This is a genomic window from Pantoea sp. DY-5 (genome assembly GCF_019795955.1).
Lineage (GTDB): Bacteria > Pseudomonadota > Gammaproteobacteria > Enterobacterales > Enterobacteriaceae > Pantoea > Pantoea leporis.
In genome coordinates, this window is sequence record NZ_JAIMIE010000002.1 from 457536 (window position 1) to 515206 (window position 57671).

Genomic DNA, 57671 nt, shown 5'->3' on the forward strand with positions numbered 1-57671 from the left:
CGGTGACGCGCAGTAAAAAGATTTTCCAATCCATGATAGACCTCAATCCACAGCTCTTTATCTGCGGAACAACAGGTTAATAAATGGATTACAGACAGTGCGAATACCGCTGGGAACCAGCCGCATTGTGCTTATGAAAAGGGATGATTCTGGAAGGAAATTCACCGTCTTAACGCAGTTAAGACAGCGTGAAGGCTATCTTACCGCGAGGTCCTGCTGTAATCGTTTGGGACTTGTGTCCAATGCCGTTCTCCTCTTGGGTAAAAATCCGCCGCGATTCTAAAGTGACTTACGCAGCGTTGCCAACTCAAATAGCCCGTTCGTTTACGTTGGGTTAAAACAAAAACCCGCCGAAGCGGGTGTATCGAATTGTTATCGCCCCGTCGTTAGCCAACGACTTAGCGTGCCCGAGTTAGCGTATCCGCTGATAATGGCGGCATAGCTATCGAAACGGTTGCTAACTTCACTGATCTGGTTGTTGTAATGATCGCTTTCTGCACTCAATACGTCCAGCAATGAACGGCGGCCTAAGTGATACCACTGATCAAAGAAGTCCTTACGAATACGATCGGATTCCACAATCAGGTTTTTGTACAACACGGCTCGTTCAGCTGTTGAGTGTGCATTCTGACTGGCAGCACGCACACGGTTTTCCAGATCGCGCCGCTGTTCCTGCACCTGCTGACGACTCGCTTCGGCACGTTTAATCGCCGCAATTTCCTGGGCGTTGGTTGAACCACCGCGGAATAAGCCCCAGCTAACGTTCAGGCCGGTTTGCCATGCCTGCTGGCGTCCGAGCTGATCTTCACGTGTATTTTTGCTAACCGTCCAGTTGAGCTTTGGCAGGCCAGAAGCTTTGATTGCCTCCGCTTCTTTGAAGGCTGCTCGCTCTTCGGCGCTGGCGCGCAAGATCAGAGGATGGACATCCAGACTCGTCAGTTGGCGGTTTAAATCACCAAAGGAAAGCGCCCACTTATCGCTGGCTGGTAACGTCACGCGGCTGTTGCCCATCAGGCGATTCAGGGTGATTTCAACATCCCGCGCGCGAGACTCGGCATTTTCCAGGTAGCTTTGCGCTTGCAATAAGCGCCCTTTTGCCTGCGTCAGTTCACTGCGACGTCCAGTATCTGACTGAACAATACCGCTGAGCATTTTGGTCAGCTCCGCCATACGCGCCAAATACTGCTTACTGATAGCGATAACGTGCTGCTGTTTATTCCACTCAATCAAGGCATTACTGACCTGCATCGCCAGGTCTTCACGCTGTGCCTGCACTGCTTGCAGCGCAGATGTCACACGCTCTTCACGGCTTTCGATGGTGCGACTGGTTTGGCCAAAGTCGATAAGGTTGGTCGCCACTGATATACCTAAAGATGGCGTATTACCTTGATATTCATAATTCTTCGTCCCGCTACCAAACTCTTTGGTTGCGGAAGCGGCGCTGACATCAACCTGCGGCCAGCGCTGCCCTTTCGCTTCATCCACACTGGCTGCGGCGGCATCGCCTTGGGCAATGTAGGATTTCAATGACGGACTAATGCGCCAGGTAATGCGTGCAGCAGAGAGAAACTTTTGTCGTATTTCACTCTCGGCAACTGTTTCATTGGCTCCGCCGCTTAAAGTAACGGGTGAAGCCGTTACTGCTGCACTGGTATCCACAGGCGGGCTAACATAGTTAAAATCCGCCTTAGCGCTTTCAGCCGGAGCATAGGTCATCGTTGCTGCAGGCTGCTGCTGGCTAACATTGCGCGCCGGTTGCATCGGATTGAACGGTTTTGGTTCTGGACGACGTTGCTCCTCAGTCAGGAAGCCGCCACCCTGAATTTCAGCAGGCTGAATCGGCTTGCTGCTGATCGGTGCAGCTTGCTGCACAATTCCATTGCGCGGCGGAAGTTCAACGACCACAGGCGGTGCAATGGGTGCATTTACTGTTCTTGCCGGCTGGGAAAAAGTTACCGGAGCCGCAGATTGCGTGCGCACCGGCGCTACCGACATCGACGGAGCTCGCACTGGAGCCACCGGCGCAGGCGCCGTAGCGACAGGGCGCTGGCCACTCATTTCCGCAAACATCATTAACTCACTGGTGGAATCAGCCATCACGTTGACCGCTGGCGCCATCACAACTGCAATACAAACGGCAAGCAGAGAGAGATGACGCGCCTGTGTATGGCGCATCTTGTGATTATTTTTCATGATTATTAACGCTCGCGGAATGCTTCTTTGGCTTTCAGGACCGGCTTCAGCAGGTAATCGAGAATGGTTTTCTCACCCGTGCGCACCTCGACGGTAGCGATCATGCCGGGAATGATCGGCAGATCTTTATTGCCCGCATGCAGTGTGCTTTTGTCCGTCAGGATCAGTACGCGATAGTAGGTATCATCCGGGCGTCCACTGGCGGCTTTCTGATCGTCTTTTAGGGTATCCGGGCTGATATATTCCACGTGACCATCAAGTCCACCATAGATGGCAAAGTCATAGGCGGTGATTTTCACCTTGGCCGGTAAACCAGGTCGCAGGAAGGCGACATCCGACGGACGAATTTTCCCTTCCACCAGCAGTTGCTCTTCCAGCGGAACGATTTCGAGGATGTGCTCACCCGGCTGAATAACCCCGCCAATGGTGTTAACGCGTACGTTTTTCACCGTGCCGCGCACCGGGGCCACAATCGTAGTGCGATCAACGATATCAGCACGACCAATGAGGTTTTCGCTAACCTGGCTCAGTTCTAATTCCAGGCGGCCCAGCTCGGTATGGGCATCAGATTGATAGCGGTTACGACGTTCGACGATTTGCGCCTGAATATCGTTGGCCTGACGCTGCATACGCAATAGTTCGACTTCCGACAAGAGACCTTTGGCCGCTAACGGCTCAGCCAGATGAATTTCGCGCATCGAAAGGGCGTAACTGCGTTGCAGCGAGCTGACGCTGTCACTCAACGCACGTTTACGCGATTCATAGGCTTTAGTTTCCTGCGCCACAACGGCTGGATCATTCTTGACCTGCTCATCAAACACCAGTGGCAGTGAATAAGCTTCAGCACGTAAGCGCGCAATGCTGCCCTTCAGACCCACCACTTTACTCAGTACTTCGCGATAGCTGGATTCGGCGCGCGTTGGGTCAATTTTCAGCAACATATCACCGCGATCTACTACCGTTCCTTCGCGCACATTCATCTCTGCCAGAATGCCCCCTTCCAGGCTTTGAATAACCTGTTCACGGCTGCGTGAGATGACCTTGCCATCACCTTTGGTGATCTCTTCTACTCGTGCGTAATTGGCCCAAGTCAGCCCCCCAACAAACACCGCGATGATGATCCACATCACCAGCTTGGAACCCGGCGTGGTTTGGGACAGCAGAGAAGCCTGCACGTCATTCATAAATTCGGCATCAGCAGCGGACATACCTTTCTCGCTCTTACGCCATGGCATTAACTTGTTCATACTGCGGCCTCCTCTGCTGCTGCATCCGTCGGCGCTGAATCGTTAGCGGGAGCTGGCGCACGTACCGCCGGTTCGACCGCCTGACGCGGCTGTTGGCGCGCTTTATTCTTTCCTTCCAGCGCGGCAAGCACCTGATCTTTCGGGCCATCCGCGACCACTTTTCCTTCTTCCACCACGATGATGCGATCGACTAATGCCAGAATGGATGGACGATGCGTCACCACAATCAGCGTGTGTCCTTCACTGGCACGACGTAAGTGCGCGAGGAACTGGTTTTCCGTCATGCTATCCATGGCGCTAGTTGGCTCATCCATCAGCAGCACTTTAGGCCGGGTTAGCAGTGTTCGTGCCAGGGAAACCAGCTGACGTTGCCCGCCGGACAAGCCTTCACCGCCCTCGCCAACCGTTAAATTGATTCCGCTTGGATGACGTGCGGCGACGTGATCCAAACCGGTCAGATTCAACACGCGTAGCAGCTCATTGGCGGTGGCGTCCGGACGCCCAATCATCACGTTCTCACGCAGCGTGCCGTAGAACAGACGCGCATCCTGACCGACAAAACCCACCGCCTTGCGCCAGTCCGCTGGATCAATCTGGTTAACATCCAGACCATCGGCCGAAAGCTGACCTTTCACCGGCTGGTAGAGACGCGCCATCACACGCAATAAGGTGGATTTACCGCTACCGATGCGGCCCAGAATCGCGACACGTTCTCCGGCTTTGATACTCAACGAGATATCTTTGAGGATCTCCGGGTTTGGCTTCATTGGCGGTGCCGGATAGGAGAAGTTGACGTTGGTCAGCGTGATCTCACCACTCAGCGGCGGATCGGTGAGATAGGTTTTGCTACTGTCACGATCTACAGGCATCTCCATCAGCTTGTTGAGCGAGGTTAAGGCTGCTTTTGCCTGCTGGTAACGAACAGCCAAACCAATAACCTGACCGAGCGGGCCGGTGGCGCGGCTGGCGAGCATCACGGTGGCGATCATCGCACCCATGGTGAACGTACCTTCGTTGATCAGATAAACACCGGCCACCACCAACATCACCGTCTGGAACTGCTGCAGGAACGTCACCACACCGGTTGCCAGCGTCGAGTAACGTTTGGATTTCATCGAGTTAGCAGATTGCAGTGCGCTGAAGTTTTCCCAGCGGCGCTGCATGTGCGCTTCACCGCCCACCGCTTTCAGCGTTTCCATACCTTCAACCGACTCAATCAACACACCTTGTTTCAGTGAGGCATCACGCAGGTTCTCTTTCATGATGCGCGCCAGCGGCCACTGGATCGCGGCACTGACGATGATGATCAGCGGGATCATCATCAGAGGAATGATCGCCAGCGGACCGCTGATAAAGAAGATCACGCCAACAAACATCAGAATGAAGGGCAGATCGGAAATCGCCGCCAGCGTGGCAGACGCCACGAAGTCACGCACCGATTCATACTCACGAATCTGGTTGGCGAAAGTACCGGAGGAAGCGGGTTTGTGTTCCATCTGAATCGAAAGTGCCTGACGGAACAGCATACTGCCGAGCACCAAATCGGCTTTTTTACCGGCCATATCCAGCAGATGTGCACGCACGAAACGCGTGACCGCTTCGAAGATCATCGCAATGGTCACGCCAATCGCCAGTGACCACAGCGTCACGAATGCCTGGTTTGGCACCACGCGGTCATAGACGTTCATGGTGAAGAAGATGCTGGAAAGGCCGAGAACATTGATCAATACCGCCGCAATCGCGGCACTGCGGTAATAGCGGCGATAGCGCCACAACGTGGTAAACAGCCAATGGCCTTTTACTTCCGGCAGCATTTCACTGGCGCGCTCATCGACCACCGCAGCAGGTTTCGCCATCACAGCGAAACCAGCGTAAATCTCATTGAGTTCCGCCAGGCTCATCTCAACGGCTGAAGCGCTCACTTCTGGCATCACCAGTTGGAAGCGCAATTCGCGTTGGTTTTCTTCATTGGTATGAATACGACGCGACAGTACAATGCAACCGCCGCCCTCTTTGCGCAGAAGAATCATCGGCATCAACTGCTCCGGGAGATCCTGCAGACGACGCTCAACCATGCCGCCGGTAATGCCTGCATTTTCCAGCGCTGTCATAGCTTGTGATGGTGAAAGCAATGTCGCTTTTGGCAAACCTGCCACCAGCGCTTCTTTACTTTTCTCACGTTTATAATGTTTGCAGATCCAAGCCACGCTTTTTAACAGCGTGTCATCCACCGTGGTTTCAATACGAGCAACAGAACGCGCATCCTGCTCCACAGCATCCTGCTTCTGGTCGACCATTTCCCGACTCCTGTAAACCTGACAAAAAACGGTGAGCACATTGCCCACCGTTGCACCTGTTTGAATTGGGAAAATTCTGACAGATGGCAGGTTTTGAGCAGTCCAAGACTTGTCTCAAACGGTGATGAATAATTGTTTAAATTCGTGACTATAGGCGCCAGGCGGGCTTTTTTGCACAGCCTTAAGTGGGAAAATGCAAGGCTGTTGATGGCTGTCCTGGGCGTGTTATCTTACTGACTCGCTTTATCGCAATCGGACAAATAGCAATGGTAAAACAGCGCGTAGGGATCGTGTTTGGCGGCAAATCGGCCGAGCATGAAGTGTCGTTACAATCAGCCAAAAATATCCTTGAAGCAATCGATAAGAGCAAATATGAGGTAGTGCTGCTGGGGATTGATAAACAGGGCGAATGGCATCTCAATGATGCCTCGGGATTCTTGCTCAACGCTGAGAATCCGAAGCTGATTGCCCTAAATCGTTCAGGTGAAAATGTCGCACTGGTTCCGGGAAGTTCTTCCCAGCAGCTGATTACCCGTCAGCAAGCGCAGCCGCTTTCACAGCTGGATGTCATTTTCCCCATCGTGCACGGCACGCTGGGTGAAGATGGTTCGCTACAGGGCTTATTACGCATGGCGAATCTGCCGTTTGTCGGCTCTGACGTGCTCGGTTCTGCCGTCAGCATGGATAAAGATTTCACTAAGCGCCTGTTGCGTGATGCCGGGCTGAACGTCGCACCCTGGCTGAGCGTGACGCAGGCACAGCGCGCGAACATTGATGCTGAGGCCGTAATGGCGCGCTTTGGCTTGCCGCTGTTTATCAAACCGGCTAACCAAGGCTCCTCAGTCGGCGTGAGCAAAGTGGACAGCCCGGAAGCATTCGATGCCGCGCTGGATCTGGCCTTTACGTTCGACCGCAAAGTGTTGATAGAGCAAGGGATCAAGGGACGCGAGATTGAGTGTGCGGTGCTCGGCAACGATGCGCCACAAGCCAGCCCGTGTGGCGAAGTGGTGGTTCATGATGCCTTCTACTCATACGACACCAAATACATCAGCGAAAGCGGTGCGCAGGTGGTGGTGCCAGCAGCGATCAGCGATGAAGCCAGCGATGCGATTCGTCAGGTGGCGATTACTGCATTTCAGGCGCTTGAGTGTTTTGGCATGGCGCGTGTTGATGTGTTTCTGAAAGAGAGCGGCGAGATCATTGTCAATGAAGTGAATACCTTGCCTGGCTTCACCAACATCAGCATGTATCCGAAGTTATGGCAGGCAGCAGGCTTGAGCTACAGCGATCTGATATCCCGTCTGATTGAGCTGGCGCAGCAACGTCACCAGCAGATCAGCCAACTTAAAAGCAGCGTTTAAATCGCCATGACGTGGCTCAAGCCACGTCATTCATCATGCTGCGCGACTCCATGGCAGGTGAGGTTTGATTACGGCCATTGCGTTTGGAGAGATAGAGATTTTTATCCGCCGTTGACACTAAACGATTAATCACACTCGGCCATTCACGTTCCGTCTGCGCACTGCCGCGCGCCAGACCCAAACTGGCAGTTACCGTTACCGTGTTGCCCTGAATCCAGAACTTCTCTTTGACCATCGCCTGACGAACCGTTTCGGCCAGCTGATAGAGTTGACTATGGCTACAATCGAACACCACCACCACAAACTCTTCGCCACCGAAGCGACACACCATGCCACGATTGCCAACCACGCGTTGAATACGTCGCGCAATCTCCTCCAGCACGCAATCACCGGCATCGTGGCCAAAGTTGTCGTTAATGGCTTTGAAATAGTCGACATCGAGCATCACTACGCCCGCTTCACGCTGCAGCGAAAAAGGTTCATTTCGCAGGCTTTCATACAGACCGGAACGGGACAACAACTGGGTGAGAAAATCAAAATTAGCGCGGAGTGCAAGGCGATGATTGAGTTGGCGAATGGCATCCATGCTCACCGCCACCAGCAGCGGGCTGAGCGCAACGGTGGCGACGCCAAGCCGTGCCGAGGTGAGATGGCTAATCGGCAGCAACGCATCGTCACCCTGAATATTCATGACTCCGTGTGACACCAGCACAATCTCGGTGATACCGGTTATCAGGATCACCAAACTGGTCAACGGAATCGGCAACACGATAGCGCACCAGATCAGCGCTGGAAGCGGGAACGTTAGGCTGCCGGCCCCGCCAATTAAGGCCCCAACGATCAGCGACAGGATAACCGCCGCCAGCGGCAGCAGTTTGCCGGGATGCAGTAAGGTGCGCGGGGAAACCGTACGCAGCGGGCGCGCCAGCATCACCGGCAACAGCATCAGCGAAGTGGAGAACTGTTCGCTAAACCAGTCGCCCCACGCCACGATAAAGCGCGCATTGAAATCGATATCCTGCGCCCACGCGCCCCAGGTCGCACAAGCCGCCGCGCCGAGAAAACAGGCGGGGAAAATGCGCATAGCATTGAACACCTGACTGTGGGCGGAAGGACGTTGCAGATGTTTGATCAGCATGCTGACCGCGACGAGGATAAACAGAATATTGGCGAAATTGACGGTAAACGCCGGTAGCGCCCAGCCGGAAAATACCGTGTCGTTAAAAACCATCGCACTTAAACACACCAGATAGCTGGAGGTGGTGTGCAAAAACGGATTCCGCACTATCAGTCCCGCCACCAGCGCATTCACCGGCCAGAACAGCGAGAACTCTTCGGGGATACGTAAGTGGCTGCCGATGAAGCAGAAAAACAGCGTAATGAAGAACAGCGTGAGAGCATTCTTTTTAAAATTATTCTCTTCAAACAGCATAACGCGCATACGTCTGAACCCTGTAACCTGGAAAGTGCCGCCATCAGCTATAAGCATCAGCAAGCATTAAACCGGAAATAAACGTGCGATGATTCGGTAATTAAGCAAGTGTTCGTCATCCTACTCTGCGGCTGGGCGGCGCTCAACCAGCCATAAAAAGCAGCGTCGCGCCTAATGGCATTGTGGAAACGCCAGAGATAAAGGATAAAACTTGCGGCAATTATGCCCTGCAAATAAAAAAATCGGCTATCCGAGATATCCGATTTTTTAGTTTTAAAACGGTTGTTCCAGCGCAGACTTATTGCTATTTCACCGCAACAGGCCACTGACTCAGACGAATGCCACGTTCGCGTGCGTTTTCGCCAAAGTCTTTGAGCACCGCTTTGACATCAGGATCCATATATTGGGCATTGTCGTGCTCAGCAATCACCACGCTGTTTTCAGGGATCTCCGCCAGTAATCCCTGCAGTTTTGGATTGTGCATAAAGGTCAGATTCTGCTTGAGGCGTAAAACGTAGTGATCGTCATGACGCGTGAGCTGTAAGGCGTTGCGATGACTTTTATAAATGCTGTAGAGGATTTGCGTAGCGATGCCAATACCGATGCCGGCCAGCATGCCAAACACGATAATGCCGCCGATGGTGGCAAGGAATGGCACATATTGCTGCGGTCCCATACGTATCTGCTCAATGAACAGGCGCGGCGTGGCCAGCTTATAGCCGGTATACAGCAGCACCGCCGCAAGGCTGGCAAGGGGAATCGTGTTAAGCAAATTACTGAACCATAGGCCGCAGAATAGCAGCAGCACACCATGAAGCAGAATCGACAGTTTGGTTTGCGCGCCAACGCTGACGTTCACCGAACTGCGCACGATCACCGCGGTAATCGGCATCGCGCCAAGGAACCCGGCGGTCAGGTTCCCAATGCCCTGGGCAAACATCTCTTTATTGGGTGAAGGTGCAGGATGTTGCGGACGCAGTTTCTTCAGCGCTTCCTGACTAAGCAGCGTTTCAAGGCTCGCGACCAGCGCCAGCGTTATCGCCACCACCCACACCGCAGGGTTCTGCCACGCTTGCCAATCTGGCGTTTCCAGCTCCGCCACCAGCGCCGACATGCTGTCGAACGCTGGCAGCGTGATACGCGGCAAGCCTTCTGCTAAGGCTGGAAACAGGCGATCGCCAAACACCGTGGCGGCACAGCCCACCAGCACCGCCACCAGCGGGCCAGGCATCCAGCTCAGCGCTTTAACTGACTTGATCAGCGGCGTGGTCCACAGCCATAGAATTGCCAATCCCACGCCCGCAACCAGCATCGCGCTGCGCGAAAATCGAAATTCCCCGTTGACCAGCGACAGCAGCTCGACATCGCCCGCCGCGCCGAATGCCACCGGAATTTGCTGCATAATCAGCAAAATACCAATCGCCGCCAGCATGCCTTTAATCACGCTGCTCGGGACTAAGGCGATAAAACGTCCTGCACGCAGTAAGCCAAACAGGCACTGCAACACACCCGCCAGAATCAGCGCGGTGAGAAAGGCGGAAAAGCTGCCTAGCGTGGCGATCGACGCGACCACAATCGTTACCAATCCCGCCGCCGGACCACTAACCGCAAAACGCGAGGGGCTCAGCGCAGTCACCAGCACCCCACCAATCACGCCGGTGAGCAGACCCGCAAAGGGCGGCAATCCACTCGCCTGCGCGATGCCAAGACAGAGCGGCAGCGCGACCAGAAACACCACAAAACCAGCCGGAATATCCTGACGAAGCGTGCTTAAATTCATGGCGTTGATTCCTCTGCAGATGGCTGAATTAACCGCGCGCGGCACCGCAAAGCCAGAGTACGATTTATCACTAATAAGGGTTTCAGGGTCATCACAATAATCTTCTCTCAACATTTAAAAAGATCGCTTTCAGGCAGATAGCGACGTCATTAAACGCGGCTATGGAGAACCATTGAGGATGAAAGCAGAACTTCCTCACAAAAATAGTTTATAGACGCTTAAGCATTACCTTGCATCATGAATATTTCTGACGTCGACAAAACGAACCTTTTTGTAAAGTAAACTTCAGTAAACGTATGAATCAGGTAAGTTTATGCAAGGAGCGGAATGATAAGCAGGCTCGATAAAAAGTATTATTAACAATTAAATAAGAGAGATTTTAAATGTGATATTTTCGGTGCAATTACAAAACAATACACGCAATAATTATATGCTATTTTAGCGACACTATAATTTAATCCTTATGATCTGGGAGAAATCCTAATTAAAAAATTTATGATTAGTGAGATTCACTGCCATTCAGCAAATAAGACGAGATATTTCGCCATTAAGTTGCCATGAATTTAGTAAGAGATCAGGAAAACAGTGAGGGGAATAATAGTTACGGAGTTATGTAAATATTGATGGACCTGAAAAGGACATGAATGCGCCTGCCTAAGCAGACGCTATTTTACCTGACGAATTATTTACCGTTCCACGCTTTCATACGCGCTTCGCGCACCTGCAGTTGCTGCTCAGGCGTCAGTTTGTTGTAGTTTTCCGCCATACCACTTTCCCAGTCGCCATACAGCGGGTTCGGTAACACGATAAATTGGGTGCCAAAACGCTGATGATTAAGGCTAACGAACTGCTGACGCTGCGCATTTCCCTGATGCCAGGTTGAACCGCCAAAGTCATTGAGGTTGTCGCCCACATACAGCACCACGTTGTAACCGGCATTCTTCACCGCGTCGAAGCGCTCTTGCTTGTTAGAATTGCCGGTACTCAAGCGCACCGTTTTCTCGCTCACGCCGCTGAAGCCCAGCTTATTCAGGTTCTCAACCGTTGCGGCAAAATCTTTTTGGTCGCGGTTGGAGATATAGAACATAGTGCCGCCGTGGCTGTTGACGTAGTTGGCAAACTCCACTGCGCCCGGAACGGCCGTTGCCTGACGCGCCTGCGTCCACGCTGACCAGGTTTTACCCGAGAAGGGCTGGCCGTTTTTCGCCTGCCACGCGCTGTAGGCGCTGTTATCAATCATCGTTTCATCTAAATCGACGATAACCGCTTTCGGTTTACCCGCCAGCGATGGCGCCTGATCGAAGGCCATGCGCGCGCTGTTAAATGACTGCCAACTCAATGCCTGATATTCGCCGGATTGCTGGAACCAGTTTACTGCCAGCACCGATTGCTGGCCGAGCTGCTGCTGAGCCTGCTGTTTAGAAGGCTGCGCACAACCGGTTAATGCCAGCGCCATTAAGCCGGATGCCGCCAGCAAGGTGGTTTTCTTCATCATTTCATCCTTAAGTGATTAGGGTCAGTTTTTGTAAAGCTTTAAAAATGTAGCAGTTAACGTAAGCTGTGGGCAGCAGAAAGCAGCGGTTTGGTGAGAGGAGACACTTATGGTACAGCACCCCCACAGCGGTCCACGATCAAGACTATTGGATGACTTTTCCTGGCTGGAATACGCCTTTCAGCCGGCTGGCCAGCCCGTTCCGGCAGAGGCGGCTTATGGTCAACAGCGTCACAGCGCCAATGTGTTGCTGGCAAGCCAAAACATCCCGCCTAAGCGTTGCGAATCGGATGGCTTGATTGGCGAAGATCATCTGCCGGTCGCGGTGTATACCGCCGATTGTCTGCCGGTGTTATTTGCCGACCCGCAACAACAGCAGGTTGCGGCGGTGCACGCCGGATTAAAAGGCACGCTCGGTGGCGTATTGAACAACGCGATTGATCGTCTGCTGGAGCGCGGCGCCAGCCGTGAAACGCTGCGTGTGGTAATTGGTCCAGCGATCGGGCCGTGCTGCTATGAACTGGGTAACGATCTGGTGACACAGATGCAGGATCGTCACGATCTTCCGCCGTTACCCTACTCCACCCAGCAGCCGCACAACGCACAAGCGATCCGTCCGCAGGCGCGGGCCCAGCAGGATGGAATCTGGTTTGATCTGCCTAACCTGGCGCGAGGCTTGTTGTTACAGCGGGGGGTGGTGGCGGAACATATTGAAGTGCTAAACGTCTGTACCTACTGCATGGCGGAAGCGGGTTCCAGCTATCGCTACAACACCCATTTTGACAGCGGCTATCAGTCACGTTTCTCGTGGATCCGCACGCGCGGTTAAGGGCTTCACGTCCTTGTGAAGCTTTATCGATCAGTGAATTATGGCATTGAGCGCCAACACGCCGGCTAAACCGAGAATTGAGATCAGCGTCTCCATCACCGTCCAGGTTTTCAGGGTTTCCACCACGCTCAGGTTGAAGTAACCCTTGAACAGCCAGAAGCCGGGATCGTTCACGTGTGAAGCGATCACGCTGCCGGAACCCACCGCCAGTACCATCAAGGCCGGATCGGCATGCGTGGCCGCGATAATTGGCGTCACAATACCGGCGGTGGTGATCGCCGCCACCGTGGCTGAACCCAGCGCCACGCGCAGCATTGCCGCAACCGTCCAGCACATCAGCAGCGGTGACAGTGACGATCCCTTCATCATATCGGCGATGTAGTTACCTACGCCGCTATCCACCAGCACCTGTTTAAATGCACCGCCGCCCGCGATGATAAAGATGATCATGGCGATGGCGGCAATCGACTCGCCGCACATATCCATCACTTCTTCCATCTTACGGCCATTGCGCAGCCCCAACGTCAGCACCGCTATCACCACCGCGATAAACAGCGCCACTGCCGGATTACCGATGAATTCGAAGAACTGACGCAGCGCGTTCTCTTTCGGCGTGGTCAACTCGAAGACGGCGGCAATCGCCATCAGCACCACCGGAATCACTGCGGCAAAAATACTGATACCGAAGCCCGGCATCTCCTCTTCCGTGAAGATTTTTGGGTTATACAACCCTTCCGGCGGTGACTTCTCAAAGCTTTTAAGGAACTTAGAGAAAACCGGTCCGGCAATAATCACCGTTGGAATGGTGATGATCATGCCGTAGAGCAACGTGGTACCGAGATTGGCACCAAAGATGGTGGCAATCGCCGTGGGGCCGGGATGCGGCGGCAGGAAGCAGTGCGTGACCGAGAGCGCAGCCACCATCGGCACGCCAACATACAGCAGCGGCAAACCGGCAGCCGCCACGATAGTGAATACCAGCGGCAGCAGCAGTACGAAGCCAACTTCATAGAACATCGCCAGGCCAACGATCAGTCCGGTCACCACCAGCGCCCATTGCAGCCGCTCTTTACCAAAAGCGGCGATCAGCGTGGTGGCCACGCGTTGTGCGGCACCGGTATCGGAAACCAGCCGCCCGAGCATGGCGCCGAAGCCGAGGATCATCGCTAATCCGCCCAGTGTAGAGCCGATACCTTTCTGGATCGAGGCCATGACATTTAGCGGCGTCATGCCTTCGGCAATACCGACCACCGCCGAGACAAACACCAAAGCAATGAAGCCATTGACCTTAAATACAATCATCAACACCAGCAGCAGTATCACACCCAGCACAATGATGGTTATTGGCATTTTTATTATCCTTAGGAATACAGAGGGGTGATTAAGGTTTAGGCGCGGCCCGATGATAATGCCAGCCGCGCCCGGTCATCACACGGCGACGCGCATGCCACCGTCAACGAACAGCAGATGCCCGTTAACGAAGTTCGATGCACTGGAAGCAAGGAACACTGCCGCGCCAATCAGCTCTTCCGGTTTGCCCCAACGAGCGGCTGGCGTGCGCTTGGTTAGCCAGCCGGTAAAGGCAGGATCGTCAGCCAGCGCCTGAGTCATCTCCGTGACGAAATAGCCCGGCGCAATGGCGTTCACCTGAATATTGTGACGCGCCAGCTCCACGCACATGCCGCGCGTCAGCATAGTCACCGCGCCTTTGGAGGCCGCGTAAGGCGTGATGGTGTCGCGCCCTAATTCGCTCTGCATCGAACCGATATTGATGATTTTACCCTGCTGACGCTCGACCATTTTTTTCGCCACAGTTTGCGAAACCAGGAATACGGCGGTCTGGTTGACCGCGATAACGTCATTCCAGTCCTGCTCCGGGAATTCAAGGAACGGTCGACGACGCTGGATGCCGGCATTATTCACCAGCACATCAATCGCGCCCCACTCCGCTTCGATCTCATCTACCGCCTGCTTCACCTGCGCCGATTGCGTGACATCAAACGCTTTGGCGTGCGTACGTAAGCCCAACTCACGCAGCTGCGCCGCGCCCTTCTCTGCGCCTTCGTGCGTAGTGGCGTTGACGATCACTTCTGCACCGGCTTCCGCCAGGCCGCGCGCCAGCAGATATCCAATGCCGCGCGCCGAACCGGTCAGCAGCACACGCTTGCCTTCGAGGGAAAATAACTGGCTCATCACTGCTCCTTAAAAGGTTAACTGGACTTTAGCGGCACGGGTTTTATCGCCGGCAAACTGCAGCGCGGCATCAATATCCTGCAAGGCGAACTCACCGCTGAACAGCGGCAGCGGGTTTACTACGCCGGTGGCCAGCCACTCGACGGCGGTGTTGAATTCATGGGTAAAGCGGAAGGAGCCGACCAGATTAATCTCTTTGGCAATCAGCGCCATGATCGGGAAATTGGGAATAGTGCCGCCCATACCAACCTGCACCAGCGTGCCTTTGGCACATACCACATCGAGGCAGCGCTGCAGCGAAGAAGGATGGCCGGAGGCTTCAAATGCGACATCGAAATAGCCTTTGTCGGCAAGATAAGGCGCGAAGTCGCCATCTGCGGCATGAATCACATCGGTTGCGCCCATTTGCTGTGCCATCTCCAGTGAACGCTCGCTGATATCGCTGCACACAATAGAAGCCGCGCCGCGCGCTTTGGCCGCCGCCGCAATCAGGCAGCCAATCGGACCCACGCCCGAGATAAACACGTGCTTGCCGGTGAGATCGCCTGCCTGCTTCGTGGCGTGAATGCAGACCGCCAGCGGCTCTGCGAACACCATGATCGTTTCATCGGCATCCTGCGGGAACGGCACGCATTGCGCGCTATCCACCACTTTGTATTGGGTAAAACCGCCATCAACGTGCGGCACATACATTGCGCTGCCGAAGAATCGCATGGTGGTGCACTGGTTTTCCTGATCGCGCTGGCAATACTTACACGCGCCGCACGGCTTAGAGGGATTTACCGCGACTTTTTGTTCTGGTTTAAGTGCTGGATTGTCGCTCTCCACCACATAACCAATCACTTCATGGCCAAGAATCATCGGCATTTTGATTTCGAAGCTGCCGACCTTACCTTCCTGATAATAATGCAGATCTGAGCCACAAATCCCGCCGCGCGTAATGCGCACCAACGTACCTTTGCCGTCCCATTTCACCTGCTGTGATGCAACGCTGACTTGTTTTTTTCCGGTGATGACGCCGGATTGCGTTTCGATATTCATAACGTCCCCATAAGTGCTGTCGCAATGGGGGCCATCAGACCGGGTTATGCGGTTTAAAACTGTGATGAAGATCACCGGGAGACATGTTACGGAAAGGTGTTACCTGGAACGTGAAGTATGCGATGCAGAAGAGGAAACAGGCGGCCGTAAGTAGCCACCTGTGAAGAACATTAATAACCTGACATCAGGTCGTGGCTGTATTTGAACAGCTCAGAATCGGAGCGCAAACCGAGTTTTTTCAGCGCCGATTGTTTTTGCCCGCTCACCGTTTTACGGCTGCGTTTAAACTTCACGGCAATTTGAGACACGCTCAAACCATCAAGGAAACAACGTACCACTTCCACTTCGCGCGGGCTGAGGGTTTTCACCTTCTCATACATGTTGCCTTTGCTGCTGAAATCAAGGCTGTCATCCAGCGACTCTTCGCTCATGACATAGAGATTTTCTACCTCGTAAGCGACTTCTTTAGACAAGAACAAACGGCCCTGAGCGACCTGACGAATCGCATGGGTAATTTCCTGCATATTATGACTTTTGCCAATAAAACCCTTCACGCCAGCGCTTAGCACCATTTTGACAATCGCCGGGCTCTCCATGGATGAGGAGATCAGAATTTTTTGCTGTGGATAGTGATTACGCAGTTGCTTCACCAGCGCCAAACCATCCAGTTCTCGTTCACCCAGCAGGAAATCCAGTACCAGCACATCAACCACGGTATTTCTCAGCTGATTAAATAATTCATTACTTGAAGCCCAGGTACCCACCAAATGAATATCGGGCTCATGTTTCAAACACAACTCGAAAACGGTACGGACCATGGGGTGATCATCAAGGACAGCCACACGCACTTGTTTATTGTGTGCATATACCATTTGTTTATTCCTTTATTACAGCATTAACTTTGTCCAATTCTGACTGTCACACCCGCTTCAATAAATAAATGGTGTCGATTACAACAGCTGTGAAAAAATAGCCTTCACAACATCAGAATTCTAAATCGATAGCGTCACCCTAATAGCGGTCATTTTTATATACCCCTTTTAGGTTTATATTTTTCCGTGATAGATTCTTACTTGCCTGCTCACGTAAAAGTGGGAAAAGTCTGACTTAACTCCTTAACAAGACCACATAAGAATTGTCTTGAAAGAAAAGGAGCAATCTAACTAACTGAATAAAGCAATAAATATTCATCATATCTTAACATCACCATCACAGGCACTCTTTCACTAAAAATAGAAAATTTGAGAATGGTCGCAAAATATTAACAGTAAAAGAATAGAGCGGGCGAAAGACAATAATATCTTTATACTCCACATTCCTTATAGCCATTAATGAATATGTTCACGTGAGCAGAGTGCTAATTCACATCAGGAATCCCCGTTTGGCAGCCTTGTTTTTTTTGGCTCTTCTTTCTTTTTCATTAATGGCATCAGAGCAAAAACTGCAATTACTGGCGCGATATGATACAGCTCAACCTACCTTGCAATTAGCTGAGCCTATTGCTTCAGAGTTTCGTCATCAGATACTTAAAGTCGCCGTCGCTGGACAACCTCAACCGCCTCTGTTTATGGATATGGATACCCGACGATTTGAAGGTGTAAGCGCAGATTATCTTTCGCTGATTCAAAATATGCTGGATACCACGGTAGAACTCCATTATTACGCCAGCCACAGCGCTGCGCAGGAAGCCGTGATCAGGGGCGAAATGCATCTATTAGCACTCTATGTGGCTCAACCCTCTTCGGGGCAGCAACCCTTGATCGCCAGCGAACCCTGGATGCTGGATTACGCAGCGATCGGTTTTAAATCTGAACAGAACACTGCACTAAATGACGATGAACCTCGTCGCCTGGCCTGGTCGGGTTCAGCATTGCTGCGAGGGGATTTAGAAGAGACTTATAAGCATGACCTTTTAGTTCGCTTTCCAGGTTACTACGATGCTGTCGCTGCAACCGTTTATGGTCAAACAGAGCGTGTCTGGGGCAGCGCCGCCACTCTTACGCACCTCAATCGCTTCATGTTCGCTAATGCGCTGGAAATAACCAAAGATGACCACACTCTCGCGATGAATGTCAGCTTTGGCATTAGCCCGCGTTATCCGCAACTGGCCGGTGCGATCAATCTTGCTTTAACACAAATTCCTCTCTCCATTCGTATGCAAATAGCGAAGCGTTGGCTGCTTGATACGCATCATGTTCTGCAGCGCAATCCGCTGGCATTGACGCAGGAAGAGGAAAAATGGCTGGATGAACACCAGCATATCATTACCGCCCTACCGCAAACCCTGGCTCCACTTAGTAGCCATACAGGCAGCATGCCGTTTCGCGGCATGATCATTGATGTATTAGGTCTGATTACCGACCAAAGTGAGATGACATTTATTCCAGTAGATCAGAAGGAAAGTAGCGGCGATTACACAGCGAAAAATTCTCCACGTCTGTATGCGCTAGAGATCCTCAACCATGAAATGTCGCCTCAGCGGGTAACCCGACCATGGCTGGTTTCACACTGGGTTATTATTCGCCATAAACGACCACGTAATATTATGGCTCGCGATCCTTTCCCCTTTGGTTCTGCTCTAATGCTGGGCAACCGGCAGATGAAAGATTGGATGCTGCTGCATTATCCCCATCTCAACATTGCCTTCAGCGATAACCCTTTGCAGGCCTTGCATGATTTGCAGGCGCATGAAATTGATGCGGTCGTGCTGCCGAAGATTTTTGCGGATTACTTGCTCCACAACCATTATACAGAGGACTTTATTGTCGAAACGACGTTGGGTGCAGAGCCGGCACGCTTTGTGATGCGCGTCGAGCCCGGTAATGAAATGTTGGTTGGTATCCTCAATAAAGCATTAATCGCGATTCCACCTGAAACGATGTTCAAATTGCTGGCGCAATGGCGTCAGGCAGAGATGCCGTTCCTGAGTGCGTCATGGCAGAACTATAAACAAATCATCTTGCTTATTGTTTCGGTCTCAAGCGGTTTGATCGCGCTTATTTTGCTGTGGAACCGCCATCTGCGGAAGGTTATTCAGCAACGTATTCGGGCCGAAAATGCGTTAAAAAATCAGCTTAATTTTACTCATACGCTGTTCAACGATTCGCCGGTCGCCATGTACATCCGCGACAAACAAACACGCCTGGTTGACTGTAACAACGCCTATCTACGCTTTATGAATTTTCGACGGGAGGAGGTTATTGGGAAACGTCTTTCGGACGTACTCGCCGGAAATAATGCCAGCATCCACAGCATTGAAGATGGCTACCAGAAAACCATTCTGGATGGCGAAGCCGTCATACGTGATATTCACATTGAATTAGATCAGTTTTCATTCCAGCTTTATCACTGGACACTGCCATTTCGCGATAGACATGGTGATGTAGCAGGCGTGATTGGAGGCTGGCTGGATATCACCGAACGGAATGCACTACTTCAGGAGTTGCAGTTGGCAAAAGATGCCGCGGACAAAGCCAATCGTTCAAAAAGTGAATTTCTTGCCAGTATGAGCCATGAAATTCGCACACCGCTGCATGCAATGATTGGCCTGCTCGAGCTAGAAACGCGCTTGCAACCGGAGGATTCTCTCTCGGAAAACATCCGTGTTGCCTATAACTCGGCCCGTGCGCTGCTGTCATTGATTGGCGATATTCTCGATCTTTCCAAAATAGAGTCGGGCATTTATCAACCGACATTAGAAACCGTTTATCTGCCTGACGTGCTCGATCAAGCTGTAACGTTGTTTCGCAATAAAGCGGAGAATAAGGGAATTGAGCTACGTATTGAAATGGATATCGCCGCTTATTGGGTGAAAACGGATCCCTTGATGCTTAACCAAATTCTTTCTAACCTGCTGAGTAACGCTATTAAGTTTTCTGAACAGGGTACCGTCACTGTTGTGCTGATGCAGGGAATTGGACAGGAAGAGGAAGGTTGCGAATTCGTCATTGAAGTCAGCGATGAGGGCTGCGGCATGACGGAAGACCAGCAACATGCCATATTCGAACCCTTTGTACAGGTGGGGGATCGCCATCATCAGCAGATCGGTACCGGTTTGGGCTTAAGTATTTGCCGTAATTTGGCGCATTTATTGGATGGTGAACTCATCGTAGAAAGTGCGCCGGGCGAAGGTGCAGTGTTCTCCTTTTATTTTCGTGCCCAGCAAGGCGAACCGCGCGACCAAACCCAACCCCATTTTTCACAGCCGCTAGTCTCAGACAAGTTATCAGTCATGATTATCGACGATCACGCTCCGAATCGCTTACTGCTAGGCAAACAGCTTGAACTGGCTGGGCACCAGGTGATAGTCAGTGAAAGTGCTGCCGAGGCGCTGACACTTTGGCAGCAGGATCCACTGCGTTTCGATCTCATCATCACTGATTGCAATATGCCGGGCATGAACGGTTTCCAGTTCGCAGAAGCATTGCGTCACTATGAAAAAGTGCATCAGTTAATGCCAATTAAGTTGTATGGTCTTACGGCATCGGCTGAACAGCATATTATGCAACGCTGCTTACAATCAGGCATGGATGATTGCCTATTTAAGCCCTTGAACTTAGACAGTTTGCTGCTTCAGGTTGCGCATTGCACTCGCCGTAACGATGTGCATCCAGAACCGTTGGCCTCCCCCACAATTTCTCCGGAATCTGGCATCGCCCATTTTCCGCTGCTGTTAACACAGTTGGCCGATCGTGATAGCGAAAGCTGTCTGGCATTGCTCAAAAGCATACGAACCAGCCACGATGAATTATTAATGTCTCTGCAGCAGACAGAGGATGCCAGCACTCTGTCTCTGCTTGGTCACAAACTGAAAGGTGGCGCAGCAATAATTAATGCCACTGCGTTGACTGAATTAGGGCGCATGCTGGAGAAACATCGAGAAGAAGCACACGATGTGCAATCATTAATCAAGCAAATTCTTCGGGAGATGGTTCGTGTTAATGATGCTTTGCAAGAATTTGAGAAACATCGTCTGAAAAATCAGCAGGATTTATAGAATCATAATCTTATCAAGACATTTCTCGGTTCGCCCTATTAATCAGCCGGACATAATGGCCGCCAGCGTCATCATTTCGGTGTCGTTAAAGGGAGAGATATGTTTAATGCAAAAATTCTCATCGTTGATGAGCATCGTTTGGTGGCCGCCGGCGTGCAGGCTTTATTATTAATGAACGGGTTTAATTGTGTCACTACTGCGCACACAATTAACGATGGTATTGATGATATTATTCATCACAACATCGATATACTCATACTGGACCCAGACTTCAAAGAGAAAAACGGTATTGCTTTTCTGCGTGATATCGTTAAATCCAAGACGTGGATGAAAGTTATCCTGATAGGCCACAGCGGAAGCAATCCCGTTTCATTACAGTCACTTAGCCAAGGAGCAAATGGCTTTATATCAACCTACGATCCGATTCAAACGCTCATCGCAGCTATTGGCTGTGTATCTAACAATGTGAATTACCTTCCCGGTGATATTTTAGATAAACGTCAGCGTTACGTGAACGAGCAAGATATGCTCTCTCGGCTTACAGAACGTGAAAACTTAATTTTGCGCCAACTAGCCCAAGGTAAATCTAATAAAACCATCGCTTACGAATTGGGATTGAATAATAAAACCATCAGTACTTATAAAACTAAAATATTTCAGAAACTGGAATCAAAGAATTTGGTCGATATTATTGAACTGGCACGTCGCAATGGTGCGTGTTGAAAGAAAAATCAAGACTAGTCTTGCTGATTAATAACGTTATGGCGTGGCATGATATGCCTTGTCCTAACCCCGGACAGTTTTTAAAAAGATTGAGTTATAAAGGAATTAATAACCACAGAGCTAATTTATTAGCCCCTTCTTCATGCTATTACAGGGCGAGTAGGTTTCTTCCCGTGCCTGGCGAAAGAGTCCGAATCTTTCGTCTGCGACTTACCGCCCTGCTTTTTTTTGATGTTTCTCACAGGCTTCACGCCCAATATTTCCTTCCCTGCAAAATCCCGCTAGAGTTCACTCATCCGACCACTCCCTGAGTATGTGATCATGTCTGAACATTATGCCCGCTTGTTCGCCCCACTCGATTTGGGCTTCACCCAGCTAAAAAACCGTTTCCTGATGGGTTCGATGCATACCGGATTGGAAGAACACGCCGAGGGCGCAGCGCGTCTGGCGGCCTTTTACGCTGAACGCGCGCGTGAAGGCGTGGCGCTGATTGTCACCGGCGGAATCGCGCCCAATCCGCAAGGCGTAGTAGCACAAGGCGGAGCGATCCTCAACCAGGAAAATCAGTGCGGCTGGCACCGCATCATCACTGATGCGGTGCACGTAGAAGGCGGGAAAATTGCGCTGCAAATTCTGCATGCCGGCCGCTACAGCTATCAACGCGATCTGGTTGCTCCTTCGGCGTTGCAGGCGCCGATCAATCCTTTTACGCCGCAAGCGCTCAGCGATGCGGATATTCAGCAAACCATTCAGGACTTCGCGCACTGCGCCAAGCTGGCGCAACAGGCCGGCTATGACGGCGTGGAGATCATGGGCTCGGAAGGTTATCTGATTAACCAGTTTCTGGTGGCGCACACTAATCGGCGTGAGGATGGCTGGGGCGGCGATGTGACGCGACGCCAGCGCTTTGCGTTAGCGGTGACGCAAGCGGTGCGTGATGCCGTCGGCAGCGACTTCATCATTATCTTCCGCCTGTCGATGCTCGATTTGGTTAATAACGGCAGCTCGCTGGAAGAGACGCTATCGCTGGCGCAAGCGTTGGAGCAGTGCGGCGTTACGCTGTTTAACAGCGGCATTGGCTGGCATGAAGCGCGTATTCCCACCATCGCCACCTGCGTGCCGCGCGCCGGTTTTGCCTGGGTCACGCAGCATCTGCGCGAGTGCGTATCGGTGCCGGTCATCGCCACCAATCGCATCAACCATCCCGATGTAGCTGAACAGCTTTTGCGTGATGGCATCGCTGATATGGTCTCGATGGCGCGCCCTTTCCTCGCCGATGCGGCTTTCGTCCGTAAAGCAGAAACCGGCCAACCCGAAGCCATTAACACCTGCATTGCTTGTAATCAGGCCTGCCTCGATCAAATCTTTATCGGCAAAATCACCTCTTGTCTGGTGAATCCGCGCGCCTGCCACGAAACGCTGATGCCGGTGATCGCCACCAAGCAGCCGAAACAGTTGGCGGTGGTGGGCGCGGGACCCGCGGGTATGGCGTTCGCGCTGCAGGCGGCGCAGCGCGGCCATCAGGTCACGCTTTACGAAGCCGATGCGCAAATTGGCGGACAATTTAATATCGCCCGGCAGATTCCCGGCAAAGCCGAATTCAGTGAAACGCTGCGCTATTACCGTCACCAACTTGCTGCCGCAGGCGTAACGATTAAAACGGAACATCGCGTCAGCGCAGACGAACTGGCAGCCGCTGACGAAGTGATCATCGCAACCGGTATCTTGCCGCGCCAGCTGACGATTCCTGGCATCGATCATCCCAGCGTGCTGAGCTACCTCGATGTGATACGCGATAAAAAACCGGTGGGAAAACACGTGGCGATTATCGGCGCGGGCGGCATTGGTTTTGATACCGCCGAGTTTCTGCTGCATCAAACCAGCCATGACGATTTTTACCAAAGCTGGGGCATCGACCTTAGCCTGCAGGCGCGTGGCGGTTTGATTGCGCCACAGCCACAGCCCGCCGATCGGCAAATCTGGCTGCTGCAGCGCAAATCCGGCAAGCCGGGCGCAGGCTTAGCGAAAACCACCGGCTGGATCCACCGCGCCAGCTTGCAGGCGCATGGCGTGCAGATGTGGGGCGACGTCGAATATTTGCAGATTGATGACGCCGGATTACATCTGCGTCATCAGGGCGAAGCGATGACGCTGGCGGTGGATAACGTGGTGATTTGTGCCGGACAGGAACCGCTGCGCCTGCTGGCGGATCAGCTCAGCGCGCTTGGCAAATCCGTACGTGTGATTGGGGGTGCGGATGTGGCGCAGGAGCTGGATGCTCGCCGCGCCATCGCTCAGGCGACCGAACTGGCGCTGAGTGTGTAATTAGCGCAGTTTGACCGAACGCAGTACCACGAACTTGGCGTTGGACGCCACCAGCTCGCAGTTGCCAAACAGCTTTTTCATTTTGACGTGATAACCGAGGTGGCGGTTGCCGACGATGCGCAACTCGCCGCCATACTGCAGGCAGCGTTTCGCATCACGCAGCATTTGCCATGCCAGATGATCGGTCACCGCGTGCTGCTGATGGAATGGCGGATTGCACAGCACCGCGTGCAGGCGATCGGACGGGAAGCCACTCAGCACGTTGTTAACGCGAAACTGACAGCGCGCCATATCCTGCGGACGGTTCACTTCCACGTTCAGTTTGCTTGATGCCACCGCCATGTAGGATTCATCATAAAACAGCACGTCCGCGTTTGGGTTCTGTTCCAGCGCCAGCAAGCCAATCACGCCATTGCCACAACCCAGATCGAGAATCTCCCCTTCAATGTCAAAAGGCAGATGCTGCATAAAGAAGCGTGCGCCCACATCCAGCGACGCGCGGGAAAACACGTTGGCGTGATTGTGGATCTGGTACTCAGAATCATCCAGCGGCCAAACGGTGGTGGCGGGCTGATCCGCTAATTGCGGCGCAGTGAAGCGGCTGTAAATCAGACGCGCTTTTTTCCACGCCAGCGAGGTTTTGCTCTCGCCGAGGATGCGCTCGAACAGTTGCAGCGTGGAGTTGTGAATATCTTTGGCCTTCGCCGCCGCCAGAATCAGCGTGTCCGGCGTGACCACTTCGCGCAGTGCACGCAGTTGATGCTCGAGCAGCGCCAGCGCTTTGGGGATTTTGATCATCACCACCGCCGGTGCGGCCGGCAATGGCGCCAGGCTATCGAGAAAATGCACCTGATCTTCATCCATCTCATTGAGTCGCAGGTTCTGTTTTGCCGCCTGTTCGCTCAGCAGTGAATCGCTGACGTGCCACACCGGACGTGCACCCAACCCGCAAGTCAGCGCGCCAAAGCTGTCGTTGAACACCAAAACCGGTCCCTCAGGCAGCGCTTGCTGCAACAGGTATTCATCGGCGGAATCCCACGCCTGTAGCGGGCTTTCCTCACGCATTGGCGGGAAGCGGTGCAGCGTCAGTGTGCGATTGGTCAGTTCAAGTTGGCTCATGGAATCTCCGGCGTGGTACACTTTGCGCGATTGTCGCCCTAAAAAGGGGGCGCAGTATACTGTCTTTCGCCGGGAATCCCAATGTCATTAATCTATCTGCAGGGCTACCCTGAAAACATCCTCGAGCAGGTTCAGACGCTGATCGAACATGAGCGCTTAGGTGCCTTTCTCCAGCAACGCTATCCCGATACGCACAATATCGTCAGCGACCGCGCGCTCTATGATTACACGCAGGCGCTGAAAAACCGCTATATGCGCAGCGCACCGCCGGTGAGCAAAGTGATTTGGGACAATAAAATCAAGGTGATGAAGCACGCGTTGGGGCTGCATACGGCGATTTCGCGCGTGCAAGGCGGCAATCTTAAAGCCAAAGCGGAGATTCGCATCTCCACTTTCTTCCGCCTCGCACCGGAAGCGTTTTTGCGCATGATCGTGGTGCACGAGCTGGCGCACCTGAAAGAGAAAGAGCACGACAAAGCGTTTTACCAACTCTGCTGCCACATGGAACCGGATTATCACCAGCTCGAATTTGACGCCCGCTTGTGGATGACCGATCAGGCGATGCGCGGCAACGCAGCTTAAAGAAACTCCTGCGCTTTTTGGATCAGGCTGGTTTTGGTCAGTGCGCCCATAAAACGGCGCTCCTGCGGATTATTTAGCACCGGCAGGCGTTCAAGCGTGACGCGGGCAAAGGCTTCCCAGCCTTCGCGCATGCTTTGATTCTGATAAATGCAAGGAAAGTTATTGTCCATCACGCTACTGACTGGCGAATGCAGCGTGATCTCCTGCGACAACACCTTGCGTGAGATATCGTGTATCGACACCACGCCGAGAAATTGCCCTTCGCTATTAATCACATAGACATAACGTTCCCGCTTGAGCGAGCTCACCGCCAGCGCCTGCCCTACTGACTCTTCTGGCTGCAACGCCGCGCCGGGAATGATCAACTGGTCGACGCGCATGTTATCGAAATCATACTTGGCTTCGGAACGACTGAAATGGCTGCTCACCACTGGATAAGTGCTGGACGATTGCAGGCGATACACCACCATCGAGGCCAGCACTGACGCGATCATAATCGGGAACAACAGGCTGCTATTCAGCGTCATCTCAAGCACCATCAGCATCGCCATTAACGGTGCCTGGCTGACCGCCGCCAGCACCGCCGCCATGCCGATGGCCGCATACAGCAAGGTATTGCCGACCGGTAAATGCAGCATCACACCCATCTGTGCCAGCGCCACGCCGAGCAGTGCGCCGATCAATAAGGAAGGGGTAAACAGCCCGCCCACCGCGTTGGAACCCACCGACAGCGTGGTCGCCAGCGTTTTGAGCATCAGCAATCCCAGTAATCCCATCAGTAGATATTGGCCATCAATGATTTTCACGATCACTTCGTAACCGTTACCGAGAATATCGGTGGAGATCAACGCCAGAAAGCCTACCGCTAATCCACCGGCGCCGAGCCGCAGCGGCAGCGAACGCACGCGGCCAAACAGCGCCTTGCTGCGCGCAATCAGTTTGATCAGCAGCCAGCCGGCGATACCGGCGACAAATCCAATCAGCAACGTCATTAGCAAACTGCTGATATCCATCTGAAATAGCGCTTCGGATAACGGATATAGCGCGCTGCGAAAACCCAGCGACCACATGGTCATCACCGCCACCGCCGACGAGACAATCAGCGGAATCAAACGCTGCAGCGCCGAGATGCCAAAAGCGATCTCCGCGACAAATATCGCCGACGCCAACGGGGCGTGATACACCGATGAAAGCCCGGCAGCAGCGGCCATCGCTACGATATCGCTGTTACGCAGATTCAACGATTTCGGCAGCCAGCGCCCGATTAAACTGCCGCTCAGCGCCGAGAGCTGCACCATCGGCCCCTCTTTACCAATCGACGCGCCGCTGCCGATGCTGGCCATCGATGACAGCGCACGGAACAGCGAGGTTTTGGTTGGTACCGCATCGAGCCGCGCGTTAATCACCTCCAGATAATCGGTCTGCACCGTTTCCTGTTTCTCAATCGCCACCGCATAGCGCAGGAAAAAACCGGCCAATACGCCGCCTGCGCCCACCAGCAGCGGCCAGAAGATCCACGGCCAGACATGCATCGCCACGGTGATTTCACTGTCACTGTTGAATAGCAGATGGTTGATCAATTCAATCACGCCGCGAAAGGCCAGCGTCACCAGCGAGGCCACACATCCAACGGGGATGGCGATCAGTAATGTGGTCCAGTTCAGAGCATGTTTACTTCCACTCACCCGCGCGTCCCCGCTAAGTCGGTTAAAAAGTTGTGCGGCATCATCATATTGGAATGCGGATCTCAGGATCAAATTTCGCCTGCCTGGCGCTCAGATGAACATGTTACTCTGCCGTTTTATTTTAGCAGGAGAGCAGCACGTGATTCGTTTCGCCATCGTGGGAACCAACTGGATTACCCGCCAGTTTATCGACGCCGCACATGAAACCGGCAAGATGAAGCTGAGCGGCGTCTATTCGCGTAATCAGCAGCAGGCCGACGCTTTCGTAGTGGATTATCCCTGTAAGCTGACCTTCACCTGTCTGGATGAACTTGCCGCCAGCAGTGAGATCGATGCGGTGTATATCGCCAGTCCGAATGCGCTGCACAGTGAGCAGGCGATACTGTTTATGTCGCACGGCAAGCATGTGATTTGCGAGAAGCCGATGGCGTCTAACCTGCGTGAAGCCGAGGCGATGATTGCCTGCGCGCGCCAGCATCAGGTGGTGCTGTTCGAAGCCTTTAAAACCGCCAGCCTGCCCACCTTCCTGCAACTGCAAAAAACGCTGCCGCAATTGGGCAAACTGCGCAAAGCCCTGATCAACTATTGCCAGTATTCCTCGCGTTATCAGCGCTATCTGGATGGCGAGAACCCGAATACCTTTAATCCGCGCTGGTCGAATGGCTCAATGATGGATATCGGCTTTTACTGCCTCGCCGCCGCCGTCACCTTGTGGGGCGCGCCGCAGCAGGTCAAAGCACAAGCTTCCCTGCTGGAAAGTGGCGTTGATGCGCATGGCGTGGTGGTGCTGGGCTACGGCGATTTTGATGTCACGCTGCTGCACTCAAAGGTCAGCGATTCACTGATCCCGAGCGAGATTCAGGGCGAAGCGGGATCGCTGGTGATTGAAAAGATCTCCGAGTGCCAGCAACTGCGCTTTATCCCGCGCGGTGGCGAGAGCCAAAACCTGACGCAGCCGCAGCACATCAATACCATGCTGTATGAAGCCGAAACCTTCGCCAAATTGGTGGAAGCCGGTGAAGTTGAGCATGCGGCCTTAGAAAACTCGCGCATCACGGCACAGTTGCTCACGGAAATCCGTCGCCAGACCGGCGTGGTATTCCCGGCGGATCAGACTGAAGTGTAAATATTGCAAAACATTTCCAGAGCCCTCTTGAAAGCGATTATCGAACTCCGTATGTTTAGCGCTGCAAAGGGGAGTAACTTCTACGCTGATTGATCGTCATTACGATGCGCCACGCAATATGCGTTACGCATCCGGTCGTCAGGCAACCCGGAATCTATTCTGAGTTGTAAGTGAGACCTTGCCGGAAGGCGAGGTTTGCTTGCAGCACGATCAAAGCGGCTGACGTCTTCTGACTTCAGCCGCTTTTTTATTTCTGGAAAAGGATACGACTATGCACTCAGTTGGCACACCGTTACTTTGGGGCAGCTTCGCTGTCGTAGTGCTCATCATGCTGGCGATCGACCTGCTATTACAGGGCCGACGCGGCGCACAAACCATGTCATTCAAACAAGCAGCGGTCTGGTCGCTGATTTGGGTGTCAGTTTCACTGCTGTTCAGCGCCGCCTTCTGGTGGTATCTCGACGGCACCGCCGGGCGCGAAGTTGCCACTGCGCAAACCCTTGCCTTCCTCACCGGCTACGTCTTAGAGAAAGCGCTGGCGGTGGATAACGTCTTTGTCTGGCTGATGCTGTTTAGTTACTTCGCTGTACCGGCCAACCTGCAGCGCCGCGTGCTGATTTATGGCGTATTGGGCGCGATTGTGCTGCGTACCATCATGATCTTTGCTGGCAGCTATTTGGTTACCCAGTTCAGCTGGATTCTTTACGTGTTCGGCGCTTTCCTGCTGTTCACCGGCCTGAAAATGGCGCTGGCGAAAGAGGAAGATGACAGCACGGTGGGTGACAAGCCGGTGGTGCGTTGGCTGCGCAAACATCTGCGCATGACCGATAGCCTGGACGGTGAGAAGTTCTTCACCCGCAAAAACGGGGTGCTGTTTGCTACGCCGCTGCTGCTGGTGCTGATCATGGTTGAACTGAGCGATGTGATTTTCGCCGTGGACAGCATTCCCGCGATCTTCGCGGTGACCACCGATCCGTTCATTGTGCTGACTTCCAACCTGTTTGCGATTCTCGGCCTGCGCGCCATGTACTTCCTGCTGGCTAACGTCGCGGAGCGTTTCTCGATGCTGAAATATGGCCTGGCGATTGTGCTGGTGTTTATCGGTATCAAAATGCTGATTGTCGAGTTCTATCACATTCCCGTCGGCATCTCGCTGACGGTGGTGGGTGTAATTCTCGGCGGTACGCTGCTGATCAACGCCTGGGTAAACCACAGAAACGACCAGAAGAAGATCTCACCATAATCTTCTGCAGGGGCGCTAATCGCCCCTGCTTTGTTTCGCCAGTGGCAACCTTCACCTTTTATATATCTGTCACACTTCCCATCATCAGCAGATCAAAAAACCGATCTGCTGCGCATGCACAGAATTATCTCTTTCCTCATAAGCTCTTTTCCTTATACTCCGCCGGGCAAACCGTTGTGCGTGGTGGAACCGCGCACAATACTCATGACCGCGAATATAAAAAGACTGTGATATGCAAAACAACTTTATTGGACGTCTGGGCGCACTGTTCGCAGGAAGCCTGGTGAAACAAATCATGATTGGCCTGGTGGCGGGCGTGGCGCTGGCGTGGTTCTCACGCGATGCCGCACTGGCCGTTGGCTTGCTGGGTGAGCTGTTCGTGCGTGCGCTAAAAGCCGTCGCGCCGCTGTTGGTTTTGGTGCTGGTAATCTCTTCGATCGCTAACCATCAGCAGGGACAAAAAACCAATATCCGCCCAATTATCATGCTGTATCTGCTCAGCACGTTCTTTGCTGCGGTTGTGGCGGTGATCTTCAGCCATCTGTTCCCTCAGACGCTGTCGATGAACGTCGGCGCCACGCAAATTACGCCGCCGTCGGGTATTACCGAAGTGCTGCACGGTTTGCTGATGAGCATGGTGTCGAACCCGATTGAAGCGCTGATGAATGCCAACTACATCGGTATTTTGGTGTGGGCGCTGGGATTGGGGCTGGCGTTTCGTCATGCCAGCCCAAGCAGCAAAGCGTTTCTTAATGACGCGTCCAATGCCGCGACCTGGGTCGTGCGCTGCGTGATCCGCTGTGCGCCGCTGGGGATTTTTGGTCTGGTGGCCTCCATTCTCGCCTCAACCGGTTTCGATGCGCTGTGGGAATACGCCAATCTGCTGGCGCTGCTGCTCGGCTGCATGCTGATTATGGCGCTGGTAATCAACCCAATGCTGGTGTTCCAGAAGATTCGCCGCAACCCGTATCCGCTGGTGTTTACCTGCATGCGTGAAAGTGGCGTCACCGCGTTCTTCACCCGCAGTTCAGCGGCTAACATTCCGGTCAATATGGCGCTGGCGAAACGTCTCAATCTGGATGAAGACACGTATTCCGTGTCGATCCCGCTGGGTGCCACCATCAGCATGGCTGGCGCATCCATCACCATCACGGTGTTGACGCTGGCGGCAGTACATACGCTGGGTATTGCGGTGGATGTTCCAACCGCCATTCTGTTGAGTCTGGTGGCGTCACTGTGTGCTTGTGGCGCATCCGGTGTGGCTGGCGGTTCGCTGCTGCTGATCCCGGTAGCCTGCAACATGTTCGGTATTCCGAATGATTTGGCGATGCAGGTAGTGGCGGTGGGCTTTATTATTGGCGTGCTGCAGGATTCCGCCGAGACCGCGCTGAACTCCTCGACGGATATTCTGTTTACCGCGGCCGTATGCCAGGCCGAAGCCGAGCGCCAGCCGCGTCGTACGGTGTCAGAGTCGGAGTAAAGTAAGGTTTTTGAATATGGGTCGCCATCCATGGCGACCTGGTTTTACAAGGTCACACCGCTTTTAAAGATGGCTAACTCGCGGAAATCGTTGCTTTCATTGCGCGCGGGTTGGCCATTGGCAATCGCCACAATCATATCGACGAAATCCTCCAGCATCTCCGACATACTCATCCCTTCAAGCAAACGCCCGGCGTTAAAATCGATCCAGTGCGGCTTCTTCTCGGCGAGCTGCGTATTGGTGGCGATCTTCACCGTCGGCACAAAACCGCCGTACGGCGTGCCGCGTCCGGTGGTAAACAGCACCATATGACAGCCGGCGCCCGCCAGCGCGCTGGTGGCGACCGCATCGTTGCCTGGCGCACTTAACAGATTCAGTCCCGGCGTATGCAGGCGCTCACCGTACTTCAGCACATCCACCACCTGACTTTGTCCGGCCTTCTGCGTACAACCGAGCGACTTCTCCTCCAGCGTGGTGATGCCGCCCGCTTTATTGCCGGGTGATGGATTTTCGTAGATCGGCTGCTGGTGATCGATAAAGTAGCGCTTGAAGTCGTTAATCATCGCCACGGTTTTTTCAAAGGTGGCTTCATCGCGACAGCGGCTCATCAGAATGCGCTCAGCGCCAAACATCTCTGGCACTTCGGTCAGCACCGTGGTGCCGCCGTTGGCAATCATCTGGTCGGAGAAACAGCCCAGCATGGGATTGGCGGTGATGCCGGAAAAACCATCCGAACCGCCGCACTCCAGACCAAACTTCAGCTCGCTGAGTTTGCCCGGCTGACGCTGATCCGTGCGCATGGCGCGATAGAGTTCGTGCAAGCGTTCCAGCCCCGCTTCCACTTCATCATCCTGCTTCTGGCACTCCATGAACTGCACGCGATCGCTATCGAAGGAACCGAGCGTTTCACGGAACACATCGACCTGATTGTTCTCGCAGCCAAGGCCAATCACCAGCACCGCGCCGGCGTTGGGATGGCGCACCATGTTCTGCAACATGGTGCGGGTGTTCTCGTGATCCTGCCCAAGCTGCGAACAGCCAAACGGATGGCTGAACAGATGCACGCCATCAATGCCTTCGGCGTCATTGGTCTCTTTCATAAAGCGCGTCAGGATTTGCCGCGCGATGCCGTTGACGCAGCCCACAGTGGGCAGGATCCATAACTCATTACGGATGCCCACTTCCCCGCTGGCGCGACGATAGATCTGCACGTCGCGATCGCCAGCTTGCGGCGGCAGATCGAGAAAATCGGGTTGATAGTCGTACTCATCCACGTCGCTTAGGTTGGTGCGCGCATTGCTGGAGTGAATGATCTCGCCGGCCGCAATCGGCTGAGTGGCGTGCGCGATCGGCAAACCGTATTTGATCACCAGCGCGTCGCTGGCTAAAGGCTGCAGCGCAAACTTATGGCCGCGTCCAACCTCCTGCTGCAAGGTGATCGCCTGTTGATTGATTTCGACCTGGGTATTGGCTGGCAAATCGCGCAACGCCACAGCAACGTTGTCGCGTGAATGGATTCTAATGGCATCTTGCATAGCGTTATCTCAGTTGTGTCAACGCCGTCCGCATCCCGTGGACGATGATGTTTTGTAGGTGTTGGCTGACCGCAGCCACTAATCCGGGCTGCTGAGTGAGATCTTCGCCCCAGTGATTGGCGTCGCTAAGTACCGCGCGCACCAACTGTTCTGGAGTCTGTTTATCGTTATTTACTGCTGACCACAGTTCAGCGAAACGCTGCAGCCACTGTTCGTCGTCCTGCAGCGGCCAGTGACGTTTGCCCTCTGCACCACGATAAAAGGCCAGCAGCGCGGCAAAGGCAAAAGTCAGCCGCACAGGCCATTGCCCGTTTTGCTGCTGCGACAACAACAATTGCGGCAGCAAACGGGTGCGGAATTTGGTCATGCCGTTAAGGGCGATGGAGAGCAACGCATGGCGGATAAAGGGATTGCGGAAGCGACGCTGCACCGCGTCGGCAAAGGCGTGCAGCTCGTCGCGCGGCAGATCCAGCGTGGGGATGACCTCGTCGCGCAGCAGCGCATCGACAAAGCCGGCCATCTGCGCGTCATCCATCGCTTCTCCCACGCTCTCCAGCCCGGCCTGAAACGCCACCGGCACCAGCGTGGTGTGTGCGCCGTTAAGGATCGCCACCTTTTGCGCTTTGTATGGCGTGATGTCATCAACCAGCTTCACTTCCGGTGCCAGCGCGTGCAGCTGCAGTTCCTGCGCCAGTGCGTCTGGCCCCTGAATCACAAACTGGTAATAGACTTCGCCCGCCACCAGATAGCGATCTTCGTAGCCTAATGACGCTTCGATCGCCGCGCTATCCGCCGGATAACCGGTGACAATGCGATCCACCAGCGTGTTGTAGAACGCGCAGTGATCCTGCACCCAGCGGGCAAACGCCGGCGGCAGCTGCCAATGCTGGCTGTAGCGCAGCACCAGCTCACGCAGCGTGTCGCCGTTATAATCGATCAGTTCACAGGGCACCACCAGCCAACCTTTATCGCTGGCACCGGAAAAATGGTTGAAGCGCGCCCACAGCAGCTGCGTCAGCTTGCCGGGGAAGGATGAGGCGGGCGTGTCGTCCAGCCGATCCTGCTCCGCAAAGGCAATTCCGGCTTCTGTGGTATTGGAGAAGACAAAGCGCATCTGCGGTGCGCGTGCCAGCGCGAGAAACGCATCAAACTGCTGATACGGCTGGATTTCACGATTCACGCTGCGGATCAGGCGGGCTTCACTCACCTGCTCGCCCGCCGCATTCAGCCCGCGAATCAGCGTGGTGTACAAACCCTCTTGCTGATTCAGTGTCTCTTCCACCACGCGGTTGCGCGGACGCACCACCACCACGCCCGCATCGGTATTGTGATGCTGATTGAGCCAGTCGAGCTGCCAGTCGATAAAGGCGCGCAGGAAGTTGCCTTCACCAAACTGGATAACGCGCTCGCTGTAGTGCGCGCCGGGAAAATCGTGACGGTTGAGTCGCTGCATCATCAGGCTCCCAGCTCAATACCGAAGTAATCGCGCGCATTGTTGAAACTGATGTTCTGTACCATCTGCCCTAACAACGCCTCGTCTTCAGGCGCTTCGCCCCGCGCCACCCAATTGCCGATCATCTGGCACAGCAGACGACGGAAATATTCATGACGCGTGTAAGAGAGGAAGCTGCGGCTGTCGGTTAGCATGCCGACAAAGCGGCTCAGCAGGCCGATTTGCGCCAGCTGCGTCATCTGCCGCTGCATGCCATCCAGCTGATCGTTAAACCACCACGCCGAACCAAACTGCATTTTTCCCGGTTCGCCTTCACCCTGGAAATTGCCCGCCATGGTCGCCAGCACTTCGTTGTCTCGCGGGTTGACGCAGTAAAGGATGGTTTTGGGCAGCGCGTTATTGCGGTTCTGCGCATCCAGCAGACGCGCCAGCGGAATCGCCAGCGGCGCATCGTTAATCGAATCGAAGCCTACATCCGGCCCGAGGATATCGAACTGGCGGCGATTGGCATTGCGCAGCGCGCCAATGTGATACTGCTGCGCCCAGCCGCGGCGCGCATATTCGCTGCCGAGCCACACCAGCACAGCGGTTTTAAACTGGGCCGTCTCTTCAGCGGAAGGCGCTGCACCTTGCAGTCGGCGCGCCAGAATGCCGTCCAGCGTGGCGTCATCCGCTTCCGCAAACACCACCACATCCAGCGCGTGATCGGAAATTTTGCAGCCATGCGCGGCGAAGTGATCGAGTCGCTGGCTTAAGGCGCAGCGCAGATCGTCAAAGCGCTGCACGTTAACATCCGCGACCTGCGCTAAGCGCTGAATCCACGGCAAGAAGCTCTCCAGCTCAATGTTGAAGGCTTTGTCCGGACGCCAGCTCGGCAGCACTTTGACGTCAAAGCTGCTGTCCTGTGCCAGCTTGCGGTGATGCTGTAAATCGTCGAGCGGATCGTCGGTGGTGCCGACCATTTTCACCTTCATCTGCTGCATGATGCCGCGCGCGCTGAAGGCGTCCTGAGTCAGCAGTTCATTGCACTGCTGCCAGATGCGATCCGCGCTCTGTTCATTCAGCAGCACATCGGTGATGCCAAAAGGTCGGCGTAATTCAAGGTGCGTCCAGTGATAGAGCGGATTGCCGATGGTATGCGGCACGGTGCGCGCCCAAGCGTTAAATTTCTCACGATCGCTGGCATCGCCAGTGCATAACGCTTCCGGCACGCCGTTAGCGCGCATCGCACGCCATTTGTAGTGATCGCCTTTCAGCCAGATGTCATAGAGGTTGGTGAAGCGGTAATTATCGGCAATCTGCTGCGGCGGTAAGTGACAGTGATAGTCGAAAATCGGCTGGTCTTTGGCGTAGTCATGGTACAGACGACGGGCGAACTCGGTGTCGAGTAGAAAATCCTCACTCATAAAACGCGACATACCTGCTTCCTCATTTTGTAGCCAAATGGCTTTTAACTAAAAGTTATCATACCAATTTAAACGAACGGCAAAATTGTTTGCGATCCGACTCACAATAATGACAGTTTTACTGTGGGTATATGGACGATCTTGTTGCGAATATTACGTTAAATGGCTGTTTTAACTATCTTTCGTCCTAACACACACTGGCTGCAAGGTTTATGTGATGGCATTCAACTTTTGAAGCGGTATAACAAGTTAACCTCTCGCTCCGTTGCTAACGGGATTAATGGCACAGGCAAGGAACTGCGGGAGTGAGCAGCACTGTTCACGTCTTCCCGCTCCAGATAACTACAGCGGTAAAACCGCAACGACAGACTGGACGAGGTTAATAATGCGTAAGATCAAAGGGCTACGCTGGTACATGATTGGGCTTGTGACGCTGGGCACCGTGCTCGGTTACCTGACGCGCAATACCATTGCCGTTGCGGCGCCCACGCTGGAAACGCAGTTGGGTATCACCACGCAACAATATTCCTATATCGTCGCCGCCTACTCGGCGTGCTACACAATCATGCAGCCGGTAGCCGGTTATGTACTGGACATGCTCGGCACCAAAATCGGTTATGCAGTGTTTGCCGTGCTGTGGGCGATCTTCTGCGCGGCAACCGCGATGGCGGGCAGCTGGGGCGGCTTTGCGCTGGCACGCGGCGCGGTGGGTGCCGCCGAAGCAGCAATGATTCCCGCAGGCCTGAAAGCCAGTAGCGAATGGTTCCCCGCCAAAGAGCGTTCGGTGGCGGTGGGCTATTTCAACGTGGGATCGTCGATTGGCGCGATGCTGGCTCCGCCGCTGGTGGTGTGGGCGATCATGGCGCACAGCTGGCAGATGGCGTTCATTATTACCGGCGTGCTAAGCATGGTGTGGGCCATCTGCTGGCTGGTGTTTTATAAGCATCCAAAACAGCAAACCAAGCTGAGCGATGAGGAGCGTCACTACATCATTGCCGGCCAGGAGTTGCAGCATCAAACCGGAAATAACAAGAAGATGTCGGCGCGCCAAATCCTGCGCAATCGCCAGTTCTGGGGCATTGCGCTACCGCGTTTCCTCGCCGAACCAGCGTGGGGAACGTTTAACGCGTGGATCCCGCTGTTTATGTTTAAGGTGTACGGCTTCAACCTGAAAGAGATCGCTATGTTTGCCTGGATGCCGATGTTGTTCGCCGATCTCGGCTGTATCGTCGGTGGCTACTTGCCGCCGCTGTTCCAGCGCTGGTTTGGCGTCAATCTCATCGTCTCGCGCAAACTGGTGGTGACCATGGGCGCGGTGTTGATGATTGCGCCAGGCACCATCGGGTTGTTCACCAGCCCGTATGTCGCGATTGGGTTGCTGTGCGTCGGCGGTTTTGCCCATCAGGCGCTTTCAGGTGCGCTGATCACCCTCTCTTCGGATGTGTTTGGCCGTAACGAAGTGGCTACCGCCAACGGCTTAACCGGCATGGCGGCCTGGACGGCGAGTACCATGTTTGCGTTGGTGGTCGGTGCGCTGGCCGATACGCTGGGCTTCAGCCCGCTGTTCGCGGCGCTGGCGGTGTTTGATCTGTTAGGCGCGGTGGTTATCTGGACGGTCCTGAAAAACCAACCGGTTTCTGAACTCGACGATCAGCCAGCGGTGCAGTCCGCTGCGGTACGCACCTAACCTCCTCGGGCTGGCATCGGCCAGCCCATTTCCTCTGTGCGGCTGAAGTGGTATAACAACTCAACTTTCTCCCACAGCGGACCGCGCAATGGACCTGACCGAATCACGACGCCTCTATCAACAGCTCGCCAGCGAACTCAAACGCCGCATTGAAGCAGCCGAATACCGGGTTGGCGACAAACTGCCTGCCGAGCGTCTGATTGCGGAAGAGATGCAGGTGAGCCGAACCGTGGTGCGTGAAGCGATCATCATGCTGGAAGTGGAGGGTTACGTGGAGGTGCGGAAAGGTTCCGGCATTCACGTCATCAGCAGCCAGCAGCAAAATCGCGTGGTGACGTCCAGCCAGCTGGAGTTCGCCAATTTCGGCCCCTTCGAGTTATTACAGGCGCGCCAGCTGATTGAAAGCAACGTGGCTGAGTTTGCCGCCACGCAGGTGACGCGTCAGGATATCGTGGCATTGATGGCGATTCAGGAGAAAGCGCGTCAGGAAGATCATTCACGCGATTCGGCGTGGGATATGGAGTTTCACGTGCGCATCGCGCAATCGACGCAGAACAGCGCGTTAGCAGCGATCGTCGAGAAGATGTGGCTGCACCGTCTGCACAATCCATACTGGCTGAAGCTGCATGAACATATTGATGCCAAAAATATCACCAGCTGGTGTGACGATCACGACCAAATCCTTAAAGCCCTGATTCGCAAAGATCCCGCCGCCAGTAAGCTGGCAATGTGGCAACATCTGGAAAATACTAAGCAGATGCTGTTTAACGCCACCACCGACGATTTCGAATTTAACGTCGATCGTTACATGTTTGCGGAAAATCCGGTCATCCTGCCTGAAGGTAGCGAAAACCCACGCTGATCCTGCTTATTTTTCAGGCATTTTGTTGCCGAAAAAGTCAGTTAGTCTGCAATAGTGTCAGCTCATGTAAAGCTCCTTTTGACCACCTGCGTCTAAAGGTAAAACTCCTGTGCGGCAGGCACTTTCCCCTGTCTGGATAACGTTATTTTTGTTACAGTTATCGCCCTTTTATTACCCTTTGCGACAGGGCTTTAAAAAGTCGCTGATTTAACAATCAATTCTGGAAGGATCCGGAAACTCCTGCTCAGGCTGCTTATCTAAAATGTATAACCAACGCCAGTCTGCGCCTAAGCCCCTCACGGGCACGTTTAACAATGATGTTCAGGAATGATTGATGGATATTTTGCAAGCATTGCTGCATGCCTTGTGGCAGCAGGATTACGAAATGCTCTCCGACCCGACGTTGGTTTGGGCCATTTATGGCGTTTTGTTCATGATTCTGTTTCTGGAAAATGGACTGCTGCCCGCCGCCTTTTTGCCAGGCGATAGTTTACTGATTCTGGTGGGTGTTCTGATTGCTAAAGGCACCATGGGTTTCCCGCTGACGCTGCTGATTCTGACCACCGGCGCCAGCCTCGGCTGCTGGGTGAGCTACATTCAGGGCCGCTGGCTCGGTAATACGCCTACCGTTCAAAAATGGCTTTCGCACTTGCCCGCGCAATATCATCAACGCGCCCATCGGCTGTTCCATCGCCATGGCTTGTCTGCACTGCTGGTGGGTCGCTTTATTGCCTTCGTTCGCACCTTGCTCCCTACCATCGCCGGGCTTTCTGGCCTGAGTAATGCGCGCTTCCAGTTCTTCAACTGGGTAAGTGGCTTCCTGTGGGTGCTGATCCTTACCGTGCTGGGCTTCGCGCTGGGTAAAACACCGATTTTCCGTCGTTACGAAGATGAGCTGATGTTGTGCCTGATGCTGCTGCCGCTGGTGCTGCTGGTGATTGGCCTGGTCGGTTCTTTAGTGGTGATTTGGCGTAAACGTCAGTCAGCGCGTAGCGGGAATTCACAGTCATGATCACATTCCGTGGATTCCCAAGGCGTTTCCTGCCTTGGGCGCTGGGTGGCGCGTTGGCGCTGCTGGCGATCTGTTTCATTCCGACCTTAATGCAGCATGAAACCGTGGTGCAGATCCGCGTCGCCAACAGCGGCACCAATCTGCCCGATGGTTTTTATCTTTATCAGCAACTTTCTGCGCAGGGCGTGCGTATCAAAAGTATTACGCCCTCCGGCGATGCGCTGGTGATTCATTTTGAGAATGAAGAACAGAGCCTGGCGGCGCAAAAAGTGTTGAAGCGCCTGTTGCCACAAGGCTTTGTCGTCGCCGCTGGCCCGCAGGCTTCGCAGCAATATCCTGACGCCAGTCGCCCAATTTTTAGCTAAATTTCACCGCCTGACGTTAAGCCAGGCGGTGAGCTAATCCTCGCTATCCCCGCGTCTTCTTTGAATTTTTTCGTCTGCTGTCTATCCTTAGAGATAGCGTAAGCCTAAGACATGCTGGGAAGCTTCTCCTGTCTGCTCTCGGGCAGGTCATCAACAATGGAAGGTCACAACCTGATGAAACATCAATTACTGCTAGGTGCTATTCTTTTTTCACTCTCGGGTTCGCTGCTGGCGGCTGAATCGCTCTGCCAACAGAAAGAGCAGGATATTCAACGCGAGATCGATATGGCAAAACAGCACGACAACCAGCGCCGCGTTACCGGGCTGGAGCGCGCGTTGACCGAAGTCCGCGCAGGCTGCACCGATGAGAAGCTGAAATCTGCACATAGCGAACGCATCGCTGAGCAGAAGCACAAAATCGCCGAACGTGAGCGTGAGCTGAAAGAAGAGCGTCAGGATGGCGACAAGGACAAAATTGAGAAGCGCGAACGTAAGCTGCTCGATGCGCAGCACGAACTGAAAAAGCTTGAAGCTGAACCTTATTAATCGGACTTAACTCAATGCTGTAAAAGGAGATTTCCATGGCTAAAGAAACAACATCTGAACATCTGCGCGCTGAATTGAAAAATCTGGCTGATACCCTGGAAGAAGTGCTGAGCAGCTCAGCAGATAAATCCAAAGGTGAGCTGGATAAACTGCGTCATAAAGCGCGCGGCGCTATTGAAAGCTCCCGTGAACGTCTCGGCGATTCCGGCGAACGTATTGCACAAACCACGCGTGAAGCAGCGGAAAAAGCGGACGAATACGTGCGCGACAATCCGTGGCACGGCGTGGGTATCGGTGCAGCGGTAGGTATTCTCATCGGCATTTTAATCTCACGGCGTTAATGATGAGTGATAGTCAGCAAAGCCACGGCCCCGGCAAAGGGGTCTTTAACATCGGTCAACGGGTAGTTACCACGCTGGTTAGCATGGTCGAGACGCGCGTCAGACTGGCAATTGTGGAACTGGAAGAGGAAAAGGCCAACCTGATTCAGATGCTGATGATGGTGGGCCTTACTATGCTGTTTACCGCTTTCGGTCTCATGAGCCTGATGGTGTTGATCATCTGGGCGGTGGACGCACAATATCGCTTGATGGCGATTGCCATCACTACGGCGGTGCTATTTGCTCTGGCGCTGATCTTCGGTTTGTGGACGTTATACAAATCGCGTCAGTCAACGTTGTTGCGCCATACGCGTAAAGAGCTGGATACCGATCGCAAACTGCTGGAGGAGCATCGCTCATGAGCCGCCGCGAACGTGAAGCACGCATTCACGAACTGCTCAATCAGGTGCAGCAGCAGCGACTTGACCTCAGCGCCGACAGCCGCGACTGGCTGACCAGCACCGCGCAGTACGATCGCGGCTGGTTAACCATCATTGGCATGCGTCGTTATCTGGCGATTGGCAGCAGTGCATTGGCCATTTGGTCGATTCGCAGCCCCAATCGTCTGCTGCGCTGGGCCAAGCGCGGTTTCGGCGTCTGGAGCACCTGGCGCATGATCAAATCGACTTTAAATACCCGCTAGCTTCTCTCTCTAAAACCGGATCGAATTGATTCGGTTTTACTCTCCTCAAATTTACTGAACAACATTGACAGTTTATCTCGCTTACAACTCTTTCAACCTGCGATTATCATCTCCCTCCATCAGCCCAGTGAACTGAAACAACCGGTTCAAGGGAATCAAAACCCGCAGGCCAACAACCTGCAACAAAAACCTTGTTGGAGTAGATGATGAAAAAATTCGAAGACTCAGGCCTGCTGGTAGCACGCGTACTAATGACCATTCTGTTTATCACCGCAGGCTGGGGCAAAATCACCGGTTACGCCGGTACCGCACAATACATGCAGGCAATGGGCGTCCCAGGCTTCCTGCTGCCGCTGGTTATTCTGCTGGAGTTCGGTGGCGGCCTGGCGATTCTGTTCGGTTTCCTGACGCGCTTTACCGCCCTGTTCACCGCTGGCTTTACTCTGCTGACCGCGTTCCTGTTCCACAGCAACTTCGCGGAAGGTGTTAACCAGCTGATGTTCATGAAAAACCTCTCCATCGCCGGTGGCTTCCTGGTGTTGGGTCTGGTAGGTCCAGGCGCTTACAGCATTGACCGACTGATTCGTCAGCGCGTTCAGCCAGCAACCGCACGCTAAGCAGCACAAGCGTTAGAGAACACATATACTGAATTGCAGGGGCGGGGATTTTCCTCGCCCCTTTTTATTATGGAGGGCTTATGGGACAGCTGATTGACGGTGTCTGGCATGATACCTGGTACGATACGAAGTCAACCGGTGGCCGCTTCAAGCGCACAGAAGCCGTCTGGCGTAACTGGGTTACCGCCGATGGCAGCGCCGGTCCAACCGGCAAAGCGGGCTTCGCCGCTGAGCGTGGTCGCTATCATCTTTACGTCTCGCTTGCCTGCCCGTGGGCGCATCGCACGCTGTTAATGCTTAAACTCAAGGGATTGGAGGAGATGATTTCGGTTTCGGTGGTGCATCCGCTGATGCTGGAGAACGGCTGGACCTTTGACGCCAGTTTCCCTGATGCCACCGGCGATGCGTTGTATCAAAAAGAGTTTCTCTATCAAATCTATCTGCACGCCGATGCGCACTATTCCGGCCGTGTGACCGTGCCAGTGCTGTGGGATAAAACCCAGCAAACCATCGTTAGTAATGAATCCGCCGATATCATGCGCATGCTCAACAGCGCTTTTGATGCGCAAGGTGCCCGCGCGGGTGACTACTATCCGACGGAGCTGCGCGACAAAATTGATGAAGTGAACAGCTGGGTTTACGACACTGTTAACAATGGCGTGTATAAAAGCGGTTTTGCCACTTCGCAGGCGGCGTACGATGAATCGGTAACGGCGCTGTTCCATTCGTTAGCGCGTCTCGAACAGATTCTTGGTCAACATCGCTATCTTACTGGCGACCAACTGACCGAAGCCGATTTGCGCTTGTGGACCACACTGGTGCGCTTCGACCCGGTCTACGTCACCCACTTTAAGTGCGATCGTCACCGCATCAGTGATTACCGTAATCTGAGCGGCTTCCTGCGCGACATCTATCAGATGCCAGGCATCGCTGACACGGTTAATTTGCCGCACATTCGCCATCACTACTACTGCAGCCACAAAACCATCAACCCAAGCGGCGTGATCTCGCTGGGTCCAGCCTTTGACTGGGATGAGCCACACGGCCGGGGTTGATGCTCTTACCCTCTCCCAACGTGGAGAGGGTACTTTAGGCAAACTTAATCAGCACCATACCGATCAACAACAACCCCACGCCCAGCCAGCCAACCCGACTCAGACGCTGGCCAAACAGAATCCAGCCTGCCGCCACGGTGGCGACCAATCCCAGCCCGCCCCATAACGCGTAGGCTACCGTCAAATCGATGCCTTTCACCGCCTGCGCCAGCGCACTGAACGCCGCCAGCACCGCCACCAGCGATAACACGCCAAACAGTGGACGGCGGAAACCGTTGGAGTATTTCAGGAAGATATTGGCGACGATCTCCAGGCCGATGGCCAGCGCCAGCCATGCGATATGCAGCCAGTTAAACGTTGCCATGGCGCAGCTCCTTGCGGCTCAGCGTGCCGGATTTGATCAGGACGATGCCGAGGATCAGCGTCAGCAGGCCGGCTACTTTGATGGCGGATAAGGCTTCATCGAACAACAGCACGCTAAACAGCGTAATAAACAGAATGCCAATGCCTTCCCACATGGCATACGCCACGCCAAGGGCAATACGTTTAATGGCGAAGGATAAACAGATATAAGAAAGTGCGATCATCACCAGCATAAAAATATAACCGGCGTTGCCACCGTTTACGCTGGCCCATTTCATTGAGACGGTGCCAATAATTTCCGCGGCGATCGCCAGCGCTAATAAAATCCAATACAGCATGATTTCTCTCCTGAACGAGAAATAAACGCCACCCACGCGAAAATAGGCGTGTTAGCAAAGTTAAATTAAAAAGTCAGAATAGGAGAGAACGGAACTAAAGCGCGAAGCGCCAGTGCTGATCGCAGATTGAGCAGTTTGATTCAGAGAGAGAGGAGGAGAGTGAAGCCTTATTTGCCGCAAACATTTTGTCCATAAAATTACAACTTATCCACGTTGTTGCTTCTCGTCAGTGTGGATTAAATTTGTCCTCAGTAGTTAAACACGCGCTTATTCTGGCATAGCGGCAATAATGTTTTCAGGGATTTTCATTTCTTTACGTGGAGGCGTTTAATTAATCTTATTGGTCTGATGCCCTCACCCTAGCCCTCTCCCAGAGGGAGAGGGAACTGTTTATTGCGGTTTGAAAGATCGCTCGATCGGTCTCTTCTCCCGCCTGCGGGAGAAGGTTAGGCTGAGGACCAGCACGCACAAGCCCCAGAAAACACAAAACCCGCCGAAGCGGGTTTTGTGTTTAAAAAAGTCGAAACTGACCGATAAGTCAGGTTCAACCTCTAAAAAATGTCGTTTTCAATCAACTGATTGTTGAAATGTATCCCAAAGTGTACTCCTATTGTATCCCAAAGTGAATGAGCGCCTACAACACATAGTGAGTTCAAAGAATCCTTGTTTATGAGCAAAAAATTTGGGTAAGGCGAGGAAATTGATTGGGATTTATTTAAGATAAAAAGAAGATTCTAAGGTGATTTGGATCAGACAGTTATGAAGAGGTTTCACTACCCAGCACAACATACTGAGACTTAGGAGTAAAAGGGGCTATAGCCCCTCATCGCTACTTTTTGAGATCGCCAGTGCATTGATATTCGACGGTTACAGTAGTTTCCATACAACCAGAAGAAGAAGGTTGTGAACACTGAGAAGTAAACCCGCCAAATGGTTCTGCTCCGTTATATCCCCAAGCAGAGCAACGAGCTTTTGCAGCAGCCATACCCTGCTGTGGATCTATAACAGGCTTCTCGAACATACCGTAGCTATAGCTCATACGGACTGTTCCGTCTGATTTACTGCCCCCAGTAGGGACCATTTGTTTTTTTGCGGCACACCCAGATAACACGATTAAAGACAAAGCTAGAATTGCGTATTTTTTGCTCATCATCACATTCCTTGAAACAAAATGAATTACTAAGACACATTTACACTCTAAAGGATTGCTTATCTTAAACGAAGATTACAAAATGCATAAGATTTTTCTTATTTTTATCTTAAGTTTTATTTAATCTTATTTTTCAAAAAGATAGGATGGCTAACTATGTCAATCAGCGATCACGATTACGTAAATTTTTCAGAAGATCACGAAATGAACTATCACGCCCGTAAAGTTAGTAAGCGTGAAACTGAAAAAAACAGAAGCACCTTGAGAACTATGGGAACTGAACTCAAAGCGCAGCTAGGCAAAACAAGGATTACACACAGTGAATTTCATCCGTATGTAAGCCGTAATAAGTCTCGATTGGAATGAATTAAAATCTGGCGGGATTTTGCTTTTCCCGCCCTTTTCAGCCCTTAATGCCACCAGCCAATCTGACTATCATTTCCCCAAATTTCATCTATTGCCTCCTGATGTGGTTCGACTAGGCACCAACTACGCTTTTCACCTTTTCTTGATTTGACAGACAAGTATCGAATTAATAGAAAAAGGGTTAAGCCCAAATTTTTCATACCCCCGGTTTTAAAAATCCAAGCGCCTCAAATATCTGAGTAGTATTGACTAAAACTAAACCTATTATTGAGTAGACTTTTGATAGCCTGATTTGATGATGCTCTTCTGGCTATTATTTGCACTAAACAACCTATCATTTATCCTTTGACCTACTTATATGATAGTTGCTATCATAATCTCACCTAAACGATAGCCTTTGGAACAGATATGAAATTTGGATATGCTCGTGTTAGTAGCAAAGACCAGAACGAAGCACGTCAGGTAGTCGCGCTGGAATCTGCCGGATGTGATGAGGTGATGGTGGATAAGCTGAGCGGGAAGGATACCAACCGCCCCGAACTGGCCCGGATGCTGGATAAGGTGCGTAGCGGTGATGAAGTGCTGGTGAAGTCTGTTGACCGTCTCGGGCGTAACACAAAGGATGTGCTGGCGCTGGTGGATACGATGATAGAGAAAGGCGTGGCTGTAACCTTCCTTGATAACGGGATGAAGTTTGATAACACTCCGTCAAGCCGTCTGGTGCTAACTATGATGGCCTCAGTTGCAGAGTTTGAGCGTGGCATAATTCGCCAGCGCCAGGCTGAGGGGATCGCCGTGGCTAAGTCAGAAGGTAAAATGTTAGGGAAGAAAGCTGACGGCAAGAAACACGCCCGGATTAAGAAGATGCTGGAAACTGGTGGCCTAACTAATCAGGCAATTGCTGATGCCGTTGGATGTGGTGTAGCAACCGTATACCGAGTTAAGAAAGAAATCAGCGGGGCGTAATTTCCCCTCTGCTATGGGTGATGGGTGATTCTACTATCGCTCTTGTCGTGCATATACCATACCTCAAACTCGAAGTTAGCCATATTCCACGGCATATCATACCCATTCACGAAGTAATCCCACGCCTCGATGATATCTGTAGCGTTCACCTGGTCGCGTGGCTCCTCCGGTAACACCCTTGCACCTGATGCAAACTCTTCTACCTGTTGCTTGTTGATGATGTAGCCCGGTTCCCATTCCACTAATGGCAAGTTGCCGATCTGACGTGGACACGGCACAATTTCCACTGGCTTGCTCTTCTTTGCCTGTCTCGTTCGCTTCTCTCCGCGCTCGGTGTAGTTGAGCGTCTTCTGTAGCTCCTGTATGCGCTCCTGACGCGCTGAATCCTGATTGAAGTAATCTTGTGTATCTTTCTTGTATCTGTTGTTAGCTGCCAATGTAGGCTCCTGTATGAGGCTGACGGTGATCAAGACTGTCGCTGGTCAGTTCGTCGTAATTTTGTTGGTGTATGCATTAGTGATGGGGTGCAATTACCTGCTTTCCTGACGGAAATCGTCGAGAATTAACCACTTTGTTTAAATTTACGAAGAGACAGTTATTAAGCAGAATGCTGTAACTATGGCGGCAAGTTGCCTTGTTTCAGGTGAGAACAAAAATGTTCCACGTCAAAAGATTAAAGGAAGTATTTGTTTTTGACCCGGCTGACCCGGCTGACCCGTCCAAGCCTACTCCCCCAACGCTTAATTTCAGACGGCTGTCATTTGGCTGACCCGGCTGACCCGTCCAGACGGAGAATATTCTCCAGATACCATCTGCAAGCCTCGGTCTTGTCCACTGATGCCGGATACCATAACGCACCCTTCGGGGCGTTCTTAACGTCCTTGTAAGGCCCGTTCTTAAAGATCCTGCCGCTGGTGTAGCCATTAGATTTTAACCACTCTGTCGCTGATTTGGTGCTTTCCAGAAGAGAGCATTCCTGCTGAAACAGTTCAAAGCTAAACACCTGGCGTTTCTCGGTGAACTCTGTCGCCTGATGGTGGCAAGGGCTGATCGATGCCTCCTTGAGCCTCTCCAGTGCTTCGCTGCGCGGCGGCGCGTATGGGTTGAAGTGTGTCAGGTCATACGCCATAAACCAGCCGTGAATAGCTTCCAGCCCGCCAGATTTGAGCCAGTCGCTCAGCGTGGCGATGAATGCCGATGTCTCTGCCCGGTCTGTGTGATGCTCCATTCTGTTAGTGACGTAGTGACGGCGGTCGTTCTCTTCCACGTCGATTGGGTGATCGTTGTTGCTGAACGTCATAAACCGGGTGTATGTCCTTACCTTGCGAGCGGTCTCGTAAAGTGGGCGTATGTCTACGTATGGCTCCGTTTGAATGCTCTTGAGGCTCTCCGCTACGCGCTTGGTTGCCTGCGGTGGATCGTCAAACAGCACAATCAAATTGTCGGACAAACTCTCGTTGTGCTTCTCGGTAAGCTGTCCATAGCTGCTGTAATGTTTGGTCTGGTGAGCCAGCAACGGCGATAGAATGTTGTGGAATAGAAATCCCTTCCCCGTCCCGGTGTCTGACGGGATAACGAGATGCCACGTTGGGCGCTGCTCTGGTCGCTGGAAGATATGCGCCAGCCAGCTACAAACGGCGGCGCGGTCTGCATCATTAGGGAAAGCCCTGGCAAGGTATTCCAGCCACAAACTAAGGTCGCTCGCTGCTGGTGCATCCGGCGCGAAAGTGCGGTATGTGTTCACTGTGTCCCGAACAATTCCTTGCGGTGCTACCGGATCGAAAACTGTGTTGGTGATAAGTGGCATTCGGCGGTAAAGCTCAGACATACTCGCCGGATTAAAAGAGCTTTCTCCGCTCCATCGAGCATAAAGCGGGTATAATAAATTTTCGAGGTGTGTAGCTTGAGTATGAATATTCAGTAACCTTACTCCTGCTGGCATTGAAATAAAGCAATACCCTTGCTGTGTAAGATAATCAGCGAATCGTTCTGTCTTTGTTGTCATTTGGGGAAGTCTCCAGAGTTTTAGATAATAGATTTAGAATGTATTGTTGTTGTGAAAGATCGCCGCGCTTGGCGTCTAATGAATCTCGTAATGATTTGGGAATGCGGAGATTGATTCCCCGCTGCCGTTGTTCCATTTTATACCTCTGCTATAAAGTCATCTGTTATTGAAAAGTATTGATCGAGCGTGGGGATGTAAATTACTGGTATCCCTTCCTCGGCTTGTAATACCTGAATAAGTCCGTATGCGGTTAACTCTTTAAAGCGATCAATGTCTACGTCATCCATTCTTTAACTTCCTTGCGATGGATTGGAATGTAGATGTTAAATCGGCTGCGGGAGTTGGTGCTGGTGGTGTGTTGCGTTGCTCGTGTTCTTTTAAGGCTCGTTCTCTACGTAGCTCTTGTATTTTACTATCTATAGACATTTTGGAATCTCGTATTTAATGTGCCCCATCTCCGCCCATACTGCGGAATAATAAACACCCATTCTTTTGATAATTTCCCATACGAAAAAAGGGTTTGCCTGATTAGGCCAACTTTCGTAAATGAGGGTGGTCACTTCGTCAATTATGCGGGCGTCTCGGTTGAATAGTGCCGCTGTCCACTCGTGCCGCTGCAACTCGGAGAGGCTAAGAGTCTGGTTTAGCTTCCCCTCAAAGATATTAGTGTTTTGGTTGAGCACGGCGCGGCAATAGCCTGTCTCGTGACAGTGGTCTATCACTGGATTTCTACCTAAATTGAAACCGCTGATCGGATCAATTCCCTGTTGCCATTTCCTTGCTGCTTCGCGGAAAGCTGGGCGCTTACGCTGGGCAAGCCTTGTGCGGTCTGACTTCATTGTATATGCATCCATCGCCGTTACTCTCCAGCCAGAAGAGCGGCAACGCGGGCGCGAATACTTGTAGTGTCTTTCGCTGCTTCGGCTTCCGCTTCCAGGCGAGCGCGCTCGGCTTCTGCCTCTGCTGCTTCGCGTTCTGCATCTTCCAGTTGCTTAACAATTTCGTGCTCGATTTCCTTCAACAGCTCCTTGGCGCAAAGCTGTGTAAGCTCCTCTTTTTGCTTTTCCACCAGCTCGGCGGGCCTCACCATTAAGAAGCTAAACAGGTGGCTTCCTGGGTGGTTGATAACAGGTTGGTTACGGTCGAGGCTGTATCCCTGTTTAATGAGAGATTCGATCTCATACATAAGAGGTTCAAGCGCATTACTTACCTGATGGCGATCATCAAGATACTTTCCTAAATACTGGTGTAATCGTTGTGGAAACTTTTCTTCGAAGATTGGAGAGATAATTTCTCTTAGATCTTTATCCATTCCCTTAAACAGGGTATTTGTTCTAAACATTTTTATTCCTTAGCTTAATTAGCTTTTTGATTGAGAAGTCTCCGCAATGACTGCATACGCAAGGCGATTGTGGAGATAGAGCAAAGTGCGTGACATAATAAATAGTATTGTCGTGCCATACCTTTGTTAAAAAACCTGCGTTCACAAGCTGTCGTAAATCACGGTGGGCGTTTGTTTCGCTGAATTCTTGAATGTAGTCTTCGATGGTAAAGCAATGTTTCATTACTTCTTCTGCCCAATAAAAAATACTAACGCGGTGTGCTGTCTTAGGTATTCCAAGTGTCTCTAGGCGCTGGCGGTAGCCGTAATAATTCATTGCAGGTAGCCAATCCTGAATAGTGCTGAGATTTTGACTTGTCATAAGTCGTAAATTTCCTTTTCTTTAGGCCAAAAAAAAGCCCGCTGCTATTCCCCAACACAATGATATCTACGGCGGAGAAGCCGTGGAAACTCAAAGGGTTTAGCAACGGGGTTTTATACTGGCTGGATGCAAATACTATGAATGTTCGATTTTCGGTATCACTGCGAGATCTGGCGGTGGATGCGCGGGAACCAATGATATGAAGGGATAAGTAGAGCTAAGTCGTTTCTTTCCTATGTCTTAATATAACACGAAATAGTAACATATGTCAACTATTAATTGACTAATAGTTGACATAAAATCATTGCTTAGCCGCAGAAATCCCGAATTCAGGGCTTATCAACCGTAAAGTGATTGACGCTGAAAAGACATCGCCTGAAACCTCTATGGATTGCTACCAATGGATACTGTCGATAACAGGTAGCAAAGCTTCAACGCCAAACTTATGCGTATAACGCTGTGTCTGACCAATTCCTGAATGCTCGTGCCCTATAGTTTGCTGTACAAGCTGAAGAGAGTTTCCCTGTCTTTGAGCCTCTGTAGCAAAGGTATGACGTAAGCTGTGTAAAGGGCGTCGGCAACCATAATCATCAATAGATCTGATTTCTAATGCATCGCGCACAGCTTGGAATTGGTGAGTTACCTTGTTGAGATTGGTGAAACTTGGGAAAAGCTGCTCTTCTTTCATTTTGGCTTCAACGTATTCTAAGAAACCAGCTTTTACTACGTGTATAGAGAGCGGAACTTGGCGAGTTCCAGCATCAGTTTTGCTGTCCTCAATCATAATGTAATGACGCTGAGTATCTTCATCTAATTTAACAGCAGAAGCTTTTAATTTAGTGATCTCTGCGCGTCGTGCTCCAGTGTAGGCCAATAGGGTGAAAAGCCACTTCCCTTCATTTTCCAATGTCGAGAAATGCGACACCATTTTGCTCATCTCCGTCTTGTTGAAACTCCCATAACTTTTACTTTTAGCTTCGTATGTAACATTGAGTGTTGGAGAGGTATTCAAAACCCCTAACTCTCTGGTGAGGTAAGTTGAAAACAAGCCTTGGCATAGTTTGAGATAATCGCGCACTGTTTTTTCAGATATTCTGTCTTCATCAGGAATATCTTCAAGATCCAAACACTCAACAACGCTCATTGATTTATAAGGCTTTTTATTCTGTTTAGGAAGTCCTTCAACGACCTCTAAAAGCTGTTTTATATCTCGGTGAGTAATCTTATCTACTGGTGTATATCCACCGAGCAGTGCGCGGATTACCTCAAAATACTTGTTATTTCCAACCCTAATAGTTCGTGACCAACTTGATTTAAATGCAACAAACCCCTGCCAAGCTTCATCAAGCGTCATTGCTGGTGGCTCATCTGAAACTCTCGATACGCTTAATGGGGCTGGTGCTTGCAGCTTCATAGATTGCAAAGCAGATTGATAACTAGGGATATCACGCTGCATAAGTGCTTTATGAGCAGTTTGGGACTGATGCAGTAAAACATTATGTTTCTGTGCAGCAGACATAATCGCATCCTCCATACCTCGGATGTCATACTTCTGAGACAGATTTTCGATGAAATAAGCTTCAGTAGCTGATGTTTCACCATTGAGCATATGCTCTTCATAGTGGTTTAAGAATTGATTAATCAGAAGCTGCATCACCTCAGGATCAGGTAAAGGCAAAGCTGTGCCATTTCGTATTGATTTTGTTCTAGCTGCGGGAAGATTTTCTACATAGGCACATATATCAGCGGCCTGTTCAATGATGAAACTGTCGAGATCTTGCTGGGTAAGTTTTTTCATAGCCATTATCAATTTCTTAAGAGAATCCTCAGTAATGTAGCCATCCTTTAACAGCTCCAAATATGGGGCTATTCGAGCTAGAAGGCTTTTACAACGGCGAGGACTATCTGTACCGAGTGAACATCGGAAGAAGCGATCATTGAAACGACAATAAAGGTAGTAGATGCCGTTGCGACGCAACGTATGAGGAATGTTAACAATAAGGTTGCTGTATCCCAATTTGTATCCCAAAATCTGCGATAACCAGTTGAAATACAACAACCTATTGTTTTTGAAGAAGTCGAAGCTGACCGTTAAGCCGGGTTCTGTCGTGGACAGTCATTCATCTAGGCCAGCAATCGCTCACTGGCTCAAGCAGCCTACCCGGGTTCAGTACGGGCCGTACCTTGTGAACCCCTATTTGGCCTTGCTCCGGGTGGAGTTTACCGTGCCACGAACTGTTGCCAGCCGCGCGGTGCGCTCTTACCGCACCCTTTCACCCTTACCTGATCCCATTACTGGGCCATCGGCGGTTTGCTCTCTGTTGCACTGGTCGTAGGCTTGCGCCCCCCAGGCGTTACCTGGCACCCTGCCCTATGGAGCCCGGACTTTCCTCCCCTTTGTCCGTCTCCCCCCGAAAGAGGACGACGACAAAGCGGCGACTGTCTGGTCAGCTTCGGCGCGGGATAATAGGCGATCTGCCAGCGTTTGTCACGCCTCTTGCTGCTCCAGCGCGTACTTATAAAGCGCGTTCTTCTTCACACCATGAATTTCCGCCGTCAGCGCAGCGGCTTTCTTCAATGGCAGCTCTTTTTGCAGCAGCGCCAGCGTGCGCAACGCCTCCGCTGGCAGCGCTTCTTCATCCGCTTTATGGCCTTCAACAATCAGCACCATCTCGCCTTTACGACGATTTTCATCTTCCTGCACCCACGCCAGCAACTCGCCGACCGGTGCGCCCTGAATAGATTCCCACGTTTTGGTGATCTCACGCGCCAGCACCACGTAGCGCTCGCCGCCCCACACGCTGACCATATCCTGCAGGCTATCGATCAGGCGATGGGTCGATTCGTAGAAAATCAGCGTACGCGGCTCTTCACCCAGCGCGCGCAGCACATCGCAACGTCCTTTGCTTTTGGCCGGTAGAAACCCTTCGTAACAGAAACGATCGGACGGTAACCCCGCCGCGCTTAATGCTGTAATCGCCGCGCAGGCACCTGGCAACGGCACCACGCGCACACCAGCCTCACGGCAGCGACGTACTAAATGGTAGCCGGGATCGTTGATTAACGGCGTGCCGGCATCGGAGACCAGCGCGATGCTCTGGCCCTCTTGCAGCTTAGCTAATAGCACCTCAGCTTTCTGCTGTTCGTTGTGGTCGTGAAGTGCGAAGAGTCGCGCATTGATGGCGAAATGTTGTAGCAACAGCCCGGTATGACGTGTATCTTCCGCTGCGACTAGATCGACGCTTGAGAGCACCGTCAACGCTCGTTGAGTGATATCACCCAGGTTACCGATCGGGGTAGGAACGATATAGAGCGTGCTGGCAGAAATCTCTGCCCGATCGAGTTGTTTCATTGTTTCATCCGAATTGCCGATTTAATATTGAGCATCTTGAAAAAAACATCACTGGATACAGTATGCTTCCTTCAAAAGTCGTACGTCATAAAGCAGGACGCTTAGTACCTGTTCTTCTCGCTGGGCTGATTTTAGCCGCCTGTAGTGGTCAGGGACCGCAACAAACCTCTAACGTCAATATTCAGGGTCCTGCGACTGGCCGGTCTGACTATTATCTGCAGCAGGTGCAGCAAAGCAGCGATGATAGCAAGACCGACTGGCAATTACTTGCCATCCGTGCCCTGTTGAAGGAAGGAAAGTATCCGCAGGCGGCGAATCAGCTCAATCAATTGCCGCAGCAGTTAAGCGAAGTGCAACAGCAAGAACTGCTGCTGCTGCGCGCGCAGATGCAGATTGGGCAGCAGGATTACACCGGTGCGCAACAGCTGCTGGGCCAGCTGAAAATCGGCGGCTTGTCGCAGGACCAGCAGGTGCGTTACTACGCGCTGCAAATCGCGGCGGCACAGAATCGCCCTTCACTCTCGCTGCTGCGTGCCTATATAGCGCAGGAGCCGCTGCTGAAAGGTGCCGATCACCAAAGCAATATCGATGCAACCTGGCAAGCGCTGACGCAGATGACCCAGGATCAGATCAACAGCCTGGTGATCAATGCTGATGAAAATACCCTGCAGGGCTGGCTCGATCTGCTGAATACCTGGCGCGCAAACAGCCAGGACCCACAAATGTTGAAAGCGGCGATTCAGGACTGGCAGACGCGTTATCCGCAGAACCCAGGCGCGAAGACACTGCCAACCCAGCTCAGCCAGGTGCAGAACTTCACCAAAGCGTCGACCAATACCATCGCGCTGCTGCTGCCGCTTAACGGCCAGGCGCAGGTGTTTGCCAATGCGATTCAGAAAGGCTTCACCGATGCGCGCAATGGCGTGCTCAATGCACCGGCACCGGCACCGCAAGCCGCGCCAGCGCCTACGACAGCCGATGCCAGCGCACAGCCGACCGCGGACGCCAATAGCGTGGTCAGCCCCGCCGTTGCAGATAACACACCGCCGCAAACCGAGCAGTCGCAGCCAGCCGCACAACCCGCCGCCGCACAGGGCAACAGCAATGCGCAGGTGAAAGTGTATGACACCAGCAGCCAGCCGATTGCGCAGGTGATGCAGCAGGCGCAGCAAGATGGCGCCACGCTGGTGGTCGGCCCGCTTCTAAAAAATGACGTTGAAACCGTCGCCAATAGTAACACGCCGCTTAACGTGTTGGCCCTGAACGAGCCAGAACAGATCCAGAACCATCCGAATATTTGTTACTTTGCGCTTTCTCCTGAAGACGAAGCACGCGATGCCGCGCACCATATCTACGAGCAAGGCAAACGCCAGCCATTATTGCTGGTGCCGCGCAGCAGTTATGGCGACCGTATCAGCAAAGCGTTCGCGCAAGAGTGGCAAACGCTGGGTGGCTCAACCGTGCTGCAGCAGCGTTTTGGCGGCGTCGGCGAACTCAAGCAAGGCATCAACAGCGGTGCGGGTATCGCGTTAAGCGGCACGCCGCTCAACGTTGAGCCTGCACAATCGCAGAGCGTGGCGATTGCTGGCCTGACGATTCCTGCACCGCAAACCAGCGCACCGGCGCCAACGGCCGATGCCAGCAGCGGTAGCGTTGATGCGGTGTACATCGTCGCCAGCCAGGATGAGCTGCAGCTGATCAAGCCGATGATTGCGATGCGCACCAGCAGCCGCAACAATACCGCGCTGTACGCCAGCTCACGCAGTGCGCAGGCGGGTGCAGGCCCGGACTTCCGTCTGGAGATGGATGGCCTGCAGTTCAGCGATATTCCGCTGCTGTCCGGTAGCAATCCGGGCTTAATGCAGCAGGCGGCGAAGTCGTTCAACAACGATTATTCGCTGGTTCGCCTCTACGCTATGGGCATTGATGCCTGGACGCTGGCGAATAACTTTAACCAGATGCGTCAGGTGCCTGGCTTTGCCATTGATGGCAACACCGGCAAGCTGAACGCCGACACGGATTGCGTGATCAACAGGAAGTTGGCATGGAACCAGTATCGTCAGGGACAGATCGTTCCGGTGCAGTAAACCGCCAGCGCATTGGCGCTGAGCAGGAACAACTGGCGCGTCGCTATCTGGAGCGCGCCGGGCTGCAGTGGTTTGCCAGCAATGTACGCTGTCGCAGCGGGGAAATTGACCTGATTATGCGCGACGCCGATTGCTGGGTATTTGTTGAAGTGCGCTATCGACGCGATGCGCGCTACGGCGGTGCCGCCGCAAGCGTAACGCGCCAGAAACAACAAAAGCTGCTGCGTGCCGCCGCGCTCTGGTTGCTGGCGCGTGGCGGCAGTTTTGATACGGTGAATTGCCGTTTTGACATCATTGCCATTACCGGGCGTGAGCTGGAGTGGCTGCCCGATGCCTTTAATGCCGATGGATAGAACCAGGTGGTCTTGTGCAGGACAGAATTAAAGCGTGTTTTACCGAAAGTATTCAGACCCAAATCGCCGCAGCCGAAGCGCTGCCCGATGCGATTTCCCGCGCCGCGATGACGCTGGTGCAGTCGCTGCTGAACGGTAACAAAATCCTTAGCTGCGGTAACGGTGCGTCGTCGGCGAATGCCCAGCATTTTGCCGCCAGCATGATTAACCGTTTCGAGACAGAGCGCCCTAGCCTGCCTGCGCTGGCGCTGAGCGCTGATAATGTGATGCTGACGGCGATTGGTAACGATCGTCTGCACGATGAAATCTACGCCAAGCAGGTTCGAGCGCTTGGTCAGGCTGGTGATGTGCTGCTGGCCATTTCCACCCGTGGCAACACCCGCGATATCGTCAAAGCGGTTGAAGCTGCGGTTACCCGCGATATGACCATCGTTGCGTTAACCGGCCACGACGGCGGTGAGCTGGCGGGCCTGCTCGGTCCGCATGATGTGGAAATTCGCATTCCATCACATCGCAGTGCGCGCATTCAGGAAATGCATATGCTGACGCTGAACTGCCTGTGCGATTTGATTGATAACACTTTATTCCCACACCAGGAATGACTGAAGGAGCTCAAATGAAAGCATTGAACGCTGTCGCCATTCTCTTAACCGCCATGCTGCTGCAAGGTTGTGTTGCCGTGGTTGCCGGCGGCGCTGCCGTCGCCACCAAAACCGCCACTGACCCGCGCACCGTGGGCACGCAGGTCGATGACGGTACGCTGGAGCTGCGCGTCTCGAACGCACTGGCAAAAGATGAACAGATCAAAAACCAGGCCCGCGTGGTTGTCACCGCTTATCAGGGCAAAGTGCTGCTGACCGGCCAGTCGCCAACCCCGGATCTGGCAAGCCGTGCCAAACAGATCGCCATGGGCGTTGATGGGGCCACCGAGGTGTATAACGAAATCCGTAATGGACAGAAAGTCAGCCTCGGCACCTCGTCATCGGATACCTGGATCACCACCAAAATCCGCTCGCAGCTGCTGGGCAGCGATCAGGTGAAATCCTCCAACGTGAAAGTGACCACCGAAAACGGTGAAGTGTTCCTGTTGGGACTGGTTACTGCAGAAGAAGCGAAGGCGGCGGCCGATGTTGCCAGCCGGGTGAGCGGCGTGAAGCACGTGACTACGGCCTTCACCATTCTCAAATAAGCGTTACAGCAAAGCATCAGGGCGACTTCGGTCGCCCTTTTTTGTGCGTGAGGGTTAGGCGGGAAGGTCAATCACCAGCGCGCGCAGCGGCGTTCTGGCCTGCAGGCTAATCTGGTCCTCATCGCTGAGAAACGCGCCGTCGCCGCAGCCTAGCGGCTGCTGGTTGGCGCTGCTGGCCTGCACATCCAGCGAACCATGGATCGATTGCAGATAAGCGCGCGGTCCGTGCAATTTCACCGTGTGCTGCTCACCCGGCGCTAGCGTCACCTGATGCACCCAAACCTGCTGGCGCAACTGCAGGCTGCCCTGCGCGCCATCGGGCGAGGCGATCAGTACGCTGGTTTGTTGCGGCAGGTCGAGCTTCTGCAACAGCGGGTTTTCACGTTCCGGACAGGCCGCCAGCCACAGTTGCATGCGGGTTAACGGGCGATCTTTGCTGATGTTGATTTCGCTGTAATTCACGCCCTGACGCGCAGAGAGCAGCATCGCCTCGCCTTCACGCGCCACCAGATGATTGCCTTCGCTGTCGCGATACTCGGCTTCACCTTGAAGCACCAGATTCAGCACATCGACCTGCGGATAACTGCGCGGCTGGAATGCGGCGCCCGGTGCCAGAATTTCCTGGTTGAGTACGCGCAGTGACGCGTAGCCCATTAATTTTGGATCGAAATAGTGGCCAAATGAGAAGCTGTAGCGCGCCTGCAACCAACCGAAATCGGCCTGGCCACATGCGGACGCGCAGCGGGTTGTCATCATGATAATCCTCCGACGCGCTGCGGTGAGAACCGACCGCAGGCTTGATAGGATTATGGTAAAAGTCTGGACGCCGGATTGTAAGCCAGTTAATCTGCCTGGCATGTTCAAATTTACTGACAGAGAATCGGCATGGCAAAAGACCGCGCGTTAACCCTTGAAGCTTTACGTGTGATGGATGCTATTGACCGTCGTGGCAGCTTTGCCGCCGCGGCCGATGAACTGGGTCGCGTCCCTTCCGCGCTGAGTTACACCATGCAGAAGCTGGAAGAGGAGCTGGATGTGGTGCTGTTTGATCGTTCCGGCCACCGCACCAAGTTCACCAACGTGGGCCGCATGCT

General features: G+C 52.9%; 53 protein-coding genes and 1 other RNA gene (2 of these 54 cut by a window edge). 25 read left to right on the forward strand and 29 right to left on the reverse strand.

Annotated features, from left to right (window positions below; all coding sequences use genetic code 11):
• From K5Y30_RS10345 to K5Y30_RS10360, 4 genes are all read right to left on the reverse strand, one after another.
• Positions 1–34: the start of an MgtC/SapB family protein gene (locus tag K5Y30_RS10345; RefSeq protein WP_222185374.1), read on the reverse strand. 671 nt of this gene lie to the left of the window's left edge; 34 of the gene's 705 nt are visible here — the first part of the coding sequence; its start codon is at positions 32–34; the stop codon falls past the left edge of the window.
• 338 nt (positions 35–372) lie between these two features.
• Positions 373–2193 (reverse strand): TolC family protein, encoded by a 1821-nt coding sequence (locus K5Y30_RS10350; RefSeq protein WP_222211320.1) that lies wholly within the window; start codon positions 2191–2193, stop codon positions 373–375.
• Between the two features lie 5 nt (positions 2194–2198).
• Positions 2199–3440, reverse strand: a complete 1242-nt coding sequence (locus K5Y30_RS10355; RefSeq protein WP_222211321.1) for an HlyD family type I secretion periplasmic adaptor subunit — start codon at positions 3438–3440, stop codon at positions 2199–2201.
• Positions 3437–5737, reverse strand: a complete 2301-nt coding sequence (locus K5Y30_RS10360; RefSeq protein ID WP_222185371.1) for a type I secretion system permease/ATPase — start codon at positions 5735–5737, stop codon at positions 3437–3439. The genes K5Y30_RS10355 and K5Y30_RS10360 overlap by 4 nt, the downstream gene beginning before the upstream one ends.
• A gap of 266 nt (positions 5738–6003) precedes the next feature.
• Between K5Y30_RS10360 and ddlA the strand changes: the two genes are divergently transcribed.
• Positions 6004–7098 (forward strand): D-alanine--D-alanine ligase, encoded by a 1095-nt coding sequence (gene ddlA / locus K5Y30_RS10365; RefSeq protein WP_222211322.1) that lies wholly within the window; start codon positions 6004–6006, stop codon positions 7096–7098.
• Between the two features lie 16 nt (positions 7099–7114).
• Here the strand turns inward: ddlA and K5Y30_RS10370 are convergent, their stop codons facing one another.
• The 3 genes from K5Y30_RS10370 to K5Y30_RS10380 form a co-directional block, all read right to left on the reverse strand.
• Complete coding sequence (locus K5Y30_RS10370) at positions 7115–8539, reverse strand: GGDEF domain-containing protein (RefSeq protein WP_222211323.1); 1425 nt, start codon at positions 8537–8539, stop codon at positions 7115–7117.
• Between the two features lie 295 nt (positions 8540–8834).
• On the reverse strand, positions 8835–10310 hold the full coding sequence (locus K5Y30_RS10375) for a SulP family inorganic anion transporter (protein ID WP_222211324.1): 1476 nt from the start codon (positions 10308–10310) through the stop codon (positions 8835–8837).
• 682 nt (positions 10311–10992) lie between these two features.
• Positions 10993–11802: a 5'-nucleotidase, lipoprotein e(P4) family gene (locus K5Y30_RS10380; RefSeq protein WP_222211412.1), complete on the reverse strand. Its 810-nt coding sequence runs from the start codon at positions 11800–11802 to the stop codon at positions 10993–10995.
• A 109-nt stretch (positions 11803–11911) separates the two neighbouring features.
• On the opposite strand from K5Y30_RS10380, the gene K5Y30_RS10385 reads away from it, so the two are divergent.
• Positions 11912–12631: a polyphenol oxidase family protein gene (locus tag K5Y30_RS10385; RefSeq protein WP_222185367.1), complete on the forward strand. Its 720-nt coding sequence runs from the start codon at positions 11912–11914 to the stop codon at positions 12629–12631.
• Between the two features lie 30 nt (positions 12632–12661).
• Here the strand turns inward: K5Y30_RS10385 and K5Y30_RS10390 are convergent, their stop codons facing one another.
• From K5Y30_RS10390 to K5Y30_RS10405, 4 genes are all read right to left on the reverse strand, one after another.
• A complete protein-coding gene (locus K5Y30_RS10390; RefSeq protein ID WP_008103467.1) occupies positions 12662–13981 on the reverse strand; it encodes a gluconate:H+ symporter in 1320 nt (439 codons plus the stop codon).
• Between the two features lie 78 nt (positions 13982–14059).
• The gene (gene idnO / locus K5Y30_RS10395) at positions 14060–14824 is read right to left on the reverse strand and encodes a gluconate 5-dehydrogenase (protein WP_222211325.1); all 765 of its coding nucleotides are present in this window, start codon (positions 14822–14824) and stop codon (positions 14060–14062) included.
• A gap of 9 nt (positions 14825–14833) precedes the next feature.
• Complete coding sequence (idnD, locus tag K5Y30_RS10400; protein WP_222211327.1) at positions 14834–15865, reverse strand: L-idonate 5-dehydrogenase; 1032 nt, start codon at positions 15863–15865, stop codon at positions 14834–14836.
• A gap of 170 nt (positions 15866–16035) precedes the next feature.
• Entirely contained in the window at positions 16036–16737 is a 702-nt protein-coding gene (locus K5Y30_RS10405) for a response regulator transcription factor (RefSeq protein WP_222185364.1), read from the reverse strand.
• Positions 16738–17246: 509 nt separating this feature from the next.
• On the opposite strand from K5Y30_RS10405, the gene K5Y30_RS10410 reads away from it, so the two are divergent.
• The 3 genes from K5Y30_RS10410 to K5Y30_RS10420 all read left to right on the forward strand — a co-directional run bounded on the left by K5Y30_RS10410 (position 17247) and on the right by K5Y30_RS10420 (position 23909).
• Positions 17247–20861, forward strand: coding sequence for an ATP-binding protein (locus tag K5Y30_RS10410; protein ID WP_255606623.1), 3615 nt, complete (start codon positions 17247–17249; stop codon positions 20859–20861).
• Positions 20862–20960: 99 nt separating this feature from the next.
• A complete protein-coding gene (locus K5Y30_RS10415; protein WP_222185363.1) occupies positions 20961–21584 on the forward strand; it encodes a response regulator transcription factor in 624 nt (207 codons plus the stop codon).
• A gap of 321 nt (positions 21585–21905) precedes the next feature.
• Positions 21906–23909, forward strand: a complete 2004-nt coding sequence (locus K5Y30_RS10420; protein WP_222211329.1) for an NADPH-dependent 2,4-dienoyl-CoA reductase — start codon at positions 21906–21908, stop codon at positions 23907–23909.
• Here K5Y30_RS10420 and rlmG read toward each other — a convergent pair whose 3' ends face one another.
• On the reverse strand, positions 23910–25028 hold the full coding sequence (rlmG, locus tag K5Y30_RS10425; RefSeq protein WP_110867387.1) for a 23S rRNA (guanine(1835)-N(2))-methyltransferase RlmG: 1119 nt from the start codon (positions 25026–25028) through the stop codon (positions 23910–23912).
• 81 nt (positions 25029–25109) lie between these two features.
• On the opposite strand from rlmG, the gene K5Y30_RS10430 reads away from it, so the two are divergent.
• Entirely contained in the window at positions 25110–25610 is a 501-nt protein-coding gene (locus tag K5Y30_RS10430) for a M48 family metallopeptidase (protein WP_101762916.1), read from the forward strand.
• Here K5Y30_RS10430 and K5Y30_RS10435 read toward each other — a convergent pair.
• Positions 25607–27295 carry a chloride channel protein gene (locus K5Y30_RS10435; RefSeq protein ID WP_222185361.1) on the reverse strand — a complete coding sequence of 563 codons (1689 nt, stop codon included), beginning with the start codon at positions 27293–27295 and terminating at the stop codon, positions 25607–25609. The genes K5Y30_RS10430 and K5Y30_RS10435 overlap by 4 nt on opposite strands.
• 139 nt (positions 27296–27434) lie before the next feature.
• Between K5Y30_RS10435 and K5Y30_RS10440 the strand changes: the two genes are divergently transcribed.
• The 3 genes from K5Y30_RS10440 (at position 27435) to sstT (ending at position 31144) form a co-directional block, all read left to right on the forward strand.
• Positions 27435–28421 (forward strand): Gfo/Idh/MocA family protein, encoded by a 987-nt coding sequence (locus K5Y30_RS10440; RefSeq protein ID WP_222185601.1) that lies wholly within the window; start codon positions 27435–27437, stop codon positions 28419–28421.
• A 271-nt stretch (positions 28422–28692) separates the two neighbouring features.
• Positions 28693–29664, forward strand: a complete 972-nt coding sequence (locus K5Y30_RS10445) for a TerC family protein (protein ID WP_008103489.1) — start codon at positions 28693–28695, stop codon at positions 29662–29664.
• Positions 29665–29896: 232 nt separating this feature from the next.
• Entirely contained in the window at positions 29897–31144 is a 1248-nt protein-coding gene (gene sstT, locus K5Y30_RS10450) for a serine/threonine transporter SstT (RefSeq protein ID WP_101762914.1), read from the forward strand.
• 44 nt (positions 31145–31188) lie between these two features.
• On the opposite strand, the gene K5Y30_RS10455 is transcribed toward sstT, so the two are convergent.
• Genes K5Y30_RS10455 through uxaC form a run of 3 tightly spaced genes read right to left on the reverse strand, consistent with a single transcriptional unit; the run spans position 31189 to position 35550 of the window.
• Positions 31189–32679: a UxaA family hydrolase gene (locus K5Y30_RS10455; RefSeq protein WP_222185360.1), complete on the reverse strand. Its 1491-nt coding sequence runs from the start codon at positions 32677–32679 to the stop codon at positions 31189–31191.
• A 4-nt stretch (positions 32680–32683) separates the two neighbouring features.
• Positions 32684–34132 (reverse strand): tagaturonate reductase, encoded by a 1449-nt coding sequence (locus K5Y30_RS10460; RefSeq protein WP_222211414.1) that lies wholly within the window; start codon positions 34130–34132, stop codon positions 32684–32686.
• A gap of 2 nt (positions 34133–34134) precedes the next feature.
• Positions 34135–35550, reverse strand: a complete 1416-nt coding sequence (gene uxaC, locus K5Y30_RS10465) for a glucuronate isomerase (protein WP_222211331.1) — start codon at positions 35548–35550, stop codon at positions 34135–34137.
• Between the two features lie 373 nt (positions 35551–35923).
• Between uxaC and K5Y30_RS10470 the strand changes: the two genes are divergently transcribed.
• The 10 genes from K5Y30_RS10470 (at position 35924) to K5Y30_RS10515 (ending at position 42705) form a co-directional block, all read left to right on the forward strand.
• Entirely contained in the window at positions 35924–37225 is a 1302-nt protein-coding gene (locus K5Y30_RS10470; RefSeq protein WP_008103499.1) for an MFS transporter, read from the forward strand.
• 88 nt (positions 37226–37313) lie between these two features.
• Entirely contained in the window at positions 37314–38087 is a 774-nt protein-coding gene (gene exuR, locus K5Y30_RS10475; protein ID WP_192412237.1) for a transcriptional regulator ExuR, read from the forward strand.
• Between the two features lie 334 nt (positions 38088–38421).
• Entirely contained in the window at positions 38422–39099 is a 678-nt protein-coding gene (locus K5Y30_RS10480; protein ID WP_110867399.1) for a DedA family protein, read from the forward strand.
• Positions 39096–39464 carry an EnvZ/OmpR regulon moderator MzrA gene (gene mzrA / locus K5Y30_RS10485; RefSeq protein ID WP_222211333.1) on the forward strand — a complete coding sequence of 123 codons (369 nt, stop codon included), beginning with the start codon at positions 39096–39098 and terminating at the stop codon, positions 39462–39464. The genes K5Y30_RS10480 and mzrA overlap by 4 nt, the downstream gene beginning before the upstream one ends.
• Positions 39465–39638: 174 nt before the next feature.
• Entirely contained in the window at positions 39639–40010 is a 372-nt protein-coding gene (locus K5Y30_RS10490; protein ID WP_146001298.1) for a DUF1090 domain-containing protein, read from the forward strand.
• A gap of 35 nt (positions 40011–40045) precedes the next feature.
• Positions 40046–40351 carry a YqjD family protein gene (locus tag K5Y30_RS10495; protein ID WP_007890363.1) on the forward strand — a complete coding sequence of 102 codons (306 nt, stop codon included), beginning with the start codon at positions 40046–40048 and terminating at the stop codon, positions 40349–40351.
• A gap of 2 nt (positions 40352–40353) precedes the next feature.
• Positions 40354–40752, forward strand: a complete 399-nt coding sequence (locus tag K5Y30_RS10500) for a phage holin family protein (protein WP_192236531.1) — start codon at positions 40354–40356, stop codon at positions 40750–40752.
• Positions 40749–41033 (forward strand): YqjK-like family protein, encoded by a 285-nt coding sequence (locus tag K5Y30_RS10505; RefSeq protein WP_008103516.1) that lies wholly within the window; start codon positions 40749–40751, stop codon positions 41031–41033. The genes K5Y30_RS10500 and K5Y30_RS10505 overlap by 4 nt, the downstream gene beginning before the upstream one ends.
• A 206-nt stretch (positions 41034–41239) precedes the next feature.
• Positions 41240–41650, forward strand: coding sequence for a DoxX family protein (locus tag K5Y30_RS10510; RefSeq protein ID WP_008103518.1), 411 nt, complete (start codon positions 41240–41242; stop codon positions 41648–41650).
• An 80-nt stretch (positions 41651–41730) separates the two neighbouring features.
• A complete protein-coding gene (locus K5Y30_RS10515) occupies positions 41731–42705 on the forward strand; it encodes a glutathione S-transferase family protein (RefSeq protein WP_222211335.1) in 975 nt (324 codons plus the stop codon).
• A 34-nt stretch (positions 42706–42739) separates the two neighbouring features.
• Here K5Y30_RS10515 and mdtI read toward each other — a convergent pair whose 3' ends face one another.
• The 3 genes from mdtI to yecR form a co-directional block, all read right to left on the reverse strand.
• Complete coding sequence (mdtI, locus tag K5Y30_RS10520) at positions 42740–43069, reverse strand: multidrug/spermidine efflux SMR transporter subunit MdtI (RefSeq protein WP_222185357.1); 330 nt, start codon at positions 43067–43069, stop codon at positions 42740–42742.
• The gene (mdtJ, locus tag K5Y30_RS10525; RefSeq protein ID WP_101762902.1) at positions 43056–43406 is read right to left on the reverse strand and encodes a multidrug/spermidine efflux SMR transporter subunit MdtJ; all 351 of its coding nucleotides are present in this window, start codon (positions 43404–43406) and stop codon (positions 43056–43058) included. The genes mdtI and mdtJ overlap by 14 nt, the downstream gene beginning before the upstream one ends.
• 829 nt (positions 43407–44235) lie before the next feature.
• The gene (gene yecR, locus K5Y30_RS10530) at positions 44236–44559 is read right to left on the reverse strand and encodes a YecR family lipoprotein (protein ID WP_255606624.1); all 324 of its coding nucleotides are present in this window, start codon (positions 44557–44559) and stop codon (positions 44236–44238) included.
• A gap of 771 nt (positions 44560–45330) precedes the next feature.
• Between yecR and K5Y30_RS10535 the strand changes: the two genes are divergently transcribed.
• Positions 45331–45888 carry a recombinase family protein gene (locus K5Y30_RS10535; protein WP_222211337.1) on the forward strand — a complete coding sequence of 186 codons (558 nt, stop codon included), beginning with the start codon at positions 45331–45333 and terminating at the stop codon, positions 45886–45888.
• An 11-nt stretch (positions 45889–45899) separates the two neighbouring features.
• Here K5Y30_RS10535 and K5Y30_RS10540 read toward each other — a convergent pair whose 3' ends face one another.
• The 9 genes from K5Y30_RS10540 to rsmI form a co-directional block, all read right to left on the reverse strand.
• A complete protein-coding gene (locus tag K5Y30_RS10540; RefSeq protein WP_222211339.1) occupies positions 45900–46325 on the reverse strand; it encodes a hypothetical protein in 426 nt (141 codons plus the stop codon).
• Between the two features lie 320 nt (positions 46326–46645).
• The gene (locus tag K5Y30_RS10545; RefSeq protein WP_222211341.1) at positions 46646–47893 is read right to left on the reverse strand and encodes a primase-helicase family protein; all 1248 of its coding nucleotides are present in this window, start codon (positions 47891–47893) and stop codon (positions 46646–46648) included.
• A 137-nt stretch (positions 47894–48030) separates the two neighbouring features.
• Positions 48031–48180, reverse strand: a complete 150-nt coding sequence (locus tag K5Y30_RS10550) for a hypothetical protein (protein ID WP_222211343.1) — start codon at positions 48178–48180, stop codon at positions 48031–48033.
• Between the two features lie 129 nt (positions 48181–48309).
• Complete coding sequence (locus K5Y30_RS10555) at positions 48310–48747, reverse strand: endonuclease VII domain-containing protein (RefSeq protein ID WP_222211345.1); 438 nt, start codon at positions 48745–48747, stop codon at positions 48310–48312.
• A gap of 5 nt (positions 48748–48752) precedes the next feature.
• Complete coding sequence (locus K5Y30_RS10560; protein WP_029570707.1) at positions 48753–49235, reverse strand: hypothetical protein; 483 nt, start codon at positions 49233–49235, stop codon at positions 48753–48755.
• Positions 49228–49596 carry a hypothetical protein gene (locus K5Y30_RS10565; protein WP_222211347.1) on the reverse strand — a complete coding sequence of 123 codons (369 nt, stop codon included), beginning with the start codon at positions 49594–49596 and terminating at the stop codon, positions 49228–49230. Before K5Y30_RS10565 ends, K5Y30_RS10560 begins: the two co-directional genes overlap by 8 nt.
• A gap of 394 nt (positions 49597–49990) precedes the next feature.
• A complete protein-coding gene (locus tag K5Y30_RS10570; RefSeq protein WP_255606626.1) occupies positions 49991–51400 on the reverse strand; it encodes a tyrosine-type recombinase/integrase in 1410 nt (469 codons plus the stop codon).
• Positions 51401–51672: 272 nt separating this feature from the next.
• Positions 51673–52051, reverse strand: an RNA gene (rnpB, locus tag K5Y30_RS10575) — RNase P RNA component class A.
• Positions 52052–52084: 33 nt separating this feature from the next.
• Entirely contained in the window at positions 52085–52948 is an 864-nt protein-coding gene (rsmI, locus tag K5Y30_RS10580; protein WP_101762901.1) for a 16S rRNA (cytidine(1402)-2'-O)-methyltransferase, read from the reverse strand.
• A gap of 62 nt (positions 52949–53010) precedes the next feature.
• Here rsmI and K5Y30_RS10585 point away from each other — a divergent pair, with 62 nt between their 5' ends.
• From K5Y30_RS10585 to dolP, 4 genes are read left to right on the forward strand one after another with little or no spacing between them, the layout of a single operon-like run.
• Positions 53011–55035 (forward strand): penicillin-binding protein activator, encoded by a 2025-nt coding sequence (locus tag K5Y30_RS10585; protein WP_222211349.1) that lies wholly within the window; start codon positions 53011–53013, stop codon positions 55033–55035.
• Positions 54993–55388: a YraN family protein gene (locus tag K5Y30_RS10590; protein WP_008103534.1), complete on the forward strand. Its 396-nt coding sequence runs from the start codon at positions 54993–54995 to the stop codon at positions 55386–55388. Before K5Y30_RS10585 ends, K5Y30_RS10590 begins: the two co-directional genes overlap by 43 nt.
• Positions 55389–55402: 14 nt before the next feature.
• The gene (gene diaA, locus K5Y30_RS10595; protein ID WP_007890352.1) at positions 55403–55990 is read left to right on the forward strand and encodes a DnaA initiator-associating protein DiaA; all 588 of its coding nucleotides are present in this window, start codon (positions 55403–55405) and stop codon (positions 55988–55990) included.
• 14 nt (positions 55991–56004) lie between these two features.
• Positions 56005–56577, forward strand: a complete 573-nt coding sequence (gene dolP, locus K5Y30_RS10600) for a division/outer membrane stress-associated lipid-binding lipoprotein (protein ID WP_101762899.1) — start codon at positions 56005–56007, stop codon at positions 56575–56577.
• A gap of 54 nt (positions 56578–56631) precedes the next feature.
• Here dolP and K5Y30_RS10605 read toward each other — a convergent pair whose 3' ends face one another.
• Positions 56632–57333 carry a pirin family protein gene (locus tag K5Y30_RS10605; protein WP_222211351.1) on the reverse strand — a complete coding sequence of 234 codons (702 nt, stop codon included), beginning with the start codon at positions 57331–57333 and terminating at the stop codon, positions 56632–56634.
• A gap of 129 nt (positions 57334–57462) precedes the next feature.
• On the opposite strand from K5Y30_RS10605, the gene K5Y30_RS10610 reads away from it, so the two are divergent.
• Positions 57463–57671 carry the beginning of a LysR family transcriptional regulator gene (locus tag K5Y30_RS10610; RefSeq protein ID WP_101762897.1) on the forward strand. 691 nt of this gene lie beyond the right edge of the window, so the window shows 209 of its 900 coding nt (coding positions 1–209); it begins with the start codon at positions 57463–57465; the stop codon falls past the right edge of the window.

What these genes read in the sequence shown, in the direction of transcription:
- K5Y30_RS10350 (WP_222211320.1), bottom strand. Translation starts at nt 2,193, where the DNA reads ATGAAAAATAATCACAAGATGCGCCATACACAGGCGCGTCATCTCTCT.
- K5Y30_RS10355 (WP_222211321.1), bottom strand. Translation starts at nt 3,440, where the DNA reads ATGAACAAGTTAATGCCATGGCGTAAGAGCGAGAAAGGTATGTCCGCT.
- K5Y30_RS10360 (WP_222185371.1), bottom strand. Translation starts at nt 5,737, where the DNA reads ATGGTCGACCAGAAGCAGGATGCTGTGGAGCAGGATGCGCGTTCTGTT.
- ddlA (WP_222211322.1), top strand. Translation starts at nt 6,004, where the DNA reads ATGGTAAAACAGCGCGTAGGGATCGTGTTTGGCGGCAAATCGGCCGAG.
- K5Y30_RS10370 (WP_222211323.1), bottom strand. Translation starts at nt 8,539, where the DNA reads ATGCGCGTTATGCTGTTTGAAGAGAATAATTTTAAAAAGAATGCTCTC.
- K5Y30_RS10375 (WP_222211324.1), bottom strand. Translation starts at nt 10,310, where the DNA reads ATGAATTTAAGCACGCTTCGTCAGGATATTCCGGCTGGTTTTGTGGTG.
- K5Y30_RS10380 (WP_222211412.1), bottom strand. Translation starts at nt 11,802, where the DNA reads ATGAAGAAAACCACCTTGCTGGCGGCATCCGGCTTAATGGCGCTGGCA.
- K5Y30_RS10385 (WP_222185367.1), top strand. Translation starts at nt 11,912, where the DNA reads ATGGTACAGCACCCCCACAGCGGTCCACGATCAAGACTATTGGATGAC.
- K5Y30_RS10390 (WP_008103467.1), bottom strand. Translation starts at nt 13,981, where the DNA reads ATGCCAATAACCATCATTGTGCTGGGTGTGATACTGCTGCTGGTGTTG.
- idnO (WP_222211325.1), bottom strand. Translation starts at nt 14,824, where the DNA reads ATGAGCCAGTTATTTTCCCTCGAAGGCAAGCGTGTGCTGCTGACCGGT.
- idnD (WP_222211327.1), bottom strand. Translation starts at nt 15,865, where the DNA reads ATGAATATCGAAACGCAATCCGGCGTCATCACCGGAAAAAAACAAGTC.
- K5Y30_RS10405 (WP_222185364.1), bottom strand. Translation starts at nt 16,737, where the DNA reads ATGGTATATGCACACAATAAACAAGTGCGTGTGGCTGTCCTTGATGAT.
- K5Y30_RS10415 (WP_222185363.1), top strand. Translation starts at nt 20,961, where the DNA reads ATGTTTAATGCAAAAATTCTCATCGTTGATGAGCATCGTTTGGTGGCC.
- K5Y30_RS10420 (WP_222211329.1), top strand. Translation starts at nt 21,906, where the DNA reads ATGTCTGAACATTATGCCCGCTTGTTCGCCCCACTCGATTTGGGCTTC.
- rlmG (WP_110867387.1), bottom strand. Translation starts at nt 25,028, where the DNA reads ATGAGCCAACTTGAACTGACCAATCGCACACTGACGCTGCACCGCTTC.
- K5Y30_RS10430 (WP_101762916.1), top strand. Translation starts at nt 25,110, where the DNA reads ATGTCATTAATCTATCTGCAGGGCTACCCTGAAAACATCCTCGAGCAG.
- K5Y30_RS10445 (WP_008103489.1), top strand. Translation starts at nt 28,693, where the DNA reads ATGCACTCAGTTGGCACACCGTTACTTTGGGGCAGCTTCGCTGTCGTA.
- sstT (WP_101762914.1), top strand. Translation starts at nt 29,897, where the DNA reads ATGCAAAACAACTTTATTGGACGTCTGGGCGCACTGTTCGCAGGAAGC.
- K5Y30_RS10455 (WP_222185360.1), bottom strand. Translation starts at nt 32,679, where the DNA reads ATGCAAGATGCCATTAGAATCCATTCACGCGACAACGTTGCTGTGGCG.
- K5Y30_RS10460 (WP_222211414.1), bottom strand. Translation starts at nt 34,132, where the DNA reads ATGCAGCGACTCAACCGTCACGATTTTCCCGGCGCGCACTACAGCGAG.
- uxaC (WP_222211331.1), bottom strand. Translation starts at nt 35,550, where the DNA reads ATGTCGCGTTTTATGAGTGAGGATTTTCTACTCGACACCGAGTTCGCC.
- K5Y30_RS10470 (WP_008103499.1), top strand. Translation starts at nt 35,924, where the DNA reads ATGCGTAAGATCAAAGGGCTACGCTGGTACATGATTGGGCTTGTGACG.
- exuR (WP_192412237.1), top strand. Translation starts at nt 37,314, where the DNA reads ATGGACCTGACCGAATCACGACGCCTCTATCAACAGCTCGCCAGCGAA.
- K5Y30_RS10480 (WP_110867399.1), top strand. Translation starts at nt 38,422, where the DNA reads ATGGATATTTTGCAAGCATTGCTGCATGCCTTGTGGCAGCAGGATTAC.
- mzrA (WP_222211333.1), top strand. Translation starts at nt 39,096, where the DNA reads ATGATCACATTCCGTGGATTCCCAAGGCGTTTCCTGCCTTGGGCGCTG.
- K5Y30_RS10490 (WP_146001298.1), top strand. Translation starts at nt 39,639, where the DNA reads ATGAAACATCAATTACTGCTAGGTGCTATTCTTTTTTCACTCTCGGGT.
- K5Y30_RS10495 (WP_007890363.1), top strand. Translation starts at nt 40,046, where the DNA reads ATGGCTAAAGAAACAACATCTGAACATCTGCGCGCTGAATTGAAAAAT.
- K5Y30_RS10500 (WP_192236531.1), top strand. Translation starts at nt 40,354, where the DNA reads ATGAGTGATAGTCAGCAAAGCCACGGCCCCGGCAAAGGGGTCTTTAAC.
- K5Y30_RS10505 (WP_008103516.1), top strand. Translation starts at nt 40,749, where the DNA reads ATGAGCCGCCGCGAACGTGAAGCACGCATTCACGAACTGCTCAATCAG.
- K5Y30_RS10510 (WP_008103518.1), top strand. Translation starts at nt 41,240, where the DNA reads ATGAAAAAATTCGAAGACTCAGGCCTGCTGGTAGCACGCGTACTAATG.
- K5Y30_RS10515 (WP_222211335.1), top strand. Translation starts at nt 41,731, where the DNA reads ATGGGACAGCTGATTGACGGTGTCTGGCATGATACCTGGTACGATACG.
- mdtI (WP_222185357.1), bottom strand. Translation starts at nt 43,069, where the DNA reads ATGGCAACGTTTAACTGGCTGCATATCGCATGGCTGGCGCTGGCCATC.
- mdtJ (WP_101762902.1), bottom strand. Translation starts at nt 43,406, where the DNA reads ATGCTGTATTGGATTTTATTAGCGCTGGCGATCGCCGCGGAAATTATT.
- yecR (WP_255606624.1), bottom strand. Translation starts at nt 44,559, where the DNA reads ATGATGAGCAAAAAATACGCAATTCTAGCTTTGTCTTTAATCGTGTTA.
- K5Y30_RS10535 (WP_222211337.1), top strand. Translation starts at nt 45,331, where the DNA reads ATGAAATTTGGATATGCTCGTGTTAGTAGCAAAGACCAGAACGAAGCA.
- K5Y30_RS10545 (WP_222211341.1), bottom strand. Translation starts at nt 47,893, where the DNA reads ATGACAACAAAGACAGAACGATTCGCTGATTATCTTACACAGCAAGGG.
- K5Y30_RS10550 (WP_222211343.1), bottom strand. Translation starts at nt 48,180, where the DNA reads ATGGATGACGTAGACATTGATCGCTTTAAAGAGTTAACCGCATACGGA.
- K5Y30_RS10555 (WP_222211345.1), bottom strand. Translation starts at nt 48,747, where the DNA reads ATGGATGCATATACAATGAAGTCAGACCGCACAAGGCTTGCCCAGCGT.
- K5Y30_RS10560 (WP_029570707.1), bottom strand. Translation starts at nt 49,235, where the DNA reads ATGTTTAGAACAAATACCCTGTTTAAGGGAATGGATAAAGATCTAAGA.
- K5Y30_RS10565 (WP_222211347.1), bottom strand. Translation starts at nt 49,596, where the DNA reads ATGACAAGTCAAAATCTCAGCACTATTCAGGATTGGCTACCTGCAATG.
- K5Y30_RS10570 (WP_255606626.1), bottom strand. Translation starts at nt 51,400, where the DNA reads ATGGCTATGAAAAAACTTACCCAGCAAGATCTCGACAGTTTCATCATT.
- rsmI (WP_101762901.1), bottom strand. Translation starts at nt 52,948, where the DNA reads ATGAAACAACTCGATCGGGCAGAGATTTCTGCCAGCACGCTCTATATC.
- K5Y30_RS10585 (WP_222211349.1), top strand. Translation starts at nt 53,011, where the DNA reads ATGCTTCCTTCAAAAGTCGTACGTCATAAAGCAGGACGCTTAGTACCT.
- K5Y30_RS10590 (WP_008103534.1), top strand. Translation starts at nt 54,993, where the DNA reads ATGGAACCAGTATCGTCAGGGACAGATCGTTCCGGTGCAGTAAACCGC.
- dolP (WP_101762899.1), top strand. Translation starts at nt 56,005, where the DNA reads ATGAAAGCATTGAACGCTGTCGCCATTCTCTTAACCGCCATGCTGCTG.
- K5Y30_RS10605 (WP_222211351.1), bottom strand. Translation starts at nt 57,333, where the DNA reads ATGATGACAACCCGCTGCGCGTCCGCATGTGGCCAGGCCGATTTCGGT.